Origin of the sequence: Nocardia brasiliensis NBRC 14402 (assembly GCF_000308475.2) — a bacterium.
GTDB classification, from domain to species: domain Bacteria; phylum Actinomycetota; class Actinomycetes; order Mycobacteriales; family Mycobacteriaceae; genus Nocardia; species Nocardia brasiliensis.
This window is the reverse complement of the sequence record NZ_BAFT02000057.1, coordinates 56,901-114,571: the sequence shown is the minus strand read 5'-3', so window position 1 is coordinate 114,571 and position 57,671 is coordinate 56,901. Positions and strand designations below refer to the sequence as shown.

20 protein-coding genes (2 of these 20 cut by a window edge) are annotated in these 57,671 nt (G+C 69.6%); 11 read left to right on the top strand and 9 right to left on the bottom strand.

The window, feature by feature from the left end; all coding sequences use genetic code 11:
- Nucleotides 1-418 carry the 3' portion of a family 1 encapsulin nanocompartment shell protein gene (locus tag TY25_RS17545; protein WP_042257611.1) on the top strand. 383 nt of this gene lie to the left of the window's left edge, so only the last 418 of its 801 coding nucleotides appear in the window; its start codon lies off the left edge, out of view; the stop codon is at nt 416-418.
- Between the two features lie 67 nt (nt 419-485).
- Nucleotides 486-1,016, top strand: a complete 531-nt coding sequence (locus TY25_RS17540; RefSeq protein WP_042257608.1) for a hypothetical protein — start codon at nt 486-488, stop codon at nt 1,014-1,016.
- A gap of 31 nt (nt 1,017-1,047) precedes the next feature.
- On the opposite strand, the gene TY25_RS17535 is transcribed toward TY25_RS17540, so the two are convergent.
- On the bottom strand, nt 1,048-1,710 hold the full coding sequence (locus tag TY25_RS17535) for a TetR/AcrR family transcriptional regulator (RefSeq protein WP_042257606.1): 663 nt from the start codon (nt 1,708-1,710) through the stop codon (nt 1,048-1,050).
- Between the two features lie 207 nt (nt 1,711-1,917).
- Between TY25_RS17535 and TY25_RS17530 the strand changes: the two genes are divergently transcribed.
- The 4 genes from TY25_RS17530 (at nt 1,918) to TY25_RS17515 (ending at nt 6,979) form a co-directional block, all read left to right on the top strand.
- A complete protein-coding gene (locus TY25_RS17530; protein ID WP_042257604.1) occupies nt 1,918-3,456 on the top strand; it encodes an amino acid permease in 1,539 nt (512 codons plus the stop codon).
- An 81-nt stretch (nt 3,457-3,537) separates the two neighbouring features.
- Nucleotides 3,538-4,290: a DUF1989 domain-containing protein gene (locus tag TY25_RS17525; RefSeq protein WP_042257602.1), complete on the top strand. Its 753-nt coding sequence runs from the start codon at nt 3,538-3,540 to the stop codon at nt 4,288-4,290.
- Complete coding sequence (locus tag TY25_RS17520) at nt 4,287-4,907, top strand: urea amidolyase associated protein UAAP2 (RefSeq protein WP_042257600.1); 621 nt, start codon at nt 4,287-4,289, stop codon at nt 4,905-4,907. Before TY25_RS17525 ends, TY25_RS17520 begins: the two co-directional genes overlap by 4 nt.
- Nucleotides 4,908-5,005: 98 nt before the next feature.
- Nucleotides 5,006-6,979, top strand: coding sequence for a 5-oxoprolinase/urea amidolyase family protein (locus tag TY25_RS17515; protein ID WP_042257976.1), 1,974 nt, complete (start codon nt 5,006-5,008; stop codon nt 6,977-6,979).
- Between the two features lie 4 nt (nt 6,980-6,983).
- Here the strand turns inward: TY25_RS17515 and TY25_RS43410 are convergent, their stop codons facing one another.
- Nucleotides 6,984-7,136 (bottom strand): hypothetical protein, encoded by a 153-nt coding sequence (locus TY25_RS43410; RefSeq protein WP_169744346.1) that lies wholly within the window; start codon nt 7,134-7,136, stop codon nt 6,984-6,986.
- An 86-nt stretch (nt 7,137-7,222) separates the two neighbouring features.
- A complete protein-coding gene (locus TY25_RS17510; RefSeq protein WP_042257973.1) occupies nt 7,223-8,377 on the bottom strand; it encodes an epoxide hydrolase family protein in 1,155 nt (384 codons plus the stop codon).
- Nucleotides 8,378-8,440: 63 nt separating this feature from the next.
- Between TY25_RS17510 and TY25_RS17505 the strand changes: the two genes are divergently transcribed.
- Complete coding sequence (locus TY25_RS17505) at nt 8,441-9,391, top strand: helix-turn-helix transcriptional regulator (protein WP_042257598.1); 951 nt, start codon at nt 8,441-8,443, stop codon at nt 9,389-9,391.
- A 68-nt stretch (nt 9,392-9,459) separates the two neighbouring features.
- On the opposite strand, the gene TY25_RS17500 is transcribed toward TY25_RS17505, so the two are convergent.
- Complete coding sequence (locus TY25_RS17500; RefSeq protein WP_088607110.1) at nt 9,460-10,470, bottom strand: NAD(P)-dependent alcohol dehydrogenase; 1,011 nt, start codon at nt 10,468-10,470, stop codon at nt 9,460-9,462.
- 90 nt (nt 10,471-10,560) lie between these two features.
- Between TY25_RS17500 and TY25_RS17495 the strand changes: the two genes are divergently transcribed.
- Nucleotides 10,561-11,265 carry a TetR/AcrR family transcriptional regulator C-terminal domain-containing protein gene (locus TY25_RS17495; protein ID WP_081868934.1) on the top strand — a complete coding sequence of 235 codons (705 nt, stop codon included), beginning with the start codon at nt 10,561-10,563 and terminating at the stop codon, nt 11,263-11,265.
- Here the strand turns inward: TY25_RS17495 and TY25_RS17490 are convergent.
- Nucleotides 11,234-11,698 (bottom strand): MarR family winged helix-turn-helix transcriptional regulator, encoded by a 465-nt coding sequence (locus TY25_RS17490; RefSeq protein WP_042257596.1) that lies wholly within the window; start codon nt 11,696-11,698, stop codon nt 11,234-11,236. The two genes, TY25_RS17495 and TY25_RS17490, sit on opposite strands and share 32 nt — an antisense overlap.
- A 108-nt stretch (nt 11,699-11,806) precedes the next feature.
- On the opposite strand from TY25_RS17490, the gene TY25_RS17485 reads away from it, so the two are divergent.
- The gene (locus TY25_RS17485; protein WP_042257594.1) at nt 11,807-12,946 is read left to right on the top strand and encodes a GDSL-type esterase/lipase family protein; all 1,140 of its coding nucleotides are present in this window, start codon (nt 11,807-11,809) and stop codon (nt 12,944-12,946) included.
- 39 nt (nt 12,947-12,985) lie between these two features.
- On the opposite strand, the gene TY25_RS17480 is transcribed toward TY25_RS17485, so the two are convergent.
- Nucleotides 12,986-13,603 (bottom strand): TetR/AcrR family transcriptional regulator, encoded by a 618-nt coding sequence (locus TY25_RS17480; RefSeq protein WP_042257592.1) that lies wholly within the window; start codon nt 13,601-13,603, stop codon nt 12,986-12,988.
- A gap of 70 nt (nt 13,604-13,673) precedes the next feature.
- On the opposite strand from TY25_RS17480, the gene asnB reads away from it, so the two are divergent.
- Nucleotides 13,674-15,509 (top strand): asparagine synthase (glutamine-hydrolyzing), encoded by a 1,836-nt coding sequence (gene asnB, locus TY25_RS17475; protein WP_042257590.1) that lies wholly within the window; start codon nt 13,674-13,676, stop codon nt 15,507-15,509.
- Nucleotides 15,510-15,517: 8 nt separating this feature from the next.
- Here asnB and TY25_RS17470 read toward each other — a convergent pair whose 3' ends face one another.
- Both TY25_RS17470 and TY25_RS17465 read right to left on the bottom strand, forming a co-directional pair.
- The gene (locus tag TY25_RS17470; protein WP_042257588.1) at nt 15,518-16,093 is read right to left on the bottom strand and encodes a Uma2 family endonuclease; all 576 of its coding nucleotides are present in this window, start codon (nt 16,091-16,093) and stop codon (nt 15,518-15,520) included.
- A 91-nt stretch (nt 16,094-16,184) separates the two neighbouring features.
- Nucleotides 16,185-16,817: a TetR/AcrR family transcriptional regulator gene (locus tag TY25_RS17465; protein ID WP_042257587.1), complete on the bottom strand. Its 633-nt coding sequence runs from the start codon at nt 16,815-16,817 to the stop codon at nt 16,185-16,187.
- Between the two features lie 70 nt (nt 16,818-16,887).
- Here TY25_RS17465 and TY25_RS17460 point away from each other — a divergent pair, with 70 nt between their 5' ends.
- Entirely contained in the window at nt 16,888-17,448 is a 561-nt protein-coding gene (locus tag TY25_RS17460; protein WP_042257585.1) for a peroxiredoxin-like family protein, read from the top strand.
- A gap of 57 nt (nt 17,449-17,505) precedes the next feature.
- Here the strand turns inward: TY25_RS17460 and TY25_RS17455 are convergent, their stop codons facing one another.
- Nucleotides 17,506-57,671, bottom strand: partial view of a non-ribosomal peptide synthase/polyketide synthase gene (locus TY25_RS17455; RefSeq protein WP_042257582.1) — the 3' portion only. It continues 3,613 nt past the right edge of the window; only the last 40,166 of its 43,779 coding nucleotides appear in the window; its start codon lies beyond the right edge, outside the window; the stop codon is at nt 17,506-17,508.

The following is a 57,671-nucleotide window of genomic DNA, read 5'->3' as shown; positions in this document are numbered from 1 at the left end:
CACCGGCATCCGGGCCAGTTCGACCAACCAGGCGATCGCGCTGCCCAGCGATCCGCGCCAGGTGCCGGAGTCGGTGGCGCTCGCGTTGAGCGCGCTGCGCCTGGCGGGCGTCGACGGGCCGTACTCGGTGCTGTTGAGCGCGGACCTGTTCACGGCGGTCAGCGAGACCTCCGATCACGGGCACCCGATCCGCACCCACATCGAACGCCTCATCCCGGACGGCGAGATCATCTGGGCGCCCGCCATCGACGGCGCGTTCGTGCTCACCACCCGCGGCGGCGACTACGACCTGCGGCTCGGACAGGATCTCTCGATCGGCTATCTGTCCCACGACGCCGAGTCGGTGCAGCTGTACTTCCAGCAGAGCCTCACCTTCCTGGTGTACACGGCCGAGGCGGCGGTCGCGCTCGAATCCTGAGCCGCGCCCGGGCGCCGCGGGGCGGTAGCGTGTGCCGCAGCACAGCCGGATACAGGTGAGGTGAGCGATGACGACGGTGCGCGCGGGCGTGGTGCCGGCCCAGCGGGCGGCGCTCTACAGCGCGCTCAGCCTCCTGGTGACCGCCGGATTGTGCGCGGCGGTGGTCGCGCTGTTCGGCGTCAACCGGGTGTTCACCGGGCTGCTTGCCGGTGCCGTCGCCGGGATCGCGGTGGCCGTCGCGCTGTTCACCCGGGACGCCGTCGTGCTCACCGAGCGCGCGATCTACCGGCGCACGCCGTGGACGCGGTCGAGCATCGACTGGGATCGGGTGGTCGCCGGGCGCTTCACGCTCGACGACCGGTCCCGGTGGTCGCTCGCGCTCGATCTGACCGATGGCGCGGAGCGCCACGGCGAATTGGTGCTGCTGGCCATCCCGCCGGTGCTCGGCCCGGTGTCGGGCGCCTACGACCTGCGTAAGCGCGAGCAGGTCAACGAGATTCGCGCCCTGCTGCGCAGCAAGCGGGTGCCGATCACCATCCTGCCGGAGATCGCCGGCGCGCTGCAGCAGCACTGGCGGATAGCGCCCCCGGCGCACTGAACTGCTCCCCCAGTCCGCACTGCGCCAGTCTTCACTGCGCCTGTTCGAGCACCTGCGCCGCGCTCGTGCGCAGCGCGACCAGGTCGCCGGGCCAGCCGAGCACCCGCAGCGCGGCCTCCGGAATCGTCCGTTCGGCCTCGACGGGCGCCTTGCCCTCGTCCGAACGAATATTGATCACCGTCTCCACCAGCCGGAACGGCAACGCCGCCGCGCCGACGACGCCGCCGCCCGCACCCGCCGCCAGCACCGCGGCGGCCAGATGCTCGTAGTGGGCGCGTAGTTCGTCGCGCCGCAATCGGAACGCGGCGAACCGTGCGGTGCGCAGCTCCGGCAGCAGGTACAGCGCACCGAGATTCCAGCGGGACGCGCAGAGTTGCCGGACGTCGAACCAGGCGAGGGCGTACAGGCGGGCCGCCGGCGGGGCCGACACGTTCCCCAGTCGCTCGGCGAGTTCCAATGGGGCAGCTATGGTTTCGGCAAGCAGCGCATCGAGGATGTCATCCTTGGCGGCGAAGTGGTGATACAGCGATGCCTGACGGATCCCGACCGCGTCGGCGACCACACGGGTGGAGGTGTTCGCGTAGCCATTGGTAGTGAAGAGTTCCCCGGCGGCATCCAGGATCTCGGCGCGCGGCGTCTGGCCGCGACGGCGTCGCTGCTCCACCCGAGGACGGCCGGGGCCGAGGTTTGCCACACGTCCATTCTGGCAGGTCGTCACAGGTCGATCCGCCGCGGTACACCGCGGGACAGGCAGCGGAGAGGTTCCTGTCATTCGATAGAAACCTCGGCAACGCAGTTGTTACGGGGGTTGCCGCAAGAGATACATGCGGGTCACCGGAAACGCGATCGCCACCGCAAAACTGTCATCTGATAGGTATTGGCCGCTCGCCGAAGGACCCTCATGGCCACAACATTCGCTCCCCCGCCGCCGCCCGACACCAGCCGCGACGGTGCCGACCTCGCCCGGTTCGGCTACCAACCCGTCCTGCATCGCAAGCTGGGCCGCTACGCCTCGTTCGCGGCAGGCTTCTCGTTCGTCTCCATCCTCACCACGATCTTCCAGTTCTTCGGCTTCGGCTATTCGTTCGGCGGCGCCGCCTTCTTCTGGACCTGGCCGCTGGTCTTCGCCGGACAGTTCCTCGTCGCCTTGAATTTCGCCGAACTCGCTGCGCGCTACCCCATTTCGGGCTGCATCTACCAGTGGTCGCGCCGTCTCGGCGGCGAGCTCGTCGGGTGGTTCGCCGGCTGGATGATGGTCATCGCGCAGATCGTGACCGCCGCCGCGGCCGCCATCGCATTGCAGGTGGTGCTGCCGACGATCTGGGGCGGATTCCAGATCATCGGCACCGAAACAGCGCTCACCTCGTCCTCCGGCGCAACCAACGCCGTGCTGCTCGGCAGCATCCTGCTGGTGGGTACCACCACGATCAACGTACTCGGCATCGATCTCATGTCGCGGATCAACTCGATCGGCGTCACGGTCGAGATCATCGGTGTGCTCGCGATCATCGCGCTCTTCTTCACCCACACCGAGCGCGGGCCCGGCGTGGTGCTGGAGACCGATCAGGCGGTCCCCGGCTCGTACCTGGCCGCCTTCCTGGTCTCCGGCCTGATGGCCGCGTACGTGATGGTCGGCTTCGATTCCGCCGGTGAGCTTTCCGAGGAGACGAAGAATCCGCGCCGGGTGGCGCCGCGCACCATCCTGACCGCGCTCGCGGTTTCCGCGTTCGGCGGCGGTCTGCTGCTGATCGGGGCATTGATGGCCGCGCCGAGCCTGTCCGACGGCTCGCTGGCCACCGAGGGGCTGGCCTACGTGCTGACCTCGAAGTTGGACAGCCCGGCGGGCAAGGTGCTGCTCGGCTGTGTCGCGGTGGCGATCACCGTGTGCACGTTGGCCATTCAGACCGCGGGCTCGCGGCTGATGTTCTCGATGGCTCGCGACGGCAAGCTGCCGTTCGCCGCGCGGGTCGCCGCGGTCCACCCACGGTTCGGCACTCCGGTGCTGCCCGCCGTGATCATCGGTGTGCTCGGGATCGCGCTGCTGGTGCTGAATCTCGGCAATGCCGCGATCTTCGCGACCCTGGCCAGCGTCTGCATCGTCACGCTCTACCTGGCCTACCTGCTGGTCACGGTGCCGCTGCTGGTACGCCGGTTCCGGGGCATGCCCACCGACGAACCCACCGAGCAGCGGCTGTTCAGCCTGGGCCGCTTCGGGATTCCGCTGAACGTGCTCGCTGTGCTGTGGGGCGTCGCGATGGCGGTGAATCTGGCCTGGCCCCGCGCGGAGGTCTATACGCCGAACGGCGGCGGCTGGTGGATGCGCTGGGCCGCACCGCTGTTCGTGCTGATCGTGATCGCCGTCGGCGTGGTCGTGCACCGACTGGTCACCGGCACGCTCCGGTCCGCCGAGAACCAGGAAACCGCAACACCTTCCGCATGAGCCCCGGCGCGGTGGTGGTGCTCGCCACCACCACCGCGCAGGCGGACATCAGTACGACCGCACCCATCGAAGGGAGCAATCATGACGAACACCGCATCGACCTCCGGCGCCAGAGCACACGCACGCGCACAAGCCGCCGCGGCGACGCTCGCCGAACCGGATCTGCCCACCGGCATCGATCCGGCGAGAATCACCTTCGCCCAGCGTGTTCCGCCACAGGGTTACGTCGGCCTCGTGCTCGGCCGGGGCACCCGGGTCCGGCTGGCCGACCCGGCCGGCGCCGCGTGCGCGCACCTGCTGCTCCTGCGCGCCGACGCGCCGTGGGAGCGGCTGAACGTCGCCGACACCGTCAAGGTGCCGTGGCAGGCCTATCTCGGCGACGGGCATCCGCTCCTGTCCGACCAGGGACGCATCCTCGCCACGGTGCTCGCCGATACGTCGGGCAGGCACGACGCCCTGTGCGGCCCGACCGCCGCGGCGCGGCAGCTGTTATGCCTGGCCGGGGCCAAACACGGTCTGGCGCCGCGCGATATCGGCCCGACGGTGTCGTTCTTCCGCGGCGTCCGGGTGGCGCCCGACGGCGCGCTGACCGCCACCGGCAGCGCCGCCCCCGGCTCCTCGGTCGAACTGCTGCTGCACCTGCCGGTGACGCTGCTCGTCGCCAACGCCACCCATCCGCTCGACGACCGCGCGGCCACGGACCTCGATGTCGTGGCCTGGCCGGCGCCCGCGGATCTCGCCGTATCGCACAGCACCGACCCGGAATACCAACGGGCCGTGCAGAACACCGAACAGGCCTGGAACGCAGCGCGTACACCGGAGGTAGCGGAATGAACACCACCCCGTCCCGTCGCACGGTGCTCGACGACATCGTGCCCGCGCGCTCGCCCTGGTCCGCGGTGGTGGCCGCGGGCGACCACCTGGAGATCATCGATCTGCACGGCAATCAGGCCGTCGACTGCCTGCTGTATTCGGCCGCCGATCACACCGACCGCTACAGCGCGCAGGCCACCGTCGCCGCGCAACGCAACATCTTCCTCACCACCGGCAGCGTGCTGCGCACCGCCGCGGGCACCGCGCTGATGACCGTCGTCGCCGACGAGGTCGGCAACCACGACACCATCGCGGGCGCCTGCTCGCAGGAGTCGAACACGCTCCGCTACGGACCGCACACCCGGCACCAGCACGCCTGCGTGGAGAACTTTCTCACCGCGGCGCTGCCCTGGGGTCTGGGCAAGCGCGACCTGGTGTCGAACATCAACTGGTTCATGAACGTTCCGGTGGAAGCCGACGGCACGCTCGGCATCGTCGACGGATTATCCGCGCCGGGAAAGAAGGTCACGCTGCGCGCGGAGATCGACACCCTGGTCCTGGTCTCCAACTGCCCGCAGATCAACAACCCCTGCAATGGTTTCGATCCGACGCCGGTGCGCATGGTGGTGACACGATGAGTACCGCGGCCGCACCCGCGCTCTCGCGCGGCGGCGACGAGACGGTCACCGCTTCCGTCCCGCCCGACCGGCCGACAGTAGAAGTGGTGCGTCCGGGAATGCTTACGACAGTGCAGGATTGGCCGGGCCGGGTCGGCTACTGGCATATCGGCGTCCCGCCGTCCGGCCCGATGGACGATCTGTCGTTCCGGCTCGGCAATCGGGTCCTCGGCAACGCCGAGGCCGCGCCCGGTCTGGAATGCACGCTCAGTGGCCCCGCCCTACGGTTCGCGACCCCGACATGGGTGTGCGTCACCGGCGCACCGGCCCACGTGACGGTGGACGGGGTGCCGATCGAGCAGTGGCGGACCGTGCGGGTCCCGGCCGGTGGCGTCCTCGATGTCGGCGCGGTCCGGGGCCCGGGCATGCGCACCTACATCCTGCTGGGCGGCGGTATCGAGGTGCCCGAATATCTGGGGAGCGCAGCCACTTTCACCCTCGGCCGGTTCGGCGGCAGCGGCGGGAACGTCCTGCGCGCCGCGACGGTGCTGCCGCTCGGCCCGCCGAGCGGCCCGATCACCACCGCCGTGCCGATGGAGGAGCAGCCGGTGCTCACGCACCGCTGGGAACTTGCGGTGACCGAAGGCCCGCACGGCGCACCGGAGTTCTTCACCCGCGCGGACTTCGACACCATCATCGGCACCGACTACACGGTGCACTTCAATTCCGATCGCACCGGCGTCCGCTTGGTCGGGCCCAAACCGGAGTGGGCCCGCTCCGACGGCGGCGAGGCCGGCCTGCATCCGTCCAACATCCACGACACTCCGTATTCGGTCGGCGCACTGGACTTCACGGGAGACACCCCGATCCTGCTCGGTCCCGACGGCCCCAGTCTCGGCGGTTTCGTCTGTCCGGTCACCGTGGTCGCGGCCGACCGCTGGAAACTCGGGCAGCTCGCCCCGGGCGACGCCGTCCGGTTCGTGCCCATCCGCAGCGATCGGGCCGCCTCCGTCCGCGAGCTGGGTCCGGCCCGCCGGGCGAACTGGCAGACGGTGTTCTCGTCGGGCGGTGACGGCGACGACGGCGTGCTGCGCCGCACCGACGTGGACGACGAGACCGGTGTCACCTATCGCCGCGCGGGCGACGATGCCGTACTCGTCGAATACGGCACGATGACGCTGGATCTCGCCCTCCGGGCCCGCGTGCATGCCCTGCACCAGCATCTGCTCGCCGCCGCAGTGCCCGGCGTGACCGAGCTGACCCCGGGGATCCGCTCACTCCAGATCCGGGTGGATCCGCAGGTTTTGCCCATACCGCGCTTGCTCGCACTGCTCGCCGAGGCCGAACGGCACCTGCCCGCCGCCGACCGGCTGGTCGTGCCCAGCCGGACCGTGCACCTACCGCTGTCCTGGGACGATCCGGCCACCCGCGAGGCCATCACCCGGTACATGCACGGGGTGCGCGCCGACGCCCCGTGGTGTCCGTGGAACATCGAGTTCATTCGCCGCGTGAACGGATTGGCCTCGGTCGCAGACGTTTACGACACCGTCTTCGACGCCGAATATCTCGTGCTCGGCCTGGGCGATGTCTACCTCGGCGCGCCGGTCGCCACCCCCACCGATCCCCGGCACCGGCTGGTCACCACCAAGTACAACCCGGCCCGCACCTGGACGCCGGAGAACGCCGTCGGCATCGGCGGCGCCTACCTCTGCATCTACGGCATGGAGGGGCCGGGCGGCTACCAGTTCGTCGGCCGTACCACGCAGGTGTGGAACCACCACGCGGGCAAGCACACCGGCCGCCCCGGGGCGGACCGCGACCCTTCCGGCGCGGAAACCCCTTGGCTGCTGCGCTATTTCGACCGGATCCGGTGGTATCCGGTGAGCGCGGACGAATTGCTGGACCTGCGAGCGGATTTCGCAGCGGGCAAGGTCGAGGTGCGAGCCGAGGACGGCGAGTTCCGCCTCGCCGAGCACCGCGGCTTCCTCGCCGCGCACGAGGATTCGATCGCCGCTTTCCGCACGACGCAGGCAGCCGCCTTCGCCGCCGAACGCGACTCGTGGCGGCGGGCCGGCGAACTCGCTGCCGGGTAGCGAACTACCAGCCGAAAAGCTCCGCCATCTCGATCGATTCGTCGTCCCACGTGCGCTCGATCGCCACGCGCTCGCCTTCCGGCAGTTCGGGTGCCCAACCACAGCGACGCCAGAAGTCTTCCCGATGCTCCTGGCTGAGCGGTCTCGGTTTCTCCATGCTGTACCTCACCGACGGTCCTGCTCCTCCGATTGTGGGCCTGCTCCGGCGACGACATGCCGGAACAGGCCCACAGACTTCGGTTTTCAGCGCAGGTCGCGGAAGAACTCGCGAATATCGGTGGTGAGCAGCACGGGTTCCTCCATGGCCGCGAAGTGGCCGCCGCGGTCGACATCGTGCCAGCGGGTGATGTTGTGCTCGGTCTCGGAGTACCTGCGAATGCCGATGTCATGGGCGAAGACCAGCGCCGCGGTCGGCACGCCGGAACTGGTCTTCGGCTCGCCCCAGCCGCCTTCTTGCGCATAGCCGACGTAGGCGGACGAGCCCGCGGTGCCGTTGAGCCAGTACAGCATCACGTTGGTCAGCAGCCGGTCCCGATCGATGATCTTGTCCGGGTCGATGTTTCGCGGATGCGTCCACTCGCGGAACTTGTCCATGATCCAAGCCAGTTGTCCCACCGGCGAATCGACCAGTCCGTAGGCCAGCGTCTGCGGCCGGGTGGACTGGATCGCGATGTAGCCGAACTCCTCCTGCATGAACGCCTCGATCCGGGCGATCCGATCCCGTTCGATCTCGCTCAGGCTCGCCAGCTCCGCCTCGGCGAGCGGCAGCGGCGGCATCGGGCCGGGCCCGCCGTTGACGTGCACGCCCGCAACGTTTTCCGGTGCGACCCGCCCCACCTCGGGGCTCACCGCTGCACCGATATCGCCGCCCTGCACGCCGTAGTGCTCGTAGCCGAGCCTGCGCATGAGTTCGGCCCAGGCGCCGGCGATCCGTTCGACCGTCCAGCCCGCCTCGGTGACCGGGCCTGCGAAGCCGAAGCCCGGCAACGACGGAATCACCAGGTGGAACGCGTCTTTCGGATCCCCGCCGTGCGCCCGCGGATCCGACAGCGGCCCGATCACGTCGAGGAACTCGACCACCGAGCCCGGCCAGCCGTGCGTCATCAGCAGCGGCAGCGCGTCCGCCTCGGGCGAGCGCACGTGCAGGAAGTGGATGGTCTGCCCGTCGATCTCGGTCAGGTACTGCGGGTAGGAGTTGAGCGTGGCCTCCGCGGCCCGCCAGTCGTATCCGGTACGCCAGTAGTCCACCATTCCGCGCAGCCAGCTCGTCGGCACGCCGGTATCCCAGCCGTCGCCGGGCAGCGGGGCGGGCAGCCGGGCGCTGTCGAGCCGGCTGCGCAGGTCATCGAGCTGCTGCTGGGGGATGTCGATGCGGAATTCGCGGATCTCGTTGCTCATGAGATAGACGTTAGAACCCACCTAGGACAGCTTTTGCCCTAGCTGTCGCGCATACTCGAATTCATGTTGGAAACTTCCGCCCGACTGCTCCGCCTGCTCTCGCTGTTGCAGACGCCGCGCGACTGGACCGGCACCGAACTGGCCGAACGCCTCGAGGTCGACGTGCGCACCGTCCGGCGGGACATCGACAAGCTGCGCAACCTCGGCTATCCCGTGGACGCGACCGCCGGTATCGCGGGATACCGGCTCGGGGCGGGCGCGAAACTGCCGCCGCTGCTGCTCGACGACGACGAGGCGGTGGCCGTCGCGATCGGGTTGCGCACCGCGGCGGGCGGCACCATCACCGGTATCGAGGACAGCTCGCTGCGGGCGCTGACCAAACTCGAGCAGGTGCTGCCCTCGCGCCTGCGGCACCGGGTGAGCCTGCTGCAATCGGTCACCGTCACGGTGGCCGCGGGCGGGCCGACCGTCGACCCGGACACGCTCACCGCGATCGCGGGCGCGATCCGGGACAGCCACCGGCTCCGGTTCGACTACCGAAGCCACGACGGCACCGCGTCTTTGCGGACCACCGAGCCACATCGCCTGGCGCACACCGGCCGTCGCTGGTACCTGATCGGCTGGGACGTCGACCGCGCGGACTGGCGCACCTACCGGGTCGACCGGCTGCATCCCCGGATCCCGACCGGCCCGCGCTTCACCCCGCGCGAGGCGCCCGACGCGGACCTGTCCGGCTATCTGACGCAGGGCGTGACGAATTCGCCGTATCGGTATTCCGCACGCGTCACCCTCGGCGTCCCCGCCGAGACGGCGGCAGACCGCATCTCGCCGACGGTCGGCGTCCTCGAGGCGGTCGACGCCGAATCGTGCACGCTGCGCGTCGGCGCCAATTCCCTCGACGAAATGGCCATCTATCTGGCGACTTTCGGCTTCCCGTTCCATGTGCACGAGCCACCGGAACTCGTCGCTCATGTCCGCACGCTCGCCCAGCGCTTGCTGGAGTCCGTCGACTGACCTCGAGCGCGGCCGCGCTGTTCGGCTCCGCCACCGCTCGACGGATCACGCGGCAACCGCAGCGACGTTCACACCACGATCACCGTTTTGCCCTGGGCATGGCCGTCGATGACGTGCTGGATCGCGGCCGCGGCCTGCGCCAGCGGATGGTGCCGCTCGATCAAGGGGCGCACCTTGCCCGCGGCGACGAGGTCGGCGAGATATTCGAGGTCGCTTCGTTGCGGACGCATGAGGTGCACGGCGATCTGCTGGCGCACGAACAGGTTGGCCAGCATCATCTTTCCCATCCACAGGACCGGCCCTGCCCAATTGCCGCCGGGCGCGCCCGCAGACGAGACGAACACCCCCTTCGGGGTGAGCACTCTACGACAGTCCCGGAGCGTTCGATTGCCGACGAGGTCGAGCAGCACGTCATAACGCGCCGCACCGGCGGTGAAATCGGCGGCGGTGTAGTCGATCACGTGGTCCGCGCCGAGCGTCCGGACCGCCGCGAGGTGGCGGGTGCTGCACACCGCGGTCACCTCCGCGCCGAGCACCTTGGCGAGTTGGACCGCGAACGTGCCGACACCACCGGAGGCGCCGTTGATCAGCACGCGCTGCCCGGCGCGCAGCCGCCCGGCGTCGCGCAGACCCTGCAATGCCGTCATGCCCGAATCCGGTACGGCGGCAAGCTCTTCGAACCTCGCGCCAGTCGGCGCCGGGGCCAGACGCTGCGCCGAGACGCAGGCGTACTCGGCGAAGGCGCCCGACCCGACCTGACCGAAAACCCGGTCCCCGGGCCGGAATCCGGCGACACCCGCGCCGACCGCGACGACCTCTCCGGCCAGGTCGTGCCCAATCACCGGATCCTTGGGCCTGCGCAGGCCGAATCCGAGGCGCAGCAGGTAGGGCGTACCGGTGAGCAGGTGGGCATCGCCCTGACACACCGCCGCGGCCCGGACCCGGACCAGCACCTCACCCGCGCGTGGGTTCGGCCGGGCGACCCGCTCGATCCGGAGCACCTCGCCGGTGCCGTAACGCGGTGCGACGACCGCTGCCATCTCGGCGACTTCCACGGTGGGGTCCTTGATCTCGGGCATAGGTTTCCTCGCTGGCGCGGAGACTTACAGCGTAAGTCGCTCGCCACGGACGGTACACTTACACCGTAAGTACGTCAACCGAGAGGGCCCATGCCCAAACCAACCGCCGCCCGCGCTCCGCTGAACCGTGAAAAGGTGCTGCGCGCCGCTCTCAGCGTCGCCGACGAACAGGGACTCGCCGCGCTGTCCATGCGCAAGCTGGCCCAACTGCTCGGCGTCGAGGCGATGTCGCTGTACAACCACGTCGCCAACAAGGACGACCTGCTCGACGGCCTCGCCGATCTGGTGATCGCCGAAATGGCCGTGCCCGCCATCGGCGGCGATTGGAAGGCGGCCATGCGCGCCCGCGCGACCTCCGCGCACGAGGTGCTACAGCGACACCCGTGGGCCACCGGACTCATCGGCTCCCGCTTGAACGTGGGCCCGGCGATGCTGCGCTACATCGACGCCACCGTCGGCTGCCTGCACGCCGCGGGCTTCTCGTATCAACTCGCCGACCGCGCCTGGAACGCGATGGACAGCCACATCTACGGCTTCACCATGCAGGAGTCGAACTTTCCCCTGCAACCCGACGAGTACGCCTCCGCCGCAGCGCATTTCCTGCCCCGGATACCGGCGGACCAGTTCCCGTACATGAACGCGCTGTCCCAGCTCGTGATCGACGGAAAGCACACGGGGATAGCGGATTTCGACTTCGGCCTGAACCTGATCCTCGATGGGCTGGAACGCCTGCTCGCCGCGTCCGACGGTGCGCCGTCGCAGGTCAGTCGACGCCCGCGGTCGCCTCGGGATTGACCGTGTCGCGCACGATCCGCAGCGCGGTGACGAACCCCGCCAACTGCTCGGGGGTCAGCAACCCGGTCAACCAGCGGTCCACCGCGACCAGATAGTCGGGCAGCACCTCGGTGAGCCGCTGCGCGCCCGCCGCGGTGAGCACGGCGTAGGCGCTGCGCCGGTCGCCGGGATCGAGTTCCCGTTCGACCAGCCCGGCGTGGGTGAGCCGGTCGACGAGCCGGGTCACGCCGCTGGTGGACAGCGCGGTCTGGGTCGCGAGGTCGGACATGCGCAGTCGCCGGTCCGGCGAACGACTCAGGCGCATGAGCGCATTCAGGTCCATACCGGACAGGCCGTGCGCCCGCCAAGTCGGCTCCAGCCTGGCCACTACGCCCGCATGCGCCTCGAACAGCAGTCCCATTGTGGTCAGCCGGGGATCGTCGAACAGGTCCATATCACCAACCTACCGGAAGTAGTTGACACAGGGATAGTTGACACGAGGAATACATGATTGTAGAAATATGACTACGCATTATTCCTCTCAGCAACTAATGGAGTCTCGATGTCTGACACCACCCACTGGGTCGCCGGCTTCCGTTCCGCGGTCATCAGCCCCTACGAGCAGGTCAAGCTCGCCGAATCGCGGGCATTCGCCGACGAGACCGTCCGTCAGGTACTGCACCTGGCCGGTGGGGGCGACCAACTCCGGATCCGGCTGACCAATCTGTTCGGGCGCGATGCGCTGGTCATCGGCGCCGCCCGGGTCGCGCTACGCAAAGCGGGCAGCGCGATCGTCACCGAAACCGATGTCGCGCTGCACTTCTCCGGCGCGGAGCGGTCGGCGATTCCGGCGGGAGGCGAACTCGTCAGCGATCCGGTCGCGCTGGCCGTCGCCCCGGGCGACGACCTGATGCTCAGCGTCTACCTACCCGAGCAGACCGGGCTCGCGACCTTCTCGCACCAGCCTTCCGAGATCGCCTACATTGCGGCCGGAAACGTCGCCGCAGCACCAGAAATCGCCGCGGCCGAGGAGTTTCCCGCCCGGTTCTATGTCTCCGGCGTGGATGTGGCCGTGACCGCGGACATCCCCATCGCCGTGGCGTTCGGCGACTCGTGGTTCGAAGGCGTCGGCACGACCGTGAGCGCGAATCGGCGCTCGGTGGACGTGCTGAACAGCAGGCTCACCGAAGGCTGGGCGGTGAACCAGGGCATCGCCGGAAACCGCTTGCTCACCGATGAGATCGGCACGCCCGGGCTGGCGCGCTTCGACCGCGACGTGCTGAGCGTTCCCGGTGCGACCACCGTGCTGTTCAACTTCGGCATCAACGACCTGATCCTCGGCGGCATGTCCGGCGAGCCGCCCGCCACGGCCGACGAGTTGATCGCGGGCTTCACCGCGCTGGCTCACCGTGCCCGCGAGGCGGGCCTGACCGTGCACGCCGCCACGATCGGCCCGTACGCCGGCGTCATCTACCCGGGCATGCCTGTCGCCGAGACGGTGCAAACGCGCCATGCGGTCAACGAATGGTTGCGCACCACAGACCTTTTCGACACCGTCTTCGATGTCGCTCGCGCAGTGGAGGATCCGGCCCGGCCGGACTTCATCCACGCGGACTTCGACAGCGGCGACGGTATGCACCTCAACGATGCCGGGGCTCGGGCCATGGCCGAGACCATCGATACCACCGCACTCTTTCGGTGACTTCGGGCCGAGAGTCGTTGCATACCAGCGCGACTCTTCTCAGCGGGCGCTCGCGCCGGGAGTTCCGGCGCCCCGGGTGGCGTAGTCCAGCGCATCCTCGACGGCATCCTGAAACGTGCCACCCTTGCGCATCGCCGCCCGGCCACCCGCGGACAGTGCGCCACAGAGCCCGCCCACCAGGATCGCGGCCCGCAGCTCGTCGATCTCCCCCGGAAACGCCGCACACAAACCCTCCGCAAGCTGGTCTTCTACCTCATAGAGCCGCTGCAACATCGCCGAACGCAACGTGGGGACCGTCATCATCAGGCGGATCCGGGCGGCCTCGAGATCACTGCCCGGATCCCGGAGGCCGCCTTCCATATGCCGCAGCATCGCCCGCATCGCCTCGGCGAGCACGTCGCCGACTTGCGCGTCGGCACTCCGACCGGCGATCGATGCGAGTCCGACGGCAACCAGATCACCGCCCTCGGCGAAGATCACGGACTCCTTCGTCGGGAAGTGATTGAAAAACGTGGCGGGCGAAACATCCGCCGCGACAGCGATTTCCACCACGGTCGTCTCGTCGTAGCCCTGCGCTTCGAACAGCCGGTACGCCGCTTCGGTGATCGCCATCCTGGTGCGCTGTTTCTTGCGCTCGCGAAGCCCGGGTTCAGCCATGAGCGCAGTTTACTACATGAACACTAAAGTTAGTGTTGCTCTATTTTTATAGTTGCTCTAACTTGGAGTCATGTGCGGAATCACCGGATGGGTCTCCTTTCAGCGGGACCTCTCGACAGCAAACAACTCCATCGACGCGATGACGGCCACCATGGCGTGCCGCGGACCCGACGGCTCGGGCACCTGGGTCGCGCCGCACGTCGCGCTCGGGCACCGACGGCTCGCCATCATCGACCTGGCCGGCGGCGCGCAGCCGATGACGATCGAAACGCCGGATGGCGTTGTCGCCATGGTCTATTCAGGAGAGGCCTACAACTTTCGCGAACTACGCGAGGAACTGCATGCCCGCGGGCAGCGCTGCGCCACCGCCTCCGACACCGAAGTCGTGTTACGCGCCTACCTGGAGTGGGGCACGGCATTCGCCGAGCGACTCAACGGGATGTACGCCTTCGCCATCTGGGATGCGCGGATCGAACGGCTGGTGCTGGTGCGAGATCGCCTCGGCATCAAGCCCTTCTACTACTATCCGACCGAGGACGGTCTGCTGTTCGGCTCCGAGCCGAAGGCGATCCTCGCCAATCCGTTGGCGGACAGATCGATCGGCCTCGACGGGCTGCGCGAATTGTTCGTCGTCAGCGTGCGCCCGGAAGGATCGGCGTGGACCGGGATGCGTCAGGTACCACCGGGTTCGGTGGTGACCGTCGATCGCGACGGAGTGCGCACCACCACCTATTGGACACTGCGCACACTGGAGCACGGGGACGACCGCGCCTCGACCGTGCGGACGATCCGGGAACTACTCGAGGACGTCGTTGCGCGGCAACTGATTTCGGATGTGCCGCGCTGCATGCTGCTCTCCGGCGGGCTCGACTCGTCCGCGCTGACCACCCTGGCCGCCGCCCACCTGCGCAGTACCGGCGAGCAGGTGCGCAGTTTCAGCGTCGAATTCCAGCAGCAGGACGAGGATTTCGTGCCGGACGAGTGGCGGGCGACACTCGACGCGCCCTTCGCCCGGGCCCTAGCCGAGCATGCCGGCACCCGGCACAGGGACATCCGGCTCGACAGCGCGGCCCTCGCCGACCCCGCCGTCCGCGCCGCAGTGGTCACCGCCCGTGACGTGCCGACCGGCCACGGTGATACCGACGCGTCACTTTATCTGCTGTTCAAAGCAATTCGGGAGCATTCGACCGTAGCCCTGTCCGGAGAATCCGCGGATGAGGTCTTCGCGGGCTACCGCTGGTTCCGGACGGCCGCCGAGCACGGCCTGACCACCTTCCCCTGGCTCGCCGTGCTGCCCCCCGAGTTCGTGCAGCGCACCAGATTGCTCGATCCCGACCTGACCGCGGCCCTGGATCTCGACACCTATCTCGCGGACAGTTTCGCGGACGCGGTCGCCGAGGTCGCGCGGCTGGACGGTGAGAGCGACCTGGAATTCCGGATGCGCCGGGTCTCCCACCTGCACATCACTCGGCTACTGCGCACCTTGCTCGACCGCAAGGACCGGATGAGCATGGCGGTCGGCCTCGAAGTCCGGGTGCCGTACTGCGATCACCGGCTCGTCGAATACGTCTACAACGCCCCGTGGTCACTGAAGACCTTCGACGGCCGGGAGAAGAGCCTGCTGCGCGCCGCCACCGCCGACACGCTCCCCCGCTCGGTGGTCGAACGCGTGAAGAGCCACTACCCGATCACCAAGAACCTCGACTACGTCACGGCCCTCCTCCACCAATCCGCCGACCTGCTCACCACCCCCGACCACCCCGTCTTCCGCCTCTACGATCACGACGCCGTCACCAAAGCCGTCGACCGCCCCGCCGCCCACCTGACCGAACCAGACCGCTTCGACCTCGAACAACTCCTCGACTTCGCAATCTGGCTGGACCACTACAACCCTCACTTCACCTAGGCGGCAGGTCAGGGCAGCAGCGAACCGGGATCGATGGTGAACTCGAATGGATTACGCAAAGTCACGGCCTGACCTGCGGCCACGCGGTGGGTCAGTTCGTAGGCGCGGGCGTCACCGAGTTCGTGAGCGAACATGACGGGCAAAGCTTCACCCGACAGCTGCCCTTTGAAGGTGTTCGGCTCGAAGCGCCAGTAGTTTCGGATTCCCGCCTCGGCGTAGACGACCGGCTTCACCATTCGATCTTGGAAAGTGGTCGACTTGGAGACCACCTCGACAACAAGGAGCACTTGCTCGGCCGGAATGCCGCGGCCGTCCCAGTCGATCGGGCCGGTTGCCACGATCAGGTCCGGGATCGGTTCGTCGTCGCCGATCAGCACTCCGACGCCGTCCAACACCACGCAACCGGACGGCAACGCGGCTTGCAGCGCACGATCCAGCCATTTGATGAGCCACTGATGGCGGGGTTTGGGCGCGGCGTTCACAACGAGCTGACCATTCAACACCTCGTAGCGCAGTCCGTCGTCAGGGATGTTCTCCAGATCCGCAGACGTCCAATGGTCGGCATGCGGCATCGGCATCGCCATCGGAACACCTCCAAACCTCGCCGTGCTGGGTGGCTGCAGCCTGCCCATTCGGCCTGATTCTAGCTGGAAACAGCACCTGGACGTTGCGACGCTACCCAGGCGGGACCACCTGACGAGGGGTCAAGCCGCGGAGGAGTATTTGGAGGCCGGCGCGGTATTCGTGGTCGGGGGTGAGGGTTTGGGCCTGGGTGGCGGTGGCGGTCAGGAGGGGGAAGGTTTCGGGGGCCAGGGCGGCCATGGTGGCGGTGCCTCGGCCGGACAGGGCGGCGTAGTGCTCGTTTTGCAAGGTGCCCAGGAGGAAGGCGACGAGGGTGCGCTGGGCTATCACGCGGTCGGGGCCGGTGAAACCGGCATGGGTCAGGACGCCCAGCATCGCTTCGATCACGCGCAGGGACGCGGGCGATGACTGCCGGTGCCGTAGCACCAGCGGCACGGTCTCGGGGTGGTGCGCGACGGCCGCGCGAACGCGATCCAGCAGCGTGGTGAGCGCCTCCTGCCAGGGGACGGCGGCCGGCAACGCGGTGTCGATCGCGGCGTAGATGTGGTCGACGACCAGCACTTCGAGTGCCGCACGGTCGGCGACGTAGCGATAGAGCGCCATCGTGGCCACGCCGAGTTCCTTGGCGACCGCGCGCATCGTCAGCGCGGACAAGCCGTCACGGTCGAGCACCGCGAGGGCGGCGTTCGCGAGATCTGCGGTGGTCAGTGAGCGCGGACGGGGCATGGGTTGACAGCGTACAAGGTACGCGCATACTGGACGTAGGCGTACGAAGTACACCTACGAAAGGAAGCCCATGCCCCTGCCGACCACCGTCGCCGATCGAGTGCTGACCACCGTCACCGACCGGCAGGTCTACCTACCCGATCCGAACCGCCTGATCCACTTGCAGTTTCGCCGCTTCGCCGGATGTCCGGTCTGCCATCTGCACCTGCGCTCGATCGTCACCAGGCACGACGAGATCACGGCCGCGAACATCCGCGAGGTCGTCGTATTCCATTCCAGCGCAACAGAACTGCGCAAATACACCGAGGGACTCCCGCTGGACTTCGTCGCCGATCCCGACAAACAGCTCTACCGGTACTTCGGCGTCGTATCCTCGCCGCGCGCGCTGCTCGACCCGCGCGGCTGGCCCGGCATCGTCCGCGGCCTGACCAGCGCCGCCGTAGCGACCCTGCGTCACCGGCAACCCACTCCCCCGACCAAACCCGAGGGCGGCAGCCTGGGGTTGCCCGCCGACTTCCTCATCGCGCCCGACGGCGGAGTCCTGGCCGCGAAACACGGCACGCACGTCGACGACCAATGGTCCGTGGACGAACTGCTCGCCCTGGTCCCAGCGCGAAAACCGCTGTCCTGAACGCAGAACCGCCGGTGCAGTGCGTCGAAAGCACTGCACCGGCGGCGGTTTCCGGTCCTACTCTGCGATGACGATCTTCACCTCGGGGTCGGCCACCTCGGTGGCCTCGCCCGGGGTGACGAACCAGTGCGAGACCTCGTTGTCGGCGAGATCGCCGGCGAGATCGTCCGACGGCAGCACCGACAGAGCACCCGCGGTGGCGACGGCCAGGAACTCGAGCATGGCGGCGCGGCCGGATCCGGCCGTGGTGTACGTGGTCGACTCGTAGTCGAGCGCGTACTCCTCGCGGACATGTTCGGCCTGTGCCAATGCCTCGGTCTGGGTGATCGCGAGGACACCGTCGCCGGCCGGGACGACGAAGGCCGGATGGTCTTCGCCGAGCGGCCGGACCCGATCCGCGTAGGACACCGGGTGCGACGCCGCCGCGGCCAGTTCGGCCTGGACGTCGGCCGGCACCAACCAGCGAATCGGGCTGTCCGACATCGGGTCCGGGGCGATACCGAAGGTGGCGCCCGCCGCGACCAGGTCGTCCACGGCGAGATCGCCCGCGAACAGCAGTGCCGCACCGGCCTTCTGCACCGCCCACGCCGCGACCACCGCGTCCAGCGAGCGCGGCAACGCCACCGCGACGATGTCGCCCGGTCCCGCACCGCGATCGATGAGCACCCGCGCCAGTTGCGAGGAGCGTCGATCCAGGACGTGGTAGGCGATTTCGTCACCGTCGGCCAGCACCGCGGGCGCCTCCGGATCCTCCTCGACGACCTCGGCGAGCACCTTGGCGACCGTCTGCGCGCCGACCCGGGCCGCGGTGTCCGGGGTGGAAACCGTTGCCGTGATGCCGGATTCGGTGAGCAGGCGGGCTCGTTCGCCGGCATCGAGGATATCGATGTCGCCGACGAGCGCGTCCGGATCGCCGAGCAGCGCCTCCAGTACCCGGATCAGCCGGGCGGACAGGGTTTCCACCTCGTCCGCGGTGAACCGGCTGCCCAGGTACTTGAGCGTCAGCTCGATCGTCGCCTCGGCGGTCACCAGCAGGGTCAGCGGGTAGTGCGTGGCGTCGTTGACGCCGACACCGGTGACCGACATGCCGTCGATGGAACTGGCGGCCGAAATGGCTTCCTTGTCCATCGGATACGACTCGAACACCAGCAGCGTGTCGAACAGCGCTCCGGTACCCGCCACCCGCTGGATGTCGGTGAGGCCCACGTAGTGGTGCTCGAGCAGGTCGGCTTGATCGTGCTGCAACCGCTCCAGCAGCTTGCCGATGCTCTGGCGATCATCGATGCGCAGCCGCACCGGCAGCGTGTTGATGAACAGGCCGACCATTGATTCCACGCCGGGCAGCTCGGCCGGTCGACCGGAGACGGTGGCGCCGAACACCACATCGCCACGGCCGGTGAGCCGTCCGAGCAGGATGCCCCATGCCGCCTGCACCAGCGTGTTCACCGTGACGCCCAATTCCGCGGCGTGCTTGGTGAGTTGGCGGGTGCGGTCGGCATCGATCTCGGTGACCTGCTTGCCGATCTCGTACTGCTCGGTCGAACGCGGTTGCGGCGCAAGCTGCGTCGGCTCGGTGACGCCGTCGAGCGCGTTCGCCCACGCCCGCAGCGACGCCTCGCGGTCGCGCCCGGCCAGCCAGCCGAGGAAGTTGCGGTAGGACGCCACCCGCGGCAGCGCACTCTGCTCGCCGCGAACCGCGTACAGCACCAGCAGATCCCGCATGAGCAGCGGCATCGACCAGCCGTCCAGCAGGATGTGATGGGTGGTGATCGCCAGGTGCCACTGCGCTTCGCCGGAACGGAACAGGGTGAACCGCAGCAGCGGCGGCACCGCCATGTCGAAGTGCGTCGCCTGGTCGGCCGCCACCTGCCTGCGCAGTTCGGCGGTCCGCTGGTCGGCGGGCAGCTCGGTGAGATCCACCTCGCGCCACGGCGCTTCGATCCGGTCGAGCACCACCTGCACGGCCTGTCCGTCGGAGTCGGTGACGAACGCGGTGCGCAGGTTGGGGTACCGGTCGACGATGCTCTGCGCGGCCGCGTGCAACCGCTCGACATCCAGTGCGCCGCCGAGGTCGACCACGGCCTGCATGGTGTAGACGTCGACCGTCGCCTGGGTCATCATCGCGTGGAACAGCAGGCCGGACTGCAGCGGCGAGAGCGGCCACACCTCGGCGAGCGCCGGATACTTGCGTTCCCACTGCTCGATATCGGCCTGGCCGACCCGCACCAGCGACATGTCCGACGGCGTGAAACCGCCCGCGTCCGGCCGCTGCGCGTGCGTGGCCAGGGCGGTGAGCGCGGCGACCCAGAGGTCGGCGAACTCCTGCACCTGGGCGCGGGTCAGCAGCCCGTTCGGGAAGGCGAAGGACGCACCGAGTTCCGGGCCGTCCGCGCCGTCGGTGACGATCGCGTTGATATCGATCGTCGCGTTGGCGGGCATGTCCAGATCCATCTCGCCGTCGAGCTGACCGAGGTCGGCCACCGGCACCCAGCCGATTTCGGCGAGCTGCTCGGGGATCTCCCCGGCCGACATGCGGCCCAGGTAGTTGAAGCTGATCTGGCCCGCGCCGCCGAGTCGCTGCCCGGTGGCCGCGTTCAGGTACCGCAGCAAGCCGTAGCCGAGGCCCTTGTCCGGCACCGAAAGCAACTGCTCCTTGACCGATTTCACGATCTCGCCCAGCGCGGCGCCGCCGTCGAAGGCGTCGGCGAGGTCGGCGCCGTTCAAGTCGAGGCGGACCGGGTAGGCCGTGGTGAACCAGCCGACCGTGCGCGAAAGATCCGCGCCCGGAACGACTTCCTCTTCACGGCCATGGCCCTCGAGCTTGATCAGCGTCGCGGAGCGACTCGATGAGGGGCGGTGGTCGGGCGACGGGTGGGCCAGGGCCGAGTTTGTGTCGCGCCAGCGGGCGACCGCCATGGCAAGCGCGGACAGCAGACCGTCGTTCACACCGCCGCGGTAGAGGCCGGGGATCGCGGTGAGCACCGCGTCGGTGACCGCCGCGGGCAGCGTGACCTCGACCCGTTCCACGGTGGCGAAGGTGTCCACCCGCGGATCGAAGGCGCGCGTGCCGAGCAGCGGATCCGGAGTGTTCGTGACCTGCTGCCAGAACGGCAGTTCCGCGACCCGTGCGGGTGCCGCGGCCGCCTCGACCAGGCTGTGTGCCCAGCGCCGCATCGAGGTGCCGTTGGCGGGCAGCGCCACCTGCTGGCCCGCGGCCAGCTGCGACCACGCGACCGCGAAGTCCGGGATCAGGATGCGCCAGGACACGCCGTCGACCACGAAGTGGTGCGCGACGATGAGCAGCACGTCGCGCCGCTCGCCCTTGAAAGCAAACCAGATGAACTGCGCCATCACCGCGTTCGCCGGATCGAGCCGCCCGAGCGCGGCGTCGAACGCCGCACTGCCGACCCGCTTCAGCTCGGCGTCGTCGACGTCGGCCGCGAGGTCGACCCGATGCACCAGGGCGGAAACGTCGATCGCGCCCTGCGGCAAGGCCTCGAACGCCCACTGATCGGCCTGGCCCGGCTCGTCAGCGGTGTTGCGGCGCAACCGCGTCCGCAGCACGTCGTGGTGATCGAAGACCGCCGCGATGGTGCCGACGAGCGTCTCCCGATCGATACCGTCGGGCAGGCGCAGCGCCATCGTCTGCGAGAAGCGGTCGTAAGCCGAACCACCGCCGAGGATCTGGCTCATGATCGGCGTCAACGGAATCTCGCCGACACCGCCGCCGGGCAGCTCCTCGAGCTTCACCTGCTCCGAACCCGCACCGAGGGTGGCGATTTCGGCCAGCGAGGCGACACTGCGCCGCTCGAACACGTCACGCGGCGAGAACACCACACCCCGTGCCTTGGCCCGCGACACCAGCTGGATGGACAGGATGCTGTCGCCGCCGAGCGCGAAGAACGAGTCGTCCAAACCGATCTGGTCGACGCCGAGCACCTCGGCGAAGACCTCGGCGATGATCGCCTCGATCTCGCTGGCGGGTGCCCGGAATTCGCGCGGCGCCAGCACCGGCTCCGGCAGGGCCTTGCGGTCGAGCTTGCCGACCGGGGTCAGCGGAATCTCGTCCAGCACCATGATCGCCGAGGGCACCATGTGCGGCGGCAGGCTGCGCCCGGCGTACTCACCGAGCGCGGCCGTGTCGATCTCCCGGCCCGGCACCGCGAGCACGTAGGACACCAGAATCGTGGCGCCCGCGGCGGTTTCGCGGCCCAGCGTGATCGCGAACTCGACGTCCGGATGACCGGCGAGCACGGTGTCGATCTCGCCGAGCTCGATCCGGAAACCACGGATCTTCACCTGGAAGTCCGAGCGGCCCACGTAATCCAGTTCCCAGCGCACCTCGGGCACCGCGGCATTGCCGGCCCGTTCGCCGGGTTCGGCGAACCAGCGCACCACGTCACCGGTGCGGTACATGCGGGCGCCCTCGTCGCTCCACGGGTTCGCGACGAAGCGCTCCGCGGTGAGGTCGGGCCGGTTGTGGTAGCCGCGCGCCACCGCGCCACCGGCGAGGTAGAGCTCTCCGGCGACACCCGGGGGCACCGGGTTGAGGCGGTTGTCGAGGACCAGCGCCGACATGCCGCGCACCGGCAGACCGATGGTGACGTGCCGCCCCGGCGTCAGCGACGCGTACGAGGAGATGATCGTCGTCTCGGTCGGACCGTAGGCGTTGAAGTACTTCCGGCCCGGGTACCACTTGGCCAGCAGCTCCGGGGTGGTGACATCGCCACCGACAGAGGCGACTTCGAGCGCTTCCAGCCCCGCCGGATCCATCGTGCCCAGCACCGCCGGGGTGATGATCGTGTGCGTCACCCGCTCGGTGCGCAGCAACTCCGCCAGGTCCGGTCCGCCGATGATGGTCGACGGCACGATCACCAGGGTGGCGCCGGTGTATGCGGCACACAGCCATTCGAGCACCGACGGGTCGAAGCTCGGCGAGCAGATGTGCAGGAACCGGTGGTGCGCCTCGAGCTGGTACAGGTCGGTCGCGACACCGACCAGACCGCCCATACCGGCGTGGGTCACGGTGACGCCCTTGGGCATACCCGTCGAACCCGAGGTGTAGATGACATACACCGGGTGCCGCATCGCCAGCGAGGCGATCCGATCGGCATCGGTCACCGACGCCGGGGACTGCGCCTCGATCGCCGCGCCCAGGGCGGGGTCGTCCAAACGCAGCCATTCGACATCGCGGGGCAGCCGGTCCACGTACTCGTCCGCGGTGATACCGATGACCGCACCGGAGTCGTTCACCATGTGCCGCATGCGATCTTCGGGGTAGGTCGGGTCGATCGGCACGTGCGCGCCACCGGCCTTGGCCACCGCCCAGAACGCCGCCACCATCTCGTAGGAGCGCGGGAACGACAGCGCCACAATCCGTTCCGGACCGACACCGCGGTCGATCAGCACCCGCGCCAGCCGCGACGAGTACTCGTCGAGCTCGCGGTAGGTGATCGAGCGACCCTGATAACGGATGGCGATCTGCTCCGGGTTCAGTTGCGCGCCACGCTGCAGCAGGTCGGGCAGCAGCCCGGTGGCCATCACGTCTTCGCCGTGCACGTGGGTGAGCAGCTCGTACTCGGCCTCGTCCAGCAGCGGCAGGTCACCGATCGGGGTCTCCCGATCGGTCGCGATCGCGGTGAGCAGCCGGGTGAACCGCTGCGCGAACACCTCCACGGTCGCGTCGTCGAACAGGTCGCGGGCGAAGGAGAACTCCGCGTACATGCCCGCGGCGTCGTTGGCGGCGGCCTCCCGGATCGTCAGCGACAGATCGAATTTCGCCGTGTCCACGTCGAAATCGACCGCCGCGACCTGCAATCCGGGCAGCTCGAAGCTGGTCTCCGGCAGGTTCTCGAACGACAGCGCCACCTGGAACAGCGGATGCCGCGCGGTCGAACGCTCGGGATTGAGCAACTCGACCAGCCGCTCGAACGGCAGGTCCGCGTGCGCGAAGGCCTGCAGGTCCGCGTCCTTGGTGCGGGCGAGCAGGTCGCCGAAGGTCAGATCGCCCTCGACGTGCGAGCGCAGCACCAGCGTGTTGACGAACATGCCGATCACGTCGTCGAGTTCGGCCTCGCCGCGACCCGCGATCGGGGTGCCGATCGCGATGTCGTCGGTGCCCGACATCCGCGCCAGGAACAGCGCCAGCGCGGCGTGCACGACCATGAACATGGTCGCGTTGTGTTCGCGCGCGATCTCGGTGAGCTGACCGTGCAGCTCGCCGTCGATCGGGAACACCACCCGGCCACCCGCGAACGACTGGGTCGTCGGGCGGGTCCGGTCGGCGGGCAGGTTGAGCTCGTCCGGCAGGCCGGCCAGCGCCGCCCGCCAGTACTCGGCCTGCTGCGAGATCAGGCTCGTCGCATCGGTTTCCGCGCCGAGCACGTCGCGCTGCCAGAGGCTGAAGTCCGCGTACTGCACCGGCAGCGGCGCCCAGCCCGGGGCCACCCCGGCCGAACGCGCCGCGTACGCGAGCATCACATCGCGGGTGAGCGGGCCCATCGACCAGCCGTCCGCGCTGATGTGGTGCGCGACGAACACGAGCACGTACTCCGCGTCGGTAACCCGGAAGATCTTGGCCCGCAACGGCACCTCGGTGGTGACGTCGAACCCGGCGGTGATCACGTCGATGATCCGCTGCCGGATGTCTTCGGCGGCCACCGTTTCCGGCGTCAGATCCGGCACCGCCTGTTCGGCGGGCAGGATCACCTGATGTGCGGCCCCACCCTGTTCCGGGTAGACCGTGCGCAACGTCTCGTGCCTGCCGATGACGTCGGCGACCGCCAGCTGCAACGCCTCGACGTCGAGCTCACCGGTGAGCCGCACCGCGACCGGAATGTTGTTGACCGCCGACGCGGTGTCGAACTGGTTGAGGAACCACATGCGCTGCTGAGCCAGCGACAACGGGACCTGCTCCGGACGCGGACCGGCGACCAGGGCCTTGCGGCCCCCGGCACCGGCGTGCTGTTCGACCTTGACCGCCAGACCGGCCACTGTGGACGCCTCGAACAACATCCGCACCGGCACCCGGGTGTCCAGCGCCGCACCGATGCGGGCCGCGACCTGGGTCGCCAGCAACGAATTACCGCCGAGACCGAAGAAATCGTCGTCCGCGCCGACCCGTTCGACACCGAGCACCTCGGCGTACACCGCGGCCACGATCTCCTCGATCGGCGTCGACGGCGCACGGAAGGCCTGTGCCTCGAACTCCGGCTCCGGCAACGCCTTACGATCCAGCTTGCCGTTCACATTCAGCGGCAAGCGATCGAGCACCACGAACGCCGACGGCACCATGTACGACGGCAAACCTTCGCTCAGCGCCGACTTCACCTGCGCCACATCGACTTCACCGTCCGCGGGCACCAGGTAGGCCACCAGGCGATCACCGGTCTTCGGGTCGGACTTCGCGATCACCGCCGTCTGGGCGATCTTGGGCAGCGCGAGCAGCGCCGCTTCGATCTCACCGAGTTCGATGCGGAAACCACGGATCTTCACCTGGAAGTCGGTGCGGCCCCGGTATTCCAGCTCACCGGAGCTGTTCCACGCCACGAGGTCACCGGTGCGATACATCCGCACGCCGTGCTCGAACGGGTTGGCCACGAACCGATCCGCGGTCAGATCCGGGCGACCGAAGTAACCCCGCGCCAACTGCGCACCGGCCAGATACAACTCCCCGGAGACACCGTCGGGCACCGGCTGCAACCGGGCGTCCAGCACGTACACCTTGCTGTTCCACTCCGGCGCACCGATCGACACCGAGGTCTGATCGTTGCGGGTGACCCGGTGGCTGGTGATCGACACCGCCGCCTCGGTCGGACCGTAGAGGTTGAACAGCTCGGTGCGCGAGTGCTCGCGCACGAACCGCTGGGCCAGCGCACCCGGCAGCGCCTCACCGATGGCGAGGACCCGCCACAGCGAGTTCGGGAAATCACCCGCGGTGAGCGCGTCGAGCATCGAGGGGACCACATGCAGCGTGGTGACCCACTCCCGCGCCATCAACTCGTTCAGATACGCCGGATCCTGATGACCATCCGCAGCAGCGATCACCAAACGACCACCACACACCGCAGCCGACCAGAACTCCCACACCGAAAGATCGAACGTCGCAGCCGTCTTCAACAAAACCGCATCAGCAGCATCCAGACCGAACTCGGTCACCTTCCACTGCAACTGATTCGCAATCGCCCCATGCGAAACCGCAACACCCTTAGGACGACCCGTCGAACCCGACGTGAAAATCACATACGCCGTATTCCCCGGATGCAACGGCGCGATCCGCTCACCGTCGGCGATCGGCGCCTTGTCCAGATCAGCGAGATCGAGTTCATCGATCCGCACCAACGGCGCGATATCCGTAGCGAACTCAGCCTCGGCATTGGTCAGCACACACACCGGAGCAGCGGTCTCAAGAATGTAGTTCGTCCGCTCCGCCGCATGATCCGGATCCACCGGCACATACGCACCACCGGACTTCGCCACCGCATACATCGCCACGATCAAATCCACCGAACGCCGCAACGCCAGCGCAACCCGCGACTCCGGCCCCACACCAACCGAAATCAGATGCCGCGCAAGACGATTCACCCGCGCATCCAGCTCACCATAGGTGATCGACGCACCGTCCTCGGTGACCAGCGCGACTTCCTTCGGCCCCGCCGCCACGGAGGCGTCGAGCAACGACACCAGCGTCGCCGCCGTATCGACCTCGTAGTCGGTCGCGTTGCGGCGCTCGAGGATCTGCGTCCGCTCCGCGTCGTCGAGCAGCGCGATATCGCCGACCGCGGTGCGCGGCGCGGCGATGATCTCGCCGAGCAGTCGCGCGAAACGATCGACGAAGCCCTGCACCGTGTTCCGGTCGAACATGTCGGTGGCGTAGGTGAAGAACCCGGTGATGCCCTCGGGTTCGCCTGCGTCGCCGTAGCGGTCGGTGGCGATCAGGTGCAGATCGAACTGCGACAGCGCGGTATCGATGTCGAGACCGGCCACGGTGAGACCCGGCAGTTCCAGCGCCGACTGCGCCAGGTTCTGGAACGACAGGCCCACCTGGAACAGCGGATGCCGCGCGGTGGAGCGGACCGGGTTGAGCACCTCGACCAGCCGCTCGAACGGCACGTCGGCGTTGGCGAACGCCTGGATATCGGTCTCCCGCTGCCGCGCCAGCAGCTCGGTGAACGGCTCGCCCGCGTCGATCCGGCTGCGGAACACCAGCGTGTTGACGAACATGCCGATCAGGTCGTCGAGAGCGGCTTCGCCACGACCCGCCATCGGGGTGCCGATGGCGATGTCGTCGGTGCCCGAGAGCCGGGCCAGCAGCACCGCCAGCGCGGTGTGCACGACCATGAACAGCGTCGCACCTTCGGTACGGGCCAGCTCGATCAACGCCTGATGGGTCTCGGCGTCGACCCGCAACTCGACCTTGCCACCGGCGAAGGACTGCACCGCGGGGCGCGGCCGATCCGACGGCAGGTCCAGCTGGTCCGGCAGCTCCGCGAGCGCGTCGCGCCAATACGAGACCTGCTTGGCGGCCAGCGATTCCGTGTCGTCCTCGCTGCCGAGCAGTTCGCGCTGCCAGATGCTGTAGTCCGCGTACTGGACCTCGAGCGGCGCCCAGTTCGGCGCCTCGCCCGCGGAGCGCGCGGCATAGGCGATCATCAGGTCGCGGGTCAGCGGGCCGACCGACGAACCGTCACCGGAGATGTGGTGGATCACCATCGCCAAGACGTACTCGACCTCGGCGGCGTCCGGCGCCGCCGATCCCGCGTTCTCCCCGGCGATCTGGAACAGCGCGACCTTCATCGGCACCTCGGTGGTGACGTCGAAGATCGTCGAAGTCAGTGCCACCACGGCGGATTCGATCTCCGCGGGCGGCACCACCCGAACCTCGAGCCGCGGCACGGCCTGGGCCGGCGGCAGGATCACCTGCACCGGACCGCTGTCGGTCTGCGGGTAGACAGTGCGCAGGATTTCGTGCCTGCTCACCAGGTCCGCGATGGCGGCGCGCAGCGCGGCCACATCCAGCGCACCGGTGAGCCGCACCGCGATCGGCACGTTGTAGGCCGCCGACTGCGTGTCGAACCGGTTCAGGAACCACATGCGCTGCTGCGCGAGCGAGAGCGGAATGTGTTCCGGCCGTGGACCGGCGGTGAGCGCCTTACGCCCACCGGCGTCCGCATGCTGCTCGACCCGCACGGCGAGCGCCGCGACGGTCGAGGCCTCGAACAACAGCCGCACCGGCACCCGGGTGTTCAACGCCTCACCGAGACGCGCGGCGACCTGCGTGGCCAGCAGCGAGTTACCGCCCCAGGCGAAGAAGTCGTCGTCGAGGCCGAGGCGCTTGGATTCCGGCCCTTCCCGATCCGAGATCCGCAGCACGTCCGCGAACGTGTTCGCGACGATCTGCTCGATCGGCGTGACCGGTGCGCGGAAGACCGCCTTCTCGAAGGTGGGCTCCGGCAACGCCTTCCGGTCGAGCTTGCCGTTGGCGTTCAGTGGCAGCGCGGCGAGCTCGATGAGCACCGACGGCACCATGTACGACGGCAGTTCCGCCGCCAGCGCCGACTGCAACTGCCGCTTGTCGAGCTGACCCGCCCGCGGCACCACATAGGCGACCAGGCGGTCACCGATGCTCGGATCGGTATGCGCGAGCACGGCGGCGGCCGTGATGGTGGGCTGGCGCAGCAGCGCGGCCTCGATCTCGCCGAGCTCGATGCGGAAGCCGCGGATCTTCACCTGGAAGTCGGTCCGGCCCCGGTAATCCAGCTCACCGGAACTGTTCCACGCCACCAGGTCACCGGTGCGGTACATGCGCGCACCCGGCGCACCGAACGGGTCGGCGACGAACCGGTCGGCGGTCAGGTCCGGCCTGCCGAAGTAACCGCGCGCCAATTGCGCACCGGCCAGGTACAACTCACCGGAGACCCCCGCGGGCACCGGTCGCAGCCTGGCGTCCAGCACGTAGACCCGGCTGTTCCATTCCGGCGCACCGATGGACACCGCGAGCTGATCGGCGTCGGTGACCAGGTGGCTGGTGATGGACACCGCGGCCTCGGTCGGACCGTACAAGTTATACAGCGGCACGGAGTGCCCCGTTGGGGGGTGGTGGCCGGGCGACGGGTGGGCCGGCTCGGCGGGGTTGCCGCGGCGGAACCGCTGCGCGGTGGTCGCGGGCAGCGCCTCACCGATCGCGAGCACCCGGCGCAGCGAATGCGTCAGGCGGCCACCGGATTCGGTGAGCAGCGCGTCCAGCATCGACGGCACCACATGCAGGGTGGTGACCATCGTGGACCGCATCAGCTCGTTCAGGTAGGCCGGGTCACGGTGGCCGTCGGCCGCCGAGATCACCAGGCGGCCACCGCATACCGCTGCGGTCCAGAACTCCCAGACCGAGAGGTCGAAGGTGGCCGCGGTCTTCAGCAGGATCGCGTCGTCCGCGCCGAGACCGAAGGTCGTTGTCTCCCACTGCAACTGGTTGACGATCGCCGCGTGCGGCACGGCGACGCCCTTGGGCTGACCGGTCGAGCCGGAGGTGAAGATCACGTACGCGGTGTGGGCCGGGGTCAACGTGGCGCGTCGCTCGGCGGCGGTCACCGGATCGGCCGCGAACGCCGTCAGGTCGAGCACGTCGAGCTGCACGATATCGGCCGCGGCGGTGCGGAACCCGTCCCGGCCGGTGGTCAGCACGCAGACCGGTGCCGCGGTGCCGAGGATGTAGTCGGTCCGCTCGGCGGGCTGGTCCGGATCGATCGGCACATACGCCGCACCGGCTTTCGCGACCGCGTACATCGCGACCACCAGATCGGTGGAGCGGCGGATGGCCAGCGCGACCCGGTCCTCCGGGCCGACGCCACGCTGGATCAGATAGCGCGCCAGGCGGTTCACCCGCGCGTCGAGAGCGGCGTAGGTGAGCTCCTGCTGACCGGTCGGATCGTCGGCGACGATCGCGACCGCCTTCGGGGTGGCCGCGACCGTGGCGTCGAGCAGCGAGACCAGCGTCGCGTCCGGATCGACCGCGTGCACGGTGTCGTTCCAGTCGGTGAGGATGCGGATGCTCTCCTCGGCCGCCAGCAGGTCGATCTCGCCGACCGGCGCGGTGGCGTCGGCGACGACCGCGTCGAGCACCCGGACGAACCGGTCGGCGAAGCCCTGCACCGTCGCCTCGTCGAACAGGTCGATGGCGTAACCGAATTCGGTCACGATCTCGGCCGGCGTGCCGTCCTCGGCGTACCGGTCGTACAGCGTGACGTGCAGGTCGGTCTTGGCCAGCTGCGAGTCGAAGTTGACCGCGCTCACCGACAGTCCCGGCAGTTCGAACGTGGTCTCGGCCAGGTTCTGGAACGAAAGACCCACCTGGAACAGCGGATTGCGCGCGGTGGAGCGCACCGGGTTGAGCACCTCGACCAGCCGCTCGAACGGCACGTCCGCGTTCGCGAACGCCTCGAGGTCGCGTTCCTTCACATCGGCGAGCAGGTCGGCGAAGCGGTCGCCCGGCGCCACCTTGGTGCGGAACACCAGGGTGTTGACGAACATGCCGATCAGGTCGTCGAGTTCGCGTTCGCCACGGCCCGCGATCGGGGTGCCGACCGCGATGTCGTCGGTGCCGGACAGGCGCGAGAGCAGCACCGCCAGCGCCGCGTGCACCACCATGAACAGCGACGCGTTGTTGGCGCGCGCCAGCTCGTGCAGGCGGGCGTGCCGCTGCGGCGAGATCTCGAAGCGAATCGCCTTGCCCTGGAACGACTGCGCGGGCGGGCGCGGCCGGTCGGCGGGCAGCTCCAGCTGATCGGGCAGCCCGGCCAGCGCGGTCTTCCAGTAGGCGACCTGCTGCGCGGCCAGCGATTCCGGGTCCTCCTCGGACCCGAGCACCGCGCGCTGCCACAGCGCGTAGTCGGCGTACTGCACCGGCAGCGGCAGCCACTGCGGCACCTCGCCCTGCACCCGGGCCACATAGGCGGCCATCACGTCACGCGCCAGCGGGCCCATCGACGAGCCGTCGGCGGCCACGTGGTGCACGGTGAAGGCGAGCACGTGCTCGTCCGGGCTGATCCGGAACAGCGCCACCGCGAGCGGTACCTCGACGGTGACGTCGAAGGTGGTCAGCGCGAAACCGATGACGGCGCCGAGCAGTTCGGACTCGGTGACCTCGACCGGCGTGAGCGCGGCCGGGGACGACGCCACCGGCCCGATCACCTGGTGCGGACCGTCGGCCGAGCGCGGGTAGGTGGTGCGCAGCACTTCGTGCCGCGCGAACACGTCGCCGATCGCCTGCTCCAGCGCGGCGACGTCGAGCGTGCCCGAGAGCCGGACGGCCAGCGGAATGTTGTCCACCGCCGAAGTGGCCGTGTCGAACTGGTTGAGGAACCAGTAGCGCTGCTGAGCCGGCGAGAGCGGGATGCGGGTAGGACGTTCCCCGGTCTCCAGCTTCGGCCGCTGCCTGCCCGAACCCGCGTTGCGCTCCACCCGGGCCGCCAGCGCGACCACGGTCGACGCCTCGAACAGATCCCGCACGGCGAGTTGGGTGTCCAGCGCGGCACCCAGCCGCGCGGTCACCTGAGTGGCCAGCAGCGAGTTGCCGCCGAGGGCGAAGAAGTCGTCGTCCAGGCCGACCCGGGCGACACCGAGCACATCGCCGAAGGTGCCCGCGACGATCTCCTCGATCGGCGTCGACGGCGCGCGGAACACCTTGGCCTCGAACACCGGCGCGGGCAGCGCCTTGCGATCGAGCTTGCCGGAGGCGTTCAACGGGAACGCGTCGAGCACCACGAAGGCCGAGGGCACCATGTACGCGGGCAGCTCACCCGCGAGTTCGCTACGCACACCCTCGATATCGATGACCTGACCCGCGGTCGGCACCACATAGCCGACCAGCTGATCGCCGAGACGATCGTCGGACCGCACCAGCACCACCGCCTGCGCGACGGATTCCAGTGCGGTGAGCGCCGACTCGATTTCGCCGAGCTCGATCCGCAGACCACGCAGCTTCACCTGGAAGTCGGTGCGGCCCAAGTACTCCAGCTCGCCCCGCGGCGTCCAGGTGACCAAGTCGCCGGTGCGGTACATACGCTCGCCGTCCGCGCCGAACGGGTTGGCCACGAAGCGATCCGCGGTCAGTTCCGGCCGGGCGACGTAACCGCGCGCCAATTGCGCACCGGCCAGGTACAACTCACCCGCGACTCCGACCGGCACCGGGTGCAGCCGCGAATCCAGCACGTACACCTGGGTGTTGAACACCGGCGCACCGATCGGCACGGACACGGTGTCGGCCTCGGTCACCTCGTGGAAGGTGACGTCGACCGCGGCCTCGGTCGGGCCGTACAGGTTGTGCAGGCGAGCGCCGGTCAGCTCCTGCATCCGCTGCGCGGTGGCCGCGGGCAGGGCCTCACCGGAGGCGAAAACATGGACCAGGCTGGTGCATTCGTCGGCCCGCTGTTCGGCGACGAACACCGCGAGCATGGACGGCACGAAGTGCGCCGTGGTGACCGCCTCGGCGGTGATCACCTCGACCAGGTAGCCGGGGTCGCGGTGCCCGTCGGGCTTGGCGACCACCAGGCGGGCGCCGATCTGCAAGGGCCAGAAGAACTCCCACACCGACACGTCGAAGGTGGCGGGCGTCTTCTGCAGCACCACGTCGGTGCTGCGCAGACCGTATGCGGCCTGCATCCAGACCAGGCGGTTGACGATCGCGGCATGGTTCACCGCGACGCCCTTGGGTCGGCCGGTGGAACCGGAGGTGAAGATCACGTACGCGGTATTCGACGGCCGCAGCGGCGCGACCCGATCCGCGTCGGTGACCGGCGCGTCCGAGTAGTCGGTCAGCGTGACCTGATCGAGTTCGATGGTGCGGGTGGTCCCCGCGTCGAAACCGTCCCGAGCGGTGGTCAATACGCACACGGGCTGTGCGGTGTCGAGCACGTAGCGGGTGCGATCGGCCGGATGATCCGGGTCCAGCGGCACGTACGCACCGCCCGCGACGCTCACCGCGTACATGCCGACGACCAGGTCGATCGACCGGCGCATGCCGAGCGCTACCAGTGCATCCGGGCCCACACCGAGCGAAATCAGATGACGGGCAAGGCGATTCACCCGCGCGGCGAACTCGCCGTAGGACAGAGTCGTCCCCTCGAAGGTGAGCGCGGCCGCGTCGGGCGTACGGGCGACCTGCGCCTCGAACATCGACACCAGGGTCGCCGTCTCGTCCACCGGATGCGTGGTGTCGTTCCAGCGCGCCACGACCTGTGCGTGCTCGGCGGAATCCAGCAGCTCGATATCGCCGATCGGCACCGCCGGATCCGCGACGACGGCCGTCAGCAGCCGGACCAGTCGATCCGCGACGCTCGCGATCGTGGCCGCGTCGAACATGTCGGTCGCATAGGCGAATTCACCGATCATGCCGTCCGCGCTGCCTTCGGCGTCGATCCGATCGGTGAGGCTGAGGTGCAGATCGAACTTCGCGGTCACCACGTCGAGCGGCACGCCCGCGACCTCGAGGCCGGGCAGCTCGAACGACGCCTCGCCGGTGTTCTGGAAGGACAACATCACCTGGAACAGCGGGTGCCGTGCCTGCGAGCGCGCCGGATTCAGGATCTCGACCAGCCGCTCGAACGGCAGATCTGCGTGTCCGAAGGCCGCGAGATCGCCTTCCTTGGTGCGCGCCACCAGGTTCGCGAACGGCTCCGCCTGATCGACGGCGCTGCGCAGCACGAGCGTGTTGACGAACATGCCGATGGCGTCGTCCAGCACGGCCTCACCGCGACCGGCGACCACGGTGCCGATGGCGATGTCGTCGCTGCCGGACAGCCGCGCCAGCAGCGCGGCGAACGCGGCGTGCACCACCATGAAGAGGCTGGCGCCGTGCGCCCTGGCGAGCGCGTTCAGTTCGTGCTGCAGCCGCGCGTCGAGCGAGAACTCGTACACGCCACCGCGGTTCGAGGCCACCGCGGGCCGGGACCGGTCCGCGGGCAGGTCGAGCTGATCGGGCAGCCCGGCCAAGCCGGCGGACCAGTACGCGACCTGCTGAGCGATCAGCGAGGTCGGGTCGTCCTCCGAACCGAGGGTTTCCCGTTGCCAGAGTGCGTAATCCGCGTACTGCACCGGCAGCGGCGCCCAGGACGGCGCCTCGCCGCGCGAACGCGCCACATAAGCCACCATCACGTCGCGGGCCAGCGGCCGCACCGACCAGCCGTCACCGGAGATGTGGTGCACGACGAACACCAGGACGTGGGTGTCCGGCTGCGAACCGTCCATCGAGCCGGCCACTCGGAACAGCGCGGCCCGCACCGGCACCTCGGTGGTGACGTCGAAGCCGGTCAGCACCAATTCGGCGACGCGGTCCTGGATTTCGGTCTCGGACACCTCGATCGGGGTGAGGTCGACGGCGTCCTGCCCTGCGGGCAGCACCACCTGCACGCCTTGGCCGTCCGCGGTTTCCGGGTAGACCGTGCGCAGCACCTCGTGCCGGTCGACCACGTCGGCGACGGCCTGGCGCAGCGCGTCGGTGTCCAGCGTGCCGGTGAGCCGGACCGCGAGCGGGATGTTGTTGACCGCCGAGTCGGTGTCGAACCGGTTGAGGAACCACATCCGCTGCTGGGCCAGCGAGAGCGGGATACGCGACGGACGCGGGCCCGCAACGAGTTCCCGGCGCCGGCCGCTGCCCTGGTGCGCCTCCATCCGCGCGGCCAGCGCGGCCACGGTGGGCGCCTCGAACAGCATCCGCACCGGGACCCGGGTGTCCAGCGCGGCGCCGAGGCGGGCGACCACCTGGGTGGCGATGAGCGAGTTGCCGCCCAGGTCGAAGAAGTCGTCGTCGAGGCCGACGGCGCGTTCGCCCTCGGCCGGCACCAGGCCGAGCACGTCGGCGAAGGTGTTGGCCACGATCTCTTCGATCGGGGTGGACGGTGCGCGGAATTCCCTGGCCTCGAAGGCGGGTTCGGGCAGCGCGCGCCGATCGAGCTTGCCGTTCGGGCTCAACGGCATCGCGTCGAGCACGACGATCGCGGCAGGCACCATGTACGACGGCAGCTGCGCGGACAGGTGCACGCGCAGATCGGCGATATCGACCGTGCCGCCGGCCACCGGCACCACATAGCCGACCAGCTGATCACCGGTGCGCGCGTCCGAGCGCACCAGCGCGACCGACTGCGCCACCGAATCGTGTGCGGTGAGCGCGGTTTCGATTTCGCCGAGCTCGATCCGCAGGCCGCGCAGCTTCACCTGGAAGTCGGTGCGGCCGATGTATTCGATGGCCCCGGTGTCATCCCGGGTGACCAGGTCGCCGGTGCGGTACATCCGGGCGCCGGGCGCACCGAACGGGTTGGCCACGAACCGATCCGAGGTCAGATCGGCCCGGCCGTAGTAGCCGCGCGCCAGCTGAGCGCCGGCGAGATACAGCTCGCCCGCGACACCGGCGGGGACCGGGTGCAACCGGGCGTCGAGCACGTACGCCTGGGCGTTCCACACCGGAAGGCCGATGGGGACAGCGCCTTCGACGTCGTCGGCCACCGGGCCGTGCGTGGCGTGCACGGTGAACTCGGTCGGTCCGTAGAGGTTGTAGAGCGCTGCCGAGCTGACCCGGCGCATGGCCTCGACCGCGTCGGCGGTGAACGCCTCACCGGCGACGAACAGCGTCCGCAGCGACGCCAGCGCCGCACTGCCGCCGCTCGCGTCGACGTTGCCGGCGAACACGGTGAGCATCGACGGCACGAACGAGGTCATGGTGACCTGCTCGGCCGCGATCACGTCCGCGAGGTACTGCGGATCGCGATGGCCGTCCGGCGCGGCGACCACGATGCGGCCGCCGGTGGCCATCGGACCGAACAACTCCCACACCGACACGTCGAAGGTGGCGGGCGTCTTGAACAGCACGATGTCGTCCGCACCGATGCCGTATTCGCCGGTGATCCAGCGGATCTGGTTGACGACGGCGGCGTGCGGCACCGCGACGCCCTTCGGCCGGCCGGTGGAGCCGGAGGTGAAGATCACGTACGCCGGGTGCTGCGGGCGCAGCGGCGCGATCCGCTCGGCGTCGGTGATCGGCTCGTCCGCGTACCCCGACAGATCGAGGGTGTCGATCGTCAGTGTCGGGCGGCCCGCGGCGTCGAACTCGTCGCGCGAGGTGGTGAGGACACAGACCGGACCGGCCGAATCGAGCACATAGTTCACCCGTTCGGCGGGCTGGTCGAGGTCGAGCGGTACGTAGCCGCCGCCCGCCGCCTGCACCGCGTACGCGGCGACCACGAGGTCGACCGAGCGGCGCAGGCCGAGGGCGACCAGGCTCTCCGGCCCGACCCCCTCCTCGATCAGCTTGCGCGCCAACCGGTGGACGCGCGCACCGAATTCGGCATACGTCAGTGAGGTGCCTGAGGCGGGGTCCACCACCGCGGTCGCATCCGGGGTTGCCGCGGCCTGCGCCGCGAACTCGGCGACCAGCGTGCTGGGCGCGCCGAGGTCACGCGCGCTGTCGTTCCAGCCGCGCAGCGCCTGCTCGGTCTCCTGCTCGTCCAGCAGCGCGATATCGCCGATGGGCCGATCCGGTTCGGTGGCAAGCGCTTTCAGCAACCGGTTGAACCGCTGACCGAACTCCGCGATCGTGGCCGGATCGAAAAGATCGGTGGCGTAGATCAATTCGGCGCTGATCCCGGCCGGCGCGGCGCTCGCGCCGTGCGTCGGCTGGGCGGCGTTGTTCTCCGACAGCGTCAGTTGCAGGTCGAACTTGGCCACATCGATCGGCAGTTCGACCCCGCTGACGGTCAGGCCGGGCAGTTCCAGGCTGTTCTGGCCGAGGTTCTGGAACGACAGCATCACCTGGAACAGCGGGTGCCGCGCCTGCGAACGCACCGGGTTCAGGATCTCGACCAGCCGCTCGAACGGCAGGTCCGCGTGCCCGAAGGCCGCGATGTCCGCCGCGCGCACCGCGCGCAGCAGATCGGTGAAAGTCGCACCGTGATCGATCGGGGTCCGCAGCACCAGGGTGTTGACGAACATACCGATGAGATCGTCGAGCGCGCGCTCGCCGCGGCCCGCAATCGGGGTGCCGATGGCGATATCGTCCTCGCCCGACAGCCGCGAGAGCAGCACGGCCAGCGCGGTGTGCGTGACCATGAACAGCGTCGCGCCCCTCGTGCGGGCGAGTTCGGTGAGCCGCCCGTGGGTTTCGGGGTCGATCGCGAAGGCATGGGTCGCGCCGCGACCGGAGGCCACCGCGGGCCGCGGCCGGTCGGCGGGCAGGTCCAGCTGCTCGGGCAGCCCGCGCAGCGTCTCGGACCAGTACGAGATCTGCTGGGCGATCACCGATTCCGGGTCGTCCTCGGCACCGAGCACCGTGCGCTGCCACAGCGCGAAGTCGGCGTACTGGACTTCCAGCGGCCGCCACGCGGGTTCGCCGCCCTCGACGCGGGCACCGTAGGCGGTCATCACGTCCCGGGTCAGCGGGCCCATCGAGAAACCGTCGGCCGAGATGTGATGCACCACGATGGCCAGCACGTGCTCGGTCGGGCTGATCTCGAACAGCCTGGCACGGAACGGCACCTGGCTGGTGACGTCGAACGCGGTCAGCACCAGTTCCGAAAGCCGCAGCGGCAGTTCGGCCTCGGTGACCTCGAACGGCGCGAGGTCGGGGATCACCTTGGCGGTGGGCACGGTCCGCTGGTACGCGGCGCCGTCCACCTCCGGGTAGTAGGTGCGCAGCGACTCGTGGCGGGCCAGCACGTCGGCCACCGCGATCTGCAGCGCCTGCCGGTCGAGCAGACCGGACAGCCGCACCGCGGCCGGGATATTGTCCACCGCCGATTCCGGATCGAACCGGTTGAGGAACCACATGCGCTGCTGGGCCAGCGAGAGCGGCACCAGCTCGGGCCGCTGCTGCGGCTCCAGCGCCGCCCGCGCGCCGGCTCCGGCGTGCGTCTCCGCCCGGGCCGCGAGCGCGACCACGGTGGACGCCTCGAACAGTTCGCGCACCCCGAGGTCGGTGTCCAGCGCGGCGGACAGCCGCGCCGCGACCTGGGTGGCGGTCAGCGAGTTGCCGCCGAGAGAGAAGAAGTCGTCGTCCAAGCCGACCCGCTCCAGGCCGAGCACCTCGGCGTAGGTGGCGGCGACGATCTCCTCCACCGGCGTGGTCGGCGCGCGGAACACCGCGGCCTCGAACACCGGGGCGGGCAACGCTTTTCGATCCAGCTTGCCGGAGGCGTTGAGCGGGAACTCGTCGAGCACGATCACCACGGACGGCACCATGTACGCGGGCAGCCGCTCCGCCAGGTCCTCGCGCAGCAGCTCGATGTCCACCCGGACATTCGGCGCGGGAATGACATACGCGACGAGCTGATCGCCGATGTGCTGATCGCCGCGGACCACGACGACCGCCTGCGCGACCTCGTCCAGCGCGGTCAGCGCGGCCTCGATCTCGCCCAGCTCGATCCGCAGGCCGCGCAGCTTCACCTGGAAGTCGGTGCGGCCCAAGTACTCCAGCTCACCGTTCGCGGTCCAGGCAACCAAGTCACCCGTGCGGTACATCCGCTCCCCCGCCGCACCATACGGATCGGCGACGAACCGGTCACTGGTCAGATCCGGGCGCGCGACGTAACCGCGTGCCAGCTGGGTGCCCGCGAGATAGAGCTCACCCGCGACACCCACCGGAACCGGCCGCAGCCGCGAATCCAGCACGTACACCTGGGTGTTGAACACCGGCGCACCGATCGGGACGGTGTCGGTATCGGTGTCGATCACCTCGTGGAAGGTGACGTCGACCGCGGCCTCGGTCGGGCCGTACAGGTTGTGCAGCGCCGCGCCGGTCAGCTCGCGCAGACGGTGGGCGGGCTTGGGCGGCAACGCCTCACCGGAGGCGAACACCAGGCGCAGCGAATCGCACCGCGCCGCAGCCCCGTCCGCGACGAACACCGCGAGCATCGACGGCACGAAGTGGGTGACGGTGATCCGCTCGGCGCTGATCACCTCGGCCAGGTACGCCGGATCCCGATGCCCGTCGGGCTTGGCGACCACCAGGCGGGCGCCGATCTGCAAGGGCCAGAAGAACTCCCACACCGACACATCGAAGGTGGCGGGCGTCTTCTGCAGCACCGCGTCGGCGGTGTTCAGCTGGTAGGCGGTCTGCATCCACACCAGGCGGTTCACGATCGCGGCGTGCGTGACGCCGACGCCCTTGGGGCGGCCGGTGGAACCGGAGGTGAAGATCACGTACGCGGTGTTCGACGGCCGCAGCGGCGACCAGCGATCCGCGTCGGTGACCGGATCCTCGGACAGCCCGCTCAGATCGAGCAGGTCGATGCGCACCTGCGCGGTATCGATCTCCAGATCGCTACCGGAGGTGAGCACGCAGACCGGATCGGCCGTCGCCAGAATGTATTCCGTGCGCTCGGCCGGGTGATCCGGGTCCAGCGGCACATACGCGCCACCGGCCACCGCGACGGCATACATGCCGACGACCAGGTCGACCGAGCGCCGCATACCCAGCGCCACATACGATTCCGCGCCGACGCCGCGGGCGATCAGCCAGCGGGCAAGTTGATTGACCCGACTCGCGAACTCCTCGTAGGACAGACTTGTCCCCTCGAACGTGAGCGCCGTCGCCTCGGGCGTCCGTTCGGCCTGCGCGTAGAACATCGAGACCAGCGTCGCGTCCGCGTCCACCGGGTGCGCGGTGTCGTTCCAGCCGGCCAGCACGAGCTGGCGTTCGACGTTGTCGAGCAGCTCGATATCGCCTACGGGCACAGCGGGTTCGGTGGTGATCGCGCTCAGCACCCGGAGCAGGCGATCGGCGATGCGGCGCACGGTCTGCTCGTCGAACAGATCGCGCAGATACCCGGCGCGCACCCGCAGCTTCGAGTCCAGCTGCGCGATGAGCGTCAGCGGGTAGTGCGTCGCGTCGGCCGCGTCGAGCCCGATCACGGCCATACCGTCGATATCGGCGGCCTGCTCCCGGATGCCGTCGGCGTCGACCGGGTAGGACTCGAAAACCACCAGGGTGTCGAACAATCCGCCGATGCCCGCGGCGGACTGGATGTCCGCGAGGCCGACGTAGTGGTGATCGAGCAGGTCCGCCTGCTCGCCCTGGGTCCTGGTCAGCAGCTGCTGCGCGGACTCGGCGGGGTCGAAGCGCACCCGCACCGGCACGGTGTTGATGAACAGGCCGACCATCGATTCCACCCCGGTCAGCCCGGCCGGGCGGCCGGACACCGTGGTGCCGAACAGCACGTCGTCGCGGCCGGTCATCCGGCCGACCAGGATGCCCCACGCGGTCTGCAGCACCGTGTTCGGCGTGACGCCCAGCGACGCGGCCAGCGTGGTGAGCCGCGCGGTGGCCTGCTCGTCCAGCTCGAAGAAGTACTCGCCGGAGAGCGAGGTGATCTCGCGACCGGCGTCCGGGCGGGCCAGCAGGGTCGGTTCGCTGACCCCGCGCAGGGCGTTCGTCCATACCCCGATTGAAGCCGAATGATCCTGCTGTGCCGTCCATTCCAGGAAGTTGCGGTACGAGCGCACGGCGGGCAGCACGCTGCTGTCCGCGTGTGCGGCGTAGAGCACCAGCAGGTCCTGCATGAGCAGCGGCATGGACCAGCCGTCGAGCAGGATGTGGTGGTTCGACACCACGAACTGCCAGCGGTCGCGCGCCACCTGGATCAGCGTGAAGCGGATCAGCGGCGGCTCGGTCAGATCGAAGCGCTTGGTCCGGTCCGCCGCGATGATGTCGGCGCCGGTGCCTGCTTCGATCCGATCGTGCTCGGCCCAGGCGACCCGCACGCTGTCCAGCACCACCTGCACCGGACTGCCGTCGCGATCGGTGACGAAGGCGGTGCGCAGGTTCTCGTAGCGGTCCACCAGTGCCTGTGCGGCCGAACGCAATCGGGCCGCGTCCACCCGGCCGGTGAGGGTCAGTACCGCCTGCGCGGTGTAGACGTCCACCGAGCCGACGGCCAGCCTGGCGTGGAACAGCAGACCGGCCTGCAGCGCCGAGAGCGGCCAGATATCGGCCAGGTTCGGGAAGCGGCGCTCCCAGCCGTCGATATCGCCCTGGGTGCTGCGCACCAGCGCGAAGTCCGACGGCGTGTGCCCGCCCGCGCCGGTCGAATTGGCGTGCCGGGCAACCGCTTCCAGCGCGGTGGTCCACAGCTCGCCGAACTCGCGCACGGCCGCGGCACTCAGCAGGGTCGACGGGTAGCCGATGTTCGCGGTCAGCTTGTCGCCGACCACGATCGCGTTGACGTCCAGCGGCGCCATCGCGGGCATGTCCGCGTCGTAGGCGCCGCCCAGCGCGCCCAGTTCGGCGGCGGGCACCCAGCCGAAGCCGCGCAGCGACTCGGGCACGTCACCCTCGACGACGCGACCCAGATAGTTGAAGCTCACCTGGCCCGGCAGTTCCGCGGGCAACGCGCTCGCGGTCTCCGGGTTCAGGTAGCGCAGCAGGCCGTAGCCGACGCCCTTGTCCGGCACCGCGAGCAGCTGCTCCTTGACCGCCTTGACGGCCTGACCGAGCGCGGGCCCACCGGCCAGCGCGGCATCGATGTCGATGCCGGACAGGTCGAAGCGGACCGGGAAGATCGCGGTGAACCAGCCGACCGTGCGGGACAGGTCGGCCCCGGGCACGATGTCCTCTTCGCGGCCATGGCCTTCCAGGCGGATCAGCAGCGAATCGTCGCCGCGGGTACCCGCGCGGCGGGCCCGCCATTTCGCGGTCGCCAGCGCCAGCGCGGTGAGCAGGCCGTCGTTCACGCCGCCGTGGAACAGGGCGGGCACCTTGGTCAGCAGGGCCTTGGTGACCTCCGCGGACACCTCGACCTGAACCTTCTCGATGACACCGGAGGTGTCGATCGCCGGGTCCATCGGCCGTTCGGTGAGCAGTGGATCGGCGGCGTCGACCACCGAGCGCCAGTGCTCGAGCTCGGCGACCCGCTGCGGGTTGCGAGCTTCGCGTTCGAGCGCGTGCGCCCAAGCCCGCATGGAGGTGGCGGGCGCGACCAGTTCGGGCGTCTGCCCCGCGGTGCGCTGTCCCCAGGCCGCGACGAAGTCCGGCACCAGGATGCGCCAGGAGACACCGTCGACGACGAGGTGATGACCGACGACGATCAGTCGGCCGGCTCGTTCGCCACGCGTCGGCTCCAGCCACACGAATCGGATGACCACGCCCGCGGCCGGATCCAGCCGGTCCAGCGAGGCATCCAGCGCCGCCGAGGCGATTTCGAGCAGTGCGGCGTCGTCGATGTCCGCGTCGAAGGTGGTGTGGTCGATCAGCGCGTCCACGTCGACCGTGCCGGGCGCGGCGGTTTCGACGATCCAGTCCGCGCCGTCGCGGCGCAGGCTCGCGCGCAGCATGTCGTGGCGGTCGATGACCGCGGCGGCCGTCGCGGCGATGCCCGCGCGGTCGATGCCGACCGGCAGCTCCAGCGCGAGCGTCTGGTTGAACCGGCCGAACGAGCCGCGCCGCTCCGCCATGAAGCGCACGACCGGGGTCAGCGGCATGGTGCCGACCCCGCCGCCGGGCAGCTCGGCGAGCACCACGGCCGCGGCGGCCGCGGTGTCGGCCGTCTCGGCGACCCCGGCCAGTCCGGCCACGGTGCGCTGTTCGAACACGTGCCGCGGGCTGAACACCACGCCGCGGGCCTTGGCCCGCGAGACCAGCTGGATGGAGACGATGCTGTCGCCGCCCAGTGCGAAGAACGAATCGTCGACACCGACCCGCTCCACGCCGAGCACCTCGGCGAACACCTCGGCGATGGTCTGCTCGACCGGCGTGCGCGGCGCGCGGAACACGACCTCGGTCGCGAACACCGGTTCCGGCAAGGCCTTTCGGTCGAGCTTGCCGACCGGGGTGAGCGGCACCCGGTCGATCACCATGATCGACGACGGCACCATGTAGGCGGGCAGGCGATCCTCGACATGCGCGGTCAACGCCGCGACATCGATCGAGCGACCCGGTGCCGCAACGACATACGACACCAGCGAGGTCGCTCCGGCGGCGTTCTTGTGCCCGAGGGTGACCGCGAAGTCGACCGACTCGTGCGCGGCCAGCGCCGCGTCGATCTCGCCGAGCTCGATGCGGAAGCCGCGCACCTTGACCTGGAAGTCGGAACGGCCGACGTATTCGACCTCGCCGCTGCGAGTCCAGCGCACCACGTCACCGGTGCGGTACATCCGCGCACCCGCGACATACGGATTCGCCACGAAACGCTCCGCCGAAAGCCCGGCCCGCGCGTGGTAGCCGCGGGCGAGCTGGATGCCCGACAGATAGAGCTCACCTGCGACACCCACCGGAACGGGCCGGAGCTGGGCGTCCAGGATCAGCGACTGCATGCCGCGGGTCGGGCCACCGATGGTGACCCGGTCGCCCGGGGTCAGCGCGTCGCTGATGTTGGTCATGATCGTGGTCTCGGTCGGACCGTACCCGTTGTGGAACCGACGTCCGGAACCGTCCGCCGCGCCGCCCCACTTGGTGACCAGGTCGGCCGGGACCGCCTCGCCACCGGCCACGATCACCCGCATGCCGGCCAGCGCCGCCGGGTCGAGCGAGGCGAGCACCGACGGGGTGATGAACGCGTGCGTGACCCGCTCGGCGCGAATCAGCTCGGACAGCTCCTCGCCGCCGTACACACCCGGCGGGCAGACCACCAGCGCACCGCCGCGGCCGATCGCGAGCAGGAACTCGAGGATCGAGGCGTCGAAGCTCGGCGAGGCGAAATGCAGTGCGCGCGTATCGGAATCGACCGCGTAGCGGGCGTTCTGCTCGTCCCGGAAGTTGGCCAGACCGGCGTGGGTGACCACGACGCCCTTGGGCACGCCGGTGGAGCCGGAGGTGTAGATGACGTAGGCCGGATGCGCCGGGCTGATCGGGCGCACCCGGTCGGCGTCGGTGATCGCGGCCGCGTCGACGCCGGACAGGTCCAGTTCGTCGAGCACCAGCCATTCGACCGAATCCGGCAGGTCCGCGCGCACCGACGTGACGGTCAGGCCGACCGGGGAACCCGAATCGGTGACCATGTGCGCGATGCGATCCGCCGGGTAGGTCGGGTCGATCGGCACGAACGCGGCGCCGGACTTGGCCACGGCCCATTCGGCGAAGTAGGAGTCGTCCGAGCGCGGCACCGCGACGGCGACCAGGTCCTCGGTGCCGAGCCCACGCTCGATCAGCAAGCGCGCCAGGCGGTTCGAGCGTTCGTCGAGCTCGCCGTAGGACACACTGCGCCCCTGGAACACGACCGCGGGTGCGGCCGGATCGATAGCGGCCGCCTCGGCGATCAGGTCGGGCAGCGTGCGCGCCGGGGTGGCGGCCGCGCCGAAACGGGCGGTCAGGCCGGACCGTTCGGCCGGATCGAGCACGTCGATCGCGCCGACCGTGATCGACGGATCGGCGGCGATGGCCTCGAGCACCCGCTGCCAGCGCTGGGCGATATCGGCCGCGGTCGACTCGTCGAACAGGTCGGTGGCGTAGGTGAGCGCCAAAGCCATACCCGCCGAACCGGATTCACCGATCTCGGACAGGGTGAACTGGAGATCGAAACGCGCCACGCTCTCGTCGAGATCGAGTGCGGAGACCGAAAGGCCCGGCAGTTCCAGCGAAGTGCGGTCCAGGTTCTGGAACGCGAGCATCACCTGGAACAACGGATTACGGGCCTGCGAACGCTGCGGCGCGAGCAGCTCGACGAGCCGCTCGAACGGCACGTCGGCGTTGCCGTACGCGTCCAGGTCGGTGCGCCGCACCTGGTCCACCAGCTCGCTGAACGAGGCGGTGGCGTCCACACCGGTGCGCAGCACCAGGGTGTTGACGAACATGCCGACCAGGTCGTCGAGCGCTTGCTCGCCACGACCGGCGATCGGGGTGCCGACCGCGATGTCGTCGGTGCCGGACAGGCGCGACAGCAGCACCGCCAGCGCACTGTGCATCACCATGAACAGCGACGCACCACGTTGGCGCGCAATGTCTTCCAGCGCACCGACCAGCTCGGCGGGCAGCTCACGGTGCAGCGTCGCGCCGCGCAGCGAAGCGATCGCCGGACGCGGGCGGTCGGCGGGCAGGGTCAGCTCATCCGGTACGCCGTCGAGCGCGCGCTGCCAATGCGCCACCTGCCGCGACATCAGCGATTCCGGATCGTCCTCGCCGCCGAGCACCTCGCGCTGCCAGACGGCGAAGTCGGCGTACTGCACCGCCAGCGGCGCCCAGCCGGGCGCGCTGTCCTGGGTGCGGGCCGAGTAGGCGACCATCACGTCCCGGGTCAGCGGGCCGATCGAGAAGCCGTCCGCCGCGATGTGGTGCACCACGACGACGAGCACATGCTCGTCCGCGCCGGCCCGGTACAGCCGGGTGCGCAGCGGAACCTGTTCGGCCACATCGAATCCGGTGGTGACGAAGTCGGTCACCACGGCGGCCAGCTCGGCCGGATCCACCGGCACCGGGTGCAGATCGAGCGCGATCTCCTCGGCGGGCACGATCACCTGGACGGGGGTACCGCCGTGCTCCGGATAACGGGTGCGCAGCGACTCGTGCCTGCGCACCACGTCGGCCACCGCGAGCCGCAGCGCGGCCACGTCCAGCGCGCCGGTCAACCGGATGGCGACCGGCAGGTTGTAGGCCGCCGAGGCGGTGTCGTACTTGTTCAGGAACCACATGCGCTGCTGCGCGTAGGACAGCGGCACCAGCTCGTCGGCGGAGCGGGGCCGGGCCACCAGACGGGCGCGCGCGGCGCCGTCGGCGTGCGATTCCACCCGCGCCGCAAGGGCTTCCACGGTGGGCGCCTCGAACAGCGCGCGCACCGCCACGGTGGTGCCGAGCGCGGCGCCGATCCGCGAGACCACCCTGGTGGCGATGAGCGAGTTACCGCCGAGCTCGAAGAAGTCGTCGTCGACACCGACCCGGGGCAGGTCGAGCACCTCGGCGAACACCGCGGCCACGGCCTCCTGCACCGGGGTGACGGGCGCGCGGAAGGCGCGGGCCTGCACCGCGGGCGCGGGCAGCGCCCGGCGGTCGAGCTTTCCGTTGACCGTCAACGGAATCCACTCGAGCCGGACCATGGCCGAGGGCACCATGTAGGACGGCAGCCGCTCGGCGGCGCCGTCGCGCACCCGGTCGAGCTGCGGCACCGCGTCGGGCTCGGCGACCACGTAGGCCACGATCCGCTGATCGCCCGGCTGGTCCTCGCGCACGATGACCGCCGCCTGGGCAATGCCCGGCTGGGCCAGGATCGCGGACTCGATCTCGCCGAGTTCGATGCGGAAGCCGCGGACCTTCACCTGATCGTCGGCGCGGCCCAGGTATTCGAGCTCGCCGAAGCGGTTCCAGCGCGCGAGGTCACCGGAGCGGTACAGGCGCGAGCCCGCCGCGTCGGCGCCGGCCAGCGGGTTCGCCACGAACCGGGTCGCGGTCAGATCGGGACGGCCGAGGTAGCCACGGGCCAATTGCGGTCCCGCCACATACATTTCACCCGCGACACCGACCGGGACCGGCCGCAACCGGTTGTCGAGCACGTAGACCCGCAGTCCCGCGATGGCCCGGCCGACCACGCTGCCGGAGGCGGCCGCGATGGTCGCGGCGTCCAGCGCGCGGTAGGAAACGTGCACCGTGGTCTCGGTGATGCCGTACATGTTGACCAGCAGCGGACCGTCGGCGGGTGAACTGACCGAGCGGCCGTCGGGCCCCGCGCCGTGGCGCGCCACCCAGTCGGCGAGCCTGCGCAGTTCCAGCGCCTCGCCACCGAAGACCACGTAGCGCAGGGCGAGCGGCGCGGCATCCGGCGCGGCGTTGCGATCCGCCTCGACCAGTTGGTAGAACGCCGACGGTGTCTGGTTGAGCACCGTGACCCGTTCCGCGCGCAGCAGTTCCAGGAACTGCTCGGGCGAGCGCGAGGTGTAGTAGTCGACCACCACGAGGGTGCCGCCGAACAGCAGCGGACCCCACAGTTCCCACACCGAGAAGTCGAAGGCGTAGGAGTGGAACAGCGTCCACACGTCGTCGGGGCCGAAGCCGAAGTCGCGATCGGTATTGGCGAACAGCCGCACCACATTTCGATGCGCGACCGCGACGCCCTTCGGCCGCCCGGTCGAACCCGAGGTGTAGATGACGTAGGCGACGTGGTCGGGCGAGAGCGCGGCGTTGCGATCGGCGTCGGTGATCGGCGCGTCGTCGGCGTCCTCGACGTTGCCGGTCTCCACCGCGAAGCCGTCGAGCACCACGCTCGGCAGGTGCGCGGGCACCGTCACCGGCACCGTGGAATCCAGGATCACGCTCGTCGGCTGCGAATCCTCGAGCACGTAGGCGATGCGCTCGGCCGGGTAGGTCGGGTCGACCGGCACGTAACCCGCACCGGTCTTGACCACCGCGACCAGCGCGACGACCAGATCGAGCGAACGCGGCAGGATCACCGCGACCAGCGACTCGGGTCCGGCGCCGTCCGCGATCAGCCTGCGCGCCAGCACATTCGCGCGCCGGTCCAGCTCGGCGTAGGTCAGCGTCTCGACCCCGAAGCGGGCCGCGGTGCGGTTCGGGTGCGCGGCGACCGCCGCGTCGAACACCGTGACCAGGGTGGTCCCCGGTGCGGTGAACAGGCCGCCGTCGGCGCCGGAGGACACCCAGCGCTGCGACACGTCGAGGCGCTCGGCCTCGCCGAGCAGGTCGATATCGCCGACAGCGATCTCGGGATCGTCGGCCACCGCGTGCAGCACCCGCACCAGCCGGTCGGCGAACGCGGCCACCGTCTCGGGATCGAACAGTTCTGTGGCGTAGTTCCAGGACATCGCCAGCGCGCCGTCCGCGGTCTCGCCGACGGTCAGCTGCACATCGAACTTCGCGGTGCCCGGGTCGAATTCGACCACGTCGAGATCGAGGCCGGGCAGTTCGACGGTGCCCATATCGGCCGCCGAGGCGGCCTCGAAGGTCAGCGCCACCTGGAACAGCGGGTGATGCGCCTGCGAACGCGTCGGGCTGATCACGTCCACCAACCGCTCGAACGGCACGTCGGCGTTGGCGAACGCGGCCAGATCGGTGCGGCGCACCTGCTCGAGCAGCTCGCTGAACGGTGCGGCCGGATCGACCGCGCTGCGCAGCACCAGGGTGTTGACGAACATGCCGACGAGATCGTCGAGCGCGCGCTCCCCACGTCCGGCGATCGGCGTGCCGATCGCGATATCGGAGCTGTTGGACAGCCTGCCCGCCCACGCGGCCAGCGCGGCGTGCACCACCATGAACAACGTGACGCCGCGCTTGCGGGCCAGCTCGGCCAGGGCGGTGTGCAGCTCGGCGTCGACCGAGAAGCTATGTGTGCCACCGGCGTTGGAGGCGATCTCCGGACGGGGGCGGTCGGCGGGCAGCTCCAGCTGATCCGGCAGATCACGCAGCTGCTCGACCCAGTAGGCGATCTGCTCGGCCGCGACCGATTCCGGATCGCTCTCCGCGCCGAGCACGCCGCGCTGCCACAGCGCGTAGTCGGCGTACTGCACGTCCAGCGGTGCCCAGGCGGGCGTTTCCCCGCGGGTGCGCTCGCTGTAGGCGAGCACCACGTCGCGCAGCAGCGGCCGCAGCGAGAAACCGTCGGCGCTGATGTGGTGCATGACCAGCACTACGACGTGATTGCGCTCGTCCACGCCGAGCAGGCTCGCGCGGAACGAGATCTCGCGGGTGACATCGAAGTGCGCGCTCGCCAATTCGATGATGCGCGAGGGCAATTCGTCCGCGGTCACCGGCTCCGGGGTCACCGTGAACGACACCTCGGAAACCGGCAGGATCTGCTGGTAGCCGGTGCCCTCCAGCTCCGGATACACGGTGCGCAGCGCCTCGTGCCTGGCCAGCACGTCGCCGATGGCGGCGTTGAGCGCGTCCAGGTCGAGCTCGCCGGTGAGCCGGATGGCCACCGGGATGTTGTTCACCGCGGTGCGGTTGTCGAACCGGTTGAGGAACCACATCCGCTGCTGGGCCAGCGACAGCGGCACCAGACCGGAGCGCTCCTGCGGCACCAGCGGCGCCCGGCCGCCCTGTCCCGCGGCCGATTCCACGCGGGCGGCGAGCGCGGCGACCTGCGAGGCCTCGAACAGCACGCGCACCGGGATCTGGGTGTCCAGCGCCGCGCCGAGGCGCGCCGCCACCTGAGTGGCGACCAGCGAGTTGCCGCCGAGGGCGAAGAAATCGTCGTCCAGGCCGACCCGCTCCACGCCGAGCACCTCGGCGAAGGTCGTGGCCACGATCTCCTGCACCGGCGTCGCCGGGGCGCGGAACACCGTGGCCGCGAAGGTCGGTTCGGGCAGCGCCTTGCGATCCAGCTTGCCGGACGGGTTCAGCGGGAACTCGTCGAGTTCCACGTAGGCCGTCGGCACCATGTACGCGGGCAACTGCCGGCCGAGCACACCCTTGATCTCGTCCACGTCGACCGCGCGGTCCGGGTCGGCGACCAGGTAGGCGACCAGCTGGTCACCGGTGCGCTCGTCGGCACGCACCAGCACCACCGCCTGCGCGACGGATTCCAGTGCGGTGAGCGCGTTCTCGATCTCGCCGAGCTCGATCCGCAGACCACGCAGCTTCACCTGGAAGTCGGTGCGGCCCAGGTACTCCAGCTCACCGTCGGCGGTCCAGGAGACCAGATCGCCGGTGCGGTACATGCGCTCGGCGGTGCCGAACGGATTCGCGATGAACCGCTCGGTGGTCAGGTCCGGGCGGGCCACATAGCCGTGCGCCAACTGCGCGCCGGCCAGGTACAGCTCGCCGGGTACGCCGACCGGGACCGGCCGCAGGCGCGAATCCAGCACGTACACCTGGGTGTTGAACACCGGTGCGCCGATCGGCACCGAGCTGGTGTCGGCCTCGGTCACCTCGTGGAAGGTGACGTCGACCGCGGCCTCGGTCGGGCCGTACAGGTTGTGCAGGCGGGCACCGGTGAGCGCGCGCAGGCGCTGTGCGGTCACCGCGGGCAACGCCTCACCGGAGGCGAAAACGTTACGCAGGCTGACGCATTCGGCCGCACGCTCCTCGGCGACGAACACCGCGAGCATCGACGGCACGAAATGCGCCGTGGTGACCCGCTCCTCGATGATCAGGCGGGCCAGGTAGGCGGGATCGCGATGGCCGTCCGGCTTGGCGACCACCAGCCGCGCGCCGACCTGCAAGGGCCAGAAGAACTCCCACACCGACACGTCGAAGGTGGCAGGCGTCTTCTGCAGCACCACGTCGTAGGCGGCGAGGCCGTATTCGGCGTGCATCCAGACCAGGCGGTTGACGATCGCCGCGTGCGAGACCGCGACGCCCTTGGGCCGGCCGGTCGAACCCGACGTGAAGATCACGTAGGCGGTGTTGGCCGGGCGCAGCGGCTTGTGCCGGTCCGCGTCGGTCAGCGGCGCGTCCGAGAACTCGGACAGGTCCAGCTGATCGATGCGCACCTGCCGGGACACCGAGGTGGCCAGGTCGGTGCCGGAGGTCAGCACGCACACCGGGCGCGCCGTCTCCAGGATGTAGTCGGTGCGCTCGGCCGGGTGATCCGGATCGAGCGGCACGTACGCACCGCCCGCCGCGTTCACCGCGTACATGCCGACGACGAGATCGATGGACCGGCGCATGCCAAGGGCCACATACGATTCCGGGCCGACACCGTTCTGCTTGAGCCAGCGCGCCAAACGGTGCACCCGGCTCGCGAACTCGGCGTAGGACAGACTTGTCCCCTCGAAGGTGACCGCGTCTGCTTCCGGCGCCCGCGCGACCTGGGCCTCGAACAGCGAGACCAGCGTCGCGGCGGCGTCGCCGACCGGCGAGGTCAGCGCCGCGTCCACCGGGAATTCGGTGTCGTTCCACCGCTCGACCACCAGCGCGCGCTCGGCCGCGTCCAGCAGCTCGATATCGCCCACCGCCGCGGTCGGTTCGGCCGCGACACCGCCGAGTACCCGCAGGAAGCGCTCGGCGAAGGTCTTCGCGAACACACCGTCGAAAAGGTCTGCGGCGTAGAGGAGTTCGGCGTCCATCGCCGCCTCGCCGCCCTGGACCTCGCTCAGCGTCAGCTGCAGGTCGAACTTCGCGGTCGGCTGGTCGATGCCCAGTTCGGACACGGTGAGGCCGGGCAGCTCCAGCGACGCGCGCCCCAGATTCTGGAACGACAGCATCACCTGGAACAGCGGATGCCGCGCCTGCGAACGGGCCGGGTTGAGCACCTCGACCAGCCGCTCGAACGGCACGTCCGCGTGTGCGAAGGCCTGCAGGTCGCGCTCGCGCACCTGCGCCAGCAAGTCGGCGAAGGGCGCGTCGGTGTCCACCTGCGCGCGCAGCACCAGGGTGTTGACGAACATGCCGACCAGGTCGTCGAGCGCCTGCTCGCCACGACCGGCCACCGGGATGCCGATGGCGATGTCGTCGGAACCGGAGAGGCGGGCCAGCAGCGCCGCGAATGCGCTGTGCACCACCATGAACAGCGTGGTGCCGTGCTCGTGCGCGACCCGGTTCAGCTCATCGATCAGCGCGCCGGGCACCCGGAAGCGGTGCGTCCCGGCCTGATACGACGCGACCGCGGGACGCGGTCGTCCGGCCAGCCGCAGTTCGTCGGGCAGCCCGGCCAGCGCGCCGCGCCAGTAGTCGAGCTGTTCGGAGATCAGCGAGGTCGGGTCGTCCTCGGAGCCGAGTGTTTCCCGTTGCCACAGCGCGAAATCCACGTACTGGACTGCGAGCGGCGGCCAGCCCGGCTCCGACGCCGAGGTGCGCGCCACGTAGGCGGTCATCAGATCGCGGACCAGCGGCCGCATCGAGAAACCGTCCGCGGCAATGTGATGCACTACCACGACGAGCACGTAGTCCGCCGTGTTGGCGCCCTGCTCACCACGGTCCTGGGTGCCGGAGGCGAGCTGGTAGGCCCGCAGCCGCACCGGCGGCTCGGCGGTCACGTCGAAGCCGCGCTCGACGAATTCGTACATGGCGCCGAGCAATTGGCCCTCGGCGACCGGGAAGACCTCGAGGTCCGGGATCGCCCGGGTCGCGGGCAGCACCCGCTGATAGGCGACACCGTCCTGGGACGGGTAGATGGTGCGCAGCGATTCGTGCCGCGCGACCACATCGGCGATCGCACCGCGCAACGCGTCCAGATCCAGCGCGCCCTCCAGCCGCACCGCGGCCGGGATGTTGTTGGCGGCCGAGTCCGCGTCGAAGCGGTTGAGGAACCACATCCGCTGCTGGGCCAGCGACAGCGGCGGGAACTCGGGCCGCACCTGGGCCGTCAGCGCCTGCCGGGCACCGCTGCCCGCACGCGATTCGACCCGCGCGGCCAGCGCGGCCACGGTCGGCGCCTCGAACAGCGCGCGCACCCCGACCTCGGTGTCCAGCGCCGCGCTCAGCCGCGCGACCACCTGGGTGGCGACCAGCGAGTTGCCGCCGAGTTCGAAGAAATCGTCGTCCACGCCGACCCGCGGCACGCCGAGCAGCTCGGCGAAGACCTCCGCCACGATCTCCTCGATCGGGGTGGCGGGGGCGCGGAACTGCTTGGCCTCGAACACCGGCGCGGGCAGCAGCTTGCGATCGAGCTTGCCGCTGGCGTTCACGGGGAACGTATCGAGCACCACGATCGCGGCAGGCACCATGTAGCCGGGCAGCAGCCCGCCCAGCGCCACCTTGATGGCGTCGGTGTCGAGCACCGTATCCGCCGCGGCGACAACGTAACCCACCAGCTGGTCGCCGGCGTGCGCGTCGGCGCGCACCACCACGACCGACTGGGCGACGCCGGGCTGGGCCAGCAGCGCGGCCTCGATGTCGCCGAGCTCGATGCGCAGACCGCGCAGCTTCACCTGGAAGTCGGTGCGGCCCAGGTATTCCAGCTCGCCGTCGGCGGTCCAGGTGACCAGGTCGCCGGTGCGGTACATGCGCGCGCCCGCGGTGCCGTACGGGTTGGCCACGAACCGATCCGAGGTCAGGTCCGGGCGGCCGAGGTAGCCCACCGCGAGCTGATCGCCCGCGAGATAGAGCTCACCCGCGACACCCGGTGCGACCGGATGCAACCGGGCGTCGAGCACGAACACCCGGGTGTTCCACACCGGGCGCCCGATCGGGACGGAAACCGTATCCGCTTGCGTCACTTCGTGATACGTGACGTCGACGGCGGCCTCGGTGGGACCGTAGAGGTTGTGCAGGCGCGCGCCGGTCAGCTCGCGCAGCCGCGCCGCGGTCGGCGCGGGCAGCGCCTCGCCGGAGGCGAACACCTGCCGCAGCCGCGACGAGGGGTAGCCGTCCGCGTCGCCGCTCTCGTTGCCGAGGGTGGACACGAACACCGACAGCATCGACGGCACGAAGTGCGCCGTGCTGATGCCCTGCTCGGCGATGATCTGCGCGAGATACACCGGATCGCGGTGGCCGTCCGGCTTCGCGACGACCAGGCGCGCACCGGTCTGCAACGGCCAGAAGAACTCCCAGACCGAGACGTCGAAGGTAGCGGGCGTCTTCTGCAGCACCGCGTCGTCGGGACCGATCGGGTACTCGTGCTGCATCCACAGCAGCCGGTTGACGATCGCGGCGTGACTGACCGCCACGCCCTTCGGACGACCGGTCGAACCCGAAGTGAAGATCACATACGCGGTGTTCTCCGGCCGCAGCGCGCGGGTGCGTTCCGCGTCGGTGATCGGCGCGCCGCTCGACGCGGCCATGCCGGGCACGCCCTCGATGCCCTCGATCGCGATGACCGGGACCTCGCGCTGCAGGTCGATGCCGAAGCCGTCGGCGGAGCGGTACAGGATCATCCGCGGCCGCGCGGTGTCCACGATGTGGTTGATCCGGTCGGCGGGCTGGTCCGGATCGAGCGGCACGTACGCCGCACCCGTCTGCAGCACCGCGTACATCGCGACGACCAGTTCGTTGGAGCGCCGGATCGACAGTGCGACAAGCGATTCCGGTCCGACACCGGCCTTGATCAGCTGGCGCGCGATCCGGTTGGCCCGCACCTGCAATTCGCGATAGGTGAGCCGTTCCTCGTCGAAGACCAGGGCCACCGCGTCCGGCGTCGCCGCCGCCTGCGCGTCGAACAGCGAGACCAGCGTCTCGGCGGGCACCGGCTGGGCGGTGTCGTTCCAATCGACGAGCACCCGCGCGTGTTCCTCGGGCGCGAGCAGGTCGATATCGCCGATGGCGACCTGCGGGTCCGCGGTGACGGCGGCGAGCACGCGGTCCAGTCGGCGTGCGAACGCGGCGACCGTCGCCTCGTCGAAAAGGTCGAGGGCATAGGAGAACTCGGCCGACATACCGGCCGCTTCGCCGAGTTCGTTCGTGGTCTCCTGCAGCGTGAGCTGCAGGTCGAACTTGGCGAGACGGGCGTCGTAGTCGATGCCGTTGACCGAGAGACCGGGCAGCTCCAGGCTGGCCTGCCGGGTGTTCTGGAAGGTCAGCATCACCTGGAACAGCGGGTGCCGGGCCTGCGAACGCGCCGGGTTGAGCACCTCGACCAGCCGCTCGAACGGCACGTCGGCATGCGCGAAGGCATGCAGATCGGTCTCGCGGGCGTGCGCGAGCAGATCCGCGAAGCTCGCCGCGCCGTGCACCTGGGTGCGCAGCACGAGCGTGTTGACGAACATGCCGATCAGGTCGTCCAGCGCGGCCTCGCCGCGGCCCGCCACCGGCGTGCCGATGGCGATGTCGCCGGTACCACTGGCCCGGGCCAGCAGCACGGCCAGCGCGCTGTGCATGACCATGAACAACGAGGCGTTGTGCCTGCGCCCCAGATCGACCAGCGCACGCTGGGTCTCGCCGGAGATCACGAACGGGTAGGTGCCGCCGCGATAGGAGGCGGCCGCCGGGCGCGGCCGATCCGAAGGCAGCACCAATTCGTCCGGCAGATCCGCGAGTTCACGCGTCCAGTACCGAATCTGGTTGGCGATCAACGAACTCGGGTCGTCCTCGGAACCGAGCACCTCGCGCTGCCACAGCGCGTAGTCCGCGTACTGCACGGGCAGCGCCGACCAGGCCGGGGCCTCCCACGAGGTGCGCGCCGCGTAGGCCACCATGACGTCGCGGGCCAGCGGGCCCATCGACCAGCCGTCGGCGGAGATGTGGTGCACCACCATGCCGAGCACGTACTCGGACTCGCTGATCTCGAAAAGCCTTGCGTGCAAAGGCACTTCGTTGGTCACGTCGAAGGCCATGGAGGCCAGCTCGACCAGGTGGTCGATCAGGTTGTGCTCGGTGACCGGCACCGGGGTCAGGTCGGGCACGATCTGCGCCGCGTCCAGCACCACCTGCACCGGCCCGGTCTTGGTCTCCGGGAACACGGTGCGCAGCGACTCGTGCCGGTCGATCACGTCGATGACCGCGACCTGCAGCGCGGCCACATCGAGATCACCGGAGAGCCGGATGGCGACCGGGATGTTGTTGACCGCCGACTCGGTGTCGAACCGGTTGAGGAACCACATCCGCTGCTGTGCCAGCGACAGCGGCACCTCCTCCGGCCGCACCCGGGCGACCAGTGCCTTGCGCGCGCCGTCACCGGCGTGCGACTCCACCCGGGCCGCGAGCGCGGCAACGGTGGAGGCCTCGAACAGCATGCGCACCGGCACCCTGGTGTCGAGCGCGATGCCGAGGCGGGAAGCGACCTGGGTGGCGATCAGCGAGTTGCCGCCCAGCTCGAAGAAGTCGTCGTCGACGCCGACCCGGTTGATGCCGAGCACCTCGCCGAAGATCTGCGCGACGATCTCTTCGATCGGTGTGGTCGGCGCACGGAATTCGCGCACCTCGAAGACCGGGGCGGGCAACGCCTTGCGGTCGAGCTTGCCGGAGGGGTTGAGCGGCAACGCTTCCAGCACCACGATCGCCGACGGCACCATGTAGGCGGGCAGCGTGCGATGCAGCGCGTTCTTGATGTTGTCGATATCGACCGGGCCCGCGGGCGTCACCACGTAGGCGACCAGCTGATCGCCCGCGACGGTGTCCAGCACGAGCACGACCGCCTGGCCGACGGCCGGGTGGTCGAGCAGCGCGGCCTCGATCTCGCCGAGTTCGATGCGCTGCCCGCGGAACTTCACCTGGAAGTCGGTGCGGCCGATGTACTCCAGCACGCCGGCGGCGCCGACCTCCGGGTCCCGCGGCTCGACCCAGCGGACCAGGTCGCCGGTGCGGTACAGGCGCGCACCGGGCGGACCGAAGGGGTCCGCGACGAAGCGTTCCGCGCTCAGGTCGGGGCGGCCGTGGTAGCCGCGCGCCACCTGCGCACCCCCGAGGTACAGCTCGCCGGGCACGCCGACGGGCACCGGCGCCAAGCCGGCGTCGAGCACATAGGCCTGGGCGTTCCACACCGGGCGGCCGATCGGCACCGAAGCCGGAGCCACCTCGTTGAGATGCCAGGCGGTGGCGTGCACGGTGAACTCGGTGGGGCCGTACAGGTTGTGCATCGCGGCGGTGGAGAACTGCCGGAACGCGGCGACCGTGGCCGGGGGCAGGGCTTCACCGGCGACGAGAACCGCACGCAGCGAAGCGCATTCGGCGGTCGAGGCGGCCCCGGCGAACACCGAGAGCATCGACGGCACGAACGAGGTCATGGTCACCCGGTGGCGGCCGATGATCTCGGAGAGGTACATCGGGTCGCGGTGGCCGTCCGGCGCGGCGATGAGCATCCGGGCGCCGACGGCGAGCGTGCCGAACAGCTCCCACACCGACACGTCGAAGGTGACCGGGGTCTTCTGCAGGATCACATCGCCGGGGCCGATGCGGTATTCGCCGGTGATCCAGGCGATCTGGTTGAGCACGCTGGCATGGCTCACCGCCACGCCCTTGGGCCGGCCGGTGGAGCCGGAGGTGTAGAGCACGTACGCGGCATTGGTCGGACGCAGCGGGGCGCGGCGCTCCGCGTCGGTGATCGGCGCGTCACTGAACTCGCTCAGATCCAAGGTGTCCAGCGCGAGCACCGGGCAGTCCTCGGCGCGGACGTCGTCGGACAGGGTGGTCAGCACGCACACCGGCGCCGAGTTGGCCAGCACGTACTCGGTGCGCTCAGCCGGATGATCGGGGTCGATCGGCACGTAGCCGCCGCCGGCGGTCATGGTGGCGTAGATGGCGATCAGCATGTCCACCGAACGGCGGATGCCGACCGCGACCAACGACTCCGGGCCGACGCCCTCGGCGATCAGCTTGCGCGCCAAGCGATTCACGCGCGCCGAGAACTCGGCATAGGAAAGCTCGACCTGCGGGCCGAACTCGCCCGCGCTGCGGGTGCCGCCGTCGAACACGACGGCGATGTCGCGCGGCCGCTGCCGCACCTGCCCCTGGAACAGATCGAGCACGGTGGCCGCGGGCAGTTCGTGCGCGGTCCGGTTCCAGTCGGTGAGCACGGTCGCGCGCTCGGCGTCGTCGAGGATCTCGATATCGCGCACCGCGGTGTGCGGTGCGGCGACCGCGGCCTCGAGCACCCGCAGATAGCGGCGGCCGAACTCGGTGACCGTGGCGGCATCGAACAGATCGGTGGCAAAGGACACCACGGCCGCCATGCCCGCGGGTTCGCCGTTCGCGCCACGCTCTTCGGTGACGGTCCACTGCAGGTCGAACTTGGCGATGTCGACCTCGAGCTCGTCGGCGGTGACCGAGAGTCCGGGCAGTTCCAGGGTCGCGTGCGACATCTCCTGGAACGAGAGCATCACCTGGAACAGCGGGTGGCGCGCCTGCGAGCGGGTCGGGTTGAGCACCTCGACCAGCCGCTCGAACGGCACATCCGCGAAAGCGAAAGCGGCCAAGTCGGTTTCGCGCGTGCGGCCGAGGAACTCGGTGAACGGCTCGGCGCCGTCGACCTCCGAACGCAGCACGAGGGTGTTGACGAACATGCCGATCAGATCATCGAGCGCTTGCTCGCCGCGCCCGGCGACCGGGGTGCCGATCGCGATGTCGGTGGTGCCCGACAACCGGGCCAGCAGCACCGCCAGCGAGGCGTGCATGACCATGAACAGGCTGACGCCCTGCGCCCGTGCCAACGCCGAAAGACGCTGATGCAGTTCGGCATCGATCTGGAAGCCGACCCGGCCACCGCTGAAGCTCTGCACCGGCGGCCGGGGACGGTCGGTCGGCAGGTCCAGCTGATCCGGCAGTCCGGCCAAAGCCCTTCGCCAGTAAGCGATTTCGCGCGAAGCCATGGATCCGGGATCGGATTCGGCGCCGAGCAGCTCGCGCTGCCAGACGCTGAAGTCCTGGTACTGCACCGGCAGCGGCGCCCAACTCGGCGCCTGTCCGGCCGAACGCGCCAGATAGGCGGCGGCGATATCGCGCGCGAGCGGACCGAACGAGAAACCGTCGGCGGCGATGTGGTGCACCACGAAGGCGA

What these genes read in the sequence shown, in the direction of transcription:
- TY25_RS17520 (WP_042257600.1), top strand. Translation starts at nt 4,287, where the DNA reads ATGAACACCACCCCGTCCCGTCGCACGGTGCTCGACGACATCGTGCCC.
- TY25_RS17465 (WP_042257587.1), bottom strand. Translation starts at nt 16,817, where the DNA reads ATGCCCCGTCCGCGCTCACTGACCACCGCAGATCTCGCGAACGCCGCC.
- TY25_RS17500 (WP_088607110.1), bottom strand. Translation starts at nt 10,470, where the DNA reads ATGCCCGAGATCAAGGACCCCACCGTGGAAGTCGCCGAGATGGCAGCG.
- asnB (WP_042257590.1), top strand. Translation starts at nt 13,674, where the DNA reads ATGTGCGGAATCACCGGATGGGTCTCCTTTCAGCGGGACCTCTCGACA.
- TY25_RS17485 (WP_042257594.1), top strand. Translation starts at nt 11,807, where the DNA reads ATGTCTGACACCACCCACTGGGTCGCCGGCTTCCGTTCCGCGGTCATC.
- TY25_RS17470 (WP_042257588.1), bottom strand. Translation starts at nt 16,093, where the DNA reads ATGGCGATGCCGATGCCGCATGCCGACCATTGGACGTCTGCGGATCTG.
- TY25_RS17505 (WP_042257598.1), top strand. Translation starts at nt 8,441, where the DNA reads ATGTTGGAAACTTCCGCCCGACTGCTCCGCCTGCTCTCGCTGTTGCAG.
- TY25_RS17460 (WP_042257585.1), top strand. Translation starts at nt 16,888, where the DNA reads ATGCCCCTGCCGACCACCGTCGCCGATCGAGTGCTGACCACCGTCACC.
- TY25_RS17530 (WP_042257604.1), top strand. Translation starts at nt 1,918, where the DNA reads ATGGCCACAACATTCGCTCCCCCGCCGCCGCCCGACACCAGCCGCGAC.
- TY25_RS17495 (WP_081868934.1), top strand. Translation starts at nt 10,561, where the DNA reads ATGCCCAAACCAACCGCCGCCCGCGCTCCGCTGAACCGTGAAAAGGTG.
- TY25_RS17490 (WP_042257596.1), bottom strand. Translation starts at nt 11,698, where the DNA reads ATGGACCTGTTCGACGATCCCCGGCTGACCACAATGGGACTGCTGTTC.
- TY25_RS17510 (WP_042257973.1), bottom strand. Translation starts at nt 8,377, where the DNA reads ATGAGCAACGAGATCCGCGAATTCCGCATCGACATCCCCCAGCAGCAG.
- TY25_RS17480 (WP_042257592.1), bottom strand. Translation starts at nt 13,603, where the DNA reads ATGGCTGAACCCGGGCTTCGCGAGCGCAAGAAACAGCGCACCAGGATG.
- TY25_RS17525 (WP_042257602.1), top strand. Translation starts at nt 3,538, where the DNA reads ATGACGAACACCGCATCGACCTCCGGCGCCAGAGCACACGCACGCGCA.
- TY25_RS43410 (WP_169744346.1), bottom strand. Translation starts at nt 7,136, where the DNA reads ATGGAGAAACCGAGACCGCTCAGCCAGGAGCATCGGGAAGACTTCTGG.
- TY25_RS17515 (WP_042257976.1), top strand. Translation starts at nt 5,006, where the DNA reads ATGCTTACGACAGTGCAGGATTGGCCGGGCCGGGTCGGCTACTGGCAT.
- TY25_RS17540 (WP_042257608.1), top strand. Translation starts at nt 486, where the DNA reads ATGACGACGGTGCGCGCGGGCGTGGTGCCGGCCCAGCGGGCGGCGCTC.